At 41.7% G+C, this 57,671-nt stretch carries 55 protein-coding genes and 1 tRNA gene (2 of these 56 cut by a window edge); 27 read left to right on the top strand and 29 right to left on the bottom strand.

Annotated features, from left to right (window positions below; all coding sequences use genetic code 11):
* Positions 1 to 61: transfer RNA gene (locus tag FTV27_RS09060), tRNA-Lys, on the top strand (it extends 15 nt beyond the left edge of the window).
* 137 nt (positions 62 to 198) lie between these two features.
* Here FTV27_RS09060 and FTV27_RS09055 read toward each other — a convergent pair.
* Positions 199 to 852 (bottom strand): hypothetical protein, encoded by a 654-nt coding sequence (locus FTV27_RS09055; RefSeq protein WP_257230006.1) that lies wholly within the window; start codon positions 850 to 852, stop codon positions 199 to 201.
* 301 nt (positions 853 to 1,153) lie between these two features.
* On the opposite strand from FTV27_RS09055, the gene FTV27_RS09050 reads away from it, so the two are divergent.
* Entirely contained in the window at positions 1,154 to 1,411 is a 258-nt protein-coding gene (locus FTV27_RS09050) for a PspC domain-containing protein (RefSeq protein WP_078189754.1), read from the top strand.
* A 118-nt stretch (positions 1,412 to 1,529) separates the two neighbouring features.
* Here FTV27_RS09050 and FTV27_RS09045 read toward each other — a convergent pair whose 3' ends face one another.
* Complete coding sequence (locus FTV27_RS09045; RefSeq protein WP_180034978.1) at positions 1,530 to 2,636, bottom strand: HPP family protein; 1,107 nt, start codon at positions 2,634 to 2,636, stop codon at positions 1,530 to 1,532.
* Positions 2,637 to 2,894: 258 nt separating this feature from the next.
* The gene (locus tag FTV27_RS09040) at positions 2,895 to 3,407 is read right to left on the bottom strand and encodes a hypothetical protein (RefSeq protein ID WP_078192784.1); all 513 of its coding nucleotides are present in this window, start codon (positions 3,405 to 3,407) and stop codon (positions 2,895 to 2,897) included.
* A 200-nt stretch (positions 3,408 to 3,607) separates the two neighbouring features.
* On the opposite strand from FTV27_RS09040, the gene glyQ reads away from it, so the two are divergent.
* The 8 genes from glyQ (at position 3,608) to FTV27_RS09000 (ending at position 11,150) form a co-directional block, all read left to right on the top strand.
* A complete protein-coding gene (gene glyQ, locus FTV27_RS09035; RefSeq protein ID WP_180078107.1) occupies positions 3,608 to 4,591 on the top strand; it encodes a glycine--tRNA ligase subunit alpha in 984 nt (327 codons plus the stop codon).
* On the top strand, positions 4,591 to 6,660 hold the full coding sequence (glyS, locus tag FTV27_RS09030) for a glycine--tRNA ligase subunit beta (protein ID WP_180078105.1): 2,070 nt from the start codon (positions 4,591 to 4,593) through the stop codon (positions 6,658 to 6,660). The genes glyQ and glyS overlap by 1 nt, the downstream gene beginning before the upstream one ends.
* A gap of 107 nt (positions 6,661 to 6,767) precedes the next feature.
* On the top strand, positions 6,768 to 7,241 hold the full coding sequence (locus tag FTV27_RS09025) for a hypothetical protein (protein ID WP_180078103.1): 474 nt from the start codon (positions 6,768 to 6,770) through the stop codon (positions 7,239 to 7,241).
* Positions 7,242 to 7,370: 129 nt separating this feature from the next.
* On the top strand, positions 7,371 to 8,321 hold the full coding sequence (locus FTV27_RS09020) for an HrgA protein (protein ID WP_180024512.1): 951 nt from the start codon (positions 7,371 to 7,373) through the stop codon (positions 8,319 to 8,321).
* Between the two features lie 67 nt (positions 8,322 to 8,388).
* A complete protein-coding gene (locus tag FTV27_RS09015) occupies positions 8,389 to 8,778 on the top strand; it encodes a hypothetical protein (protein ID WP_180078101.1) in 390 nt (129 codons plus the stop codon).
* Positions 8,779 to 9,131: 353 nt separating this feature from the next.
* Entirely contained in the window at positions 9,132 to 9,779 is a 648-nt protein-coding gene (locus FTV27_RS09010; RefSeq protein WP_180078099.1) for a hypothetical protein, read from the top strand.
* 261 nt (positions 9,780 to 10,040) lie between these two features.
* Positions 10,041 to 10,529 carry a hypothetical protein gene (locus FTV27_RS09005; RefSeq protein WP_180078142.1) on the top strand — a complete coding sequence of 163 codons (489 nt, stop codon included), beginning with the start codon at positions 10,041 to 10,043 and terminating at the stop codon, positions 10,527 to 10,529.
* 111 nt (positions 10,530 to 10,640) lie between these two features.
* Positions 10,641 to 11,150, top strand: coding sequence for a hypothetical protein (locus FTV27_RS09000; protein WP_180078097.1), 510 nt, complete (start codon positions 10,641 to 10,643; stop codon positions 11,148 to 11,150).
* Positions 11,151 to 11,193: 43 nt separating this feature from the next.
* Here FTV27_RS09000 and FTV27_RS08995 read toward each other — a convergent pair whose 3' ends face one another.
* The 4 genes from FTV27_RS08995 to FTV27_RS08980 all read right to left on the bottom strand — a co-directional run bounded on the left by FTV27_RS08995 (position 11,194) and on the right by FTV27_RS08980 (position 14,313).
* Positions 11,194 to 11,619 (bottom strand): hypothetical protein, encoded by a 426-nt coding sequence (locus FTV27_RS08995; RefSeq protein ID WP_180078095.1) that lies wholly within the window; start codon positions 11,617 to 11,619, stop codon positions 11,194 to 11,196.
* A gap of 55 nt (positions 11,620 to 11,674) precedes the next feature.
* Positions 11,675 to 12,628 carry a 2-hydroxyacid dehydrogenase gene (locus FTV27_RS08990; RefSeq protein ID WP_180078093.1) on the bottom strand — a complete coding sequence of 318 codons (954 nt, stop codon included), beginning with the start codon at positions 12,626 to 12,628 and terminating at the stop codon, positions 11,675 to 11,677.
* 97 nt (positions 12,629 to 12,725) lie between these two features.
* The gene (locus tag FTV27_RS08985) at positions 12,726 to 12,917 is read right to left on the bottom strand and encodes a hypothetical protein (RefSeq protein WP_078189765.1); all 192 of its coding nucleotides are present in this window, start codon (positions 12,915 to 12,917) and stop codon (positions 12,726 to 12,728) included.
* Between the two features lie 124 nt (positions 12,918 to 13,041).
* A complete protein-coding gene (locus FTV27_RS08980) occupies positions 13,042 to 14,313 on the bottom strand; it encodes an alpha/beta fold hydrolase (protein ID WP_180078141.1) in 1,272 nt (423 codons plus the stop codon).
* A 116-nt stretch (positions 14,314 to 14,429) separates the two neighbouring features.
* Between FTV27_RS08980 and FTV27_RS08975 the strand changes: the two genes are divergently transcribed.
* Together FTV27_RS08975 and FTV27_RS08970 are read left to right on the top strand one after the other, a co-directional pair.
* Positions 14,430 to 15,206 carry a class I SAM-dependent methyltransferase gene (locus FTV27_RS08975; RefSeq protein ID WP_180078091.1) on the top strand — a complete coding sequence of 259 codons (777 nt, stop codon included), beginning with the start codon at positions 14,430 to 14,432 and terminating at the stop codon, positions 15,204 to 15,206.
* Positions 15,207 to 15,221: 15 nt separating this feature from the next.
* Positions 15,222 to 15,794 carry a hypothetical protein gene (locus FTV27_RS08970; RefSeq protein WP_180078139.1) on the top strand — a complete coding sequence of 191 codons (573 nt, stop codon included), beginning with the start codon at positions 15,222 to 15,224 and terminating at the stop codon, positions 15,792 to 15,794.
* A gap of 77 nt (positions 15,795 to 15,871) precedes the next feature.
* Here the strand turns inward: FTV27_RS08970 and FTV27_RS08965 are convergent, their stop codons facing one another.
* From FTV27_RS08965 to FTV27_RS08955, 3 genes are all read right to left on the bottom strand, one after another.
* On the bottom strand, positions 15,872 to 16,282 hold the full coding sequence (locus FTV27_RS08965; RefSeq protein WP_180078089.1) for a GFA family protein: 411 nt from the start codon (positions 16,280 to 16,282) through the stop codon (positions 15,872 to 15,874).
* A gap of 73 nt (positions 16,283 to 16,355) precedes the next feature.
* Positions 16,356 to 17,561, bottom strand: coding sequence for a TIGR03862 family flavoprotein (locus tag FTV27_RS08960; protein WP_180078088.1), 1,206 nt, complete (start codon positions 17,559 to 17,561; stop codon positions 16,356 to 16,358).
* A 6-nt stretch (positions 17,562 to 17,567) separates the two neighbouring features.
* A complete protein-coding gene (locus FTV27_RS08955) occupies positions 17,568 to 18,218 on the bottom strand; it encodes a DUF938 domain-containing protein (RefSeq protein WP_171319316.1) in 651 nt (216 codons plus the stop codon).
* Positions 18,219 to 18,302: 84 nt separating this feature from the next.
* On the opposite strand from FTV27_RS08955, the gene FTV27_RS08950 reads away from it, so the two are divergent.
* On the top strand, positions 18,303 to 18,488 hold the full coding sequence (locus FTV27_RS08950) for a DNA gyrase inhibitor YacG (RefSeq protein WP_067764029.1): 186 nt from the start codon (positions 18,303 to 18,305) through the stop codon (positions 18,486 to 18,488).
* 99 nt (positions 18,489 to 18,587) lie between these two features.
* On the opposite strand, the gene FTV27_RS08945 is transcribed toward FTV27_RS08950, so the two are convergent.
* From FTV27_RS08945 to FTV27_RS08925, 5 genes are all read right to left on the bottom strand, one after another.
* The gene (locus tag FTV27_RS08945; RefSeq protein WP_180078086.1) at positions 18,588 to 19,232 is read right to left on the bottom strand and encodes an MBL fold metallo-hydrolase; all 645 of its coding nucleotides are present in this window, start codon (positions 19,230 to 19,232) and stop codon (positions 18,588 to 18,590) included.
* Positions 19,233 to 19,244: 12 nt separating this feature from the next.
* On the bottom strand, positions 19,245 to 20,267 hold the full coding sequence (gene hemH / locus FTV27_RS08940; protein WP_180078084.1) for a ferrochelatase: 1,023 nt from the start codon (positions 20,265 to 20,267) through the stop codon (positions 19,245 to 19,247).
* A gap of 65 nt (positions 20,268 to 20,332) precedes the next feature.
* Positions 20,333 to 21,361: a DUF4062 domain-containing protein gene (locus FTV27_RS08935; protein WP_067764038.1), complete on the bottom strand. Its 1,029-nt coding sequence runs from the start codon at positions 21,359 to 21,361 to the stop codon at positions 20,333 to 20,335.
* A 121-nt stretch (positions 21,362 to 21,482) separates the two neighbouring features.
* Positions 21,483 to 22,367: a glutamate racemase gene (gene murI / locus FTV27_RS08930; protein ID WP_067764041.1), complete on the bottom strand. Its 885-nt coding sequence runs from the start codon at positions 22,365 to 22,367 to the stop codon at positions 21,483 to 21,485.
* Positions 22,368 to 22,415: 48 nt separating this feature from the next.
* Positions 22,416 to 23,024, bottom strand: coding sequence for a DUF1285 domain-containing protein (locus FTV27_RS08925; protein WP_180078082.1), 609 nt, complete (start codon positions 23,022 to 23,024; stop codon positions 22,416 to 22,418).
* Positions 23,025 to 23,218: 194 nt separating this feature from the next.
* Between FTV27_RS08925 and FTV27_RS08920 the strand changes: the two genes are divergently transcribed.
* Complete coding sequence (locus FTV27_RS08920) at positions 23,219 to 24,931, top strand: electron transfer flavoprotein-ubiquinone oxidoreductase (protein ID WP_180078080.1); 1,713 nt, start codon at positions 23,219 to 23,221, stop codon at positions 24,929 to 24,931.
* A gap of 179 nt (positions 24,932 to 25,110) precedes the next feature.
* Here FTV27_RS08920 and FTV27_RS08915 read toward each other — a convergent pair whose 3' ends face one another.
* From FTV27_RS08915 to tusA, 4 genes are all read right to left on the bottom strand, one after another.
* Positions 25,111 to 25,626: a hypothetical protein gene (locus FTV27_RS08915; protein WP_078192806.1), complete on the bottom strand. Its 516-nt coding sequence runs from the start codon at positions 25,624 to 25,626 to the stop codon at positions 25,111 to 25,113.
* Entirely contained in the window at positions 25,623 to 26,408 is a 786-nt protein-coding gene (locus FTV27_RS08910; RefSeq protein ID WP_180078078.1) for a lipase family protein, read from the bottom strand. The genes FTV27_RS08915 and FTV27_RS08910 overlap by 4 nt, the downstream gene beginning before the upstream one ends.
* Positions 26,408 to 29,164 carry a type VI secretion system Vgr family protein gene (locus FTV27_RS08905; RefSeq protein ID WP_180078077.1) on the bottom strand — a complete coding sequence of 919 codons (2,757 nt, stop codon included), beginning with the start codon at positions 29,162 to 29,164 and terminating at the stop codon, positions 26,408 to 26,410. The genes FTV27_RS08910 and FTV27_RS08905 overlap by 1 nt, the downstream gene beginning before the upstream one ends.
* A gap of 133 nt (positions 29,165 to 29,297) precedes the next feature.
* Complete coding sequence (tusA, locus tag FTV27_RS08900; RefSeq protein WP_180078075.1) at positions 29,298 to 29,555, bottom strand: sulfurtransferase TusA; 258 nt, start codon at positions 29,553 to 29,555, stop codon at positions 29,298 to 29,300.
* Between the two features lie 200 nt (positions 29,556 to 29,755).
* Between tusA and FTV27_RS08895 the strand changes: the two genes are divergently transcribed.
* Together FTV27_RS08895 and lnt are read left to right on the top strand one after the other, a co-directional pair.
* Positions 29,756 to 30,595, top strand: coding sequence for an HlyC/CorC family transporter (locus FTV27_RS08895; protein WP_078189781.1), 840 nt, complete (start codon positions 29,756 to 29,758; stop codon positions 30,593 to 30,595).
* Positions 30,592 to 32,151, top strand: a complete 1,560-nt coding sequence (gene lnt, locus FTV27_RS08890) for an apolipoprotein N-acyltransferase (protein WP_180078073.1) — start codon at positions 30,592 to 30,594, stop codon at positions 32,149 to 32,151. Before FTV27_RS08895 ends, lnt begins: the two co-directional genes overlap by 4 nt.
* A gap of 84 nt (positions 32,152 to 32,235) precedes the next feature.
* Here lnt and FTV27_RS08885 read toward each other — a convergent pair whose 3' ends face one another.
* The 4 genes from FTV27_RS08885 to gspF form a co-directional block, all read right to left on the bottom strand.
* Positions 32,236 to 32,574, bottom strand: coding sequence for a tRNA-binding protein (locus FTV27_RS08885; protein ID WP_180078071.1), 339 nt, complete (start codon positions 32,572 to 32,574; stop codon positions 32,236 to 32,238).
* A gap of 250 nt (positions 32,575 to 32,824) precedes the next feature.
* Complete coding sequence (locus FTV27_RS08880) at positions 32,825 to 33,160, bottom strand: hypothetical protein (protein WP_180078069.1); 336 nt, start codon at positions 33,158 to 33,160, stop codon at positions 32,825 to 32,827.
* Positions 33,161 to 33,443: 283 nt separating this feature from the next.
* Positions 33,444 to 33,881, bottom strand: coding sequence for a type II secretion system major pseudopilin GspG (gene gspG / locus FTV27_RS08875; RefSeq protein WP_078189784.1), 438 nt, complete (start codon positions 33,879 to 33,881; stop codon positions 33,444 to 33,446).
* A 36-nt stretch (positions 33,882 to 33,917) separates the two neighbouring features.
* Positions 33,918 to 35,123 carry a type II secretion system inner membrane protein GspF gene (gspF, locus tag FTV27_RS08870; protein ID WP_078189785.1) on the bottom strand — a complete coding sequence of 402 codons (1,206 nt, stop codon included), beginning with the start codon at positions 35,121 to 35,123 and terminating at the stop codon, positions 33,918 to 33,920.
* A gap of 150 nt (positions 35,124 to 35,273) precedes the next feature.
* Here gspF and FTV27_RS08865 point away from each other — a divergent pair, with 150 nt between their 5' ends.
* From FTV27_RS08865 to FTV27_RS17190, 11 genes are all read left to right on the top strand, one after another.
* Positions 35,274 to 37,496 (top strand): primosomal protein N', encoded by a 2,223-nt coding sequence (locus tag FTV27_RS08865; protein ID WP_180078067.1) that lies wholly within the window; start codon positions 35,274 to 35,276, stop codon positions 37,494 to 37,496.
* A 79-nt stretch (positions 37,497 to 37,575) separates the two neighbouring features.
* Positions 37,576 to 39,417, top strand: coding sequence for a monovalent cation:proton antiporter-2 (CPA2) family protein (locus FTV27_RS08860; RefSeq protein ID WP_180078065.1), 1,842 nt, complete (start codon positions 37,576 to 37,578; stop codon positions 39,415 to 39,417).
* 50 nt (positions 39,418 to 39,467) lie between these two features.
* The gene (gene hslO, locus FTV27_RS08855; protein WP_111885623.1) at positions 39,468 to 40,343 is read left to right on the top strand and encodes an Hsp33 family molecular chaperone HslO; all 876 of its coding nucleotides are present in this window, start codon (positions 39,468 to 39,470) and stop codon (positions 40,341 to 40,343) included.
* A gap of 246 nt (positions 40,344 to 40,589) precedes the next feature.
* The gene (locus FTV27_RS08850) at positions 40,590 to 41,042 is read left to right on the top strand and encodes a DUF2147 domain-containing protein (RefSeq protein WP_180078063.1); all 453 of its coding nucleotides are present in this window, start codon (positions 40,590 to 40,592) and stop codon (positions 41,040 to 41,042) included.
* 284 nt (positions 41,043 to 41,326) lie between these two features.
* Positions 41,327 to 41,791, top strand: coding sequence for a DUF2147 domain-containing protein (locus tag FTV27_RS08845; RefSeq protein ID WP_168377964.1), 465 nt, complete (start codon positions 41,327 to 41,329; stop codon positions 41,789 to 41,791).
* 188 nt (positions 41,792 to 41,979) lie between these two features.
* Complete coding sequence (locus FTV27_RS08840; RefSeq protein WP_078192815.1) at positions 41,980 to 42,444, top strand: DUF2147 domain-containing protein; 465 nt, start codon at positions 41,980 to 41,982, stop codon at positions 42,442 to 42,444.
* Positions 42,445 to 42,585: 141 nt separating this feature from the next.
* Complete coding sequence (locus tag FTV27_RS08835; protein ID WP_180078137.1) at positions 42,586 to 43,548, top strand: DnaJ C-terminal domain-containing protein; 963 nt, start codon at positions 42,586 to 42,588, stop codon at positions 43,546 to 43,548.
* 10 nt (positions 43,549 to 43,558) lie between these two features.
* On the top strand, positions 43,559 to 43,897 hold the full coding sequence (locus FTV27_RS08830; protein ID WP_111885626.1) for a chaperone modulator CbpM: 339 nt from the start codon (positions 43,559 to 43,561) through the stop codon (positions 43,895 to 43,897).
* Positions 43,898 to 43,978: 81 nt separating this feature from the next.
* Positions 43,979 to 44,242 (top strand): YdcH family protein, encoded by a 264-nt coding sequence (locus FTV27_RS08825; RefSeq protein WP_078192816.1) that lies wholly within the window; start codon positions 43,979 to 43,981, stop codon positions 44,240 to 44,242.
* A gap of 158 nt (positions 44,243 to 44,400) precedes the next feature.
* The gene (locus FTV27_RS17195) at positions 44,401 to 44,646 is read left to right on the top strand and encodes a hypothetical protein (RefSeq protein ID WP_249733288.1); all 246 of its coding nucleotides are present in this window, start codon (positions 44,401 to 44,403) and stop codon (positions 44,644 to 44,646) included.
* A complete protein-coding gene (locus FTV27_RS17190) occupies positions 44,643 to 44,849 on the top strand; it encodes a DUF2147 domain-containing protein (protein ID WP_249748506.1) in 207 nt (68 codons plus the stop codon). The genes FTV27_RS17195 and FTV27_RS17190 overlap by 4 nt, the downstream gene beginning before the upstream one ends.
* A 35-nt stretch (positions 44,850 to 44,884) precedes the next feature.
* Here the strand turns inward: FTV27_RS17190 and FTV27_RS08815 are convergent, their stop codons facing one another.
* The 6 genes from FTV27_RS08815 to FTV27_RS08790 form a co-directional block, all read right to left on the bottom strand.
* Complete coding sequence (locus FTV27_RS08815) at positions 44,885 to 46,153, bottom strand: magnesium transporter CorA family protein (protein WP_180078061.1); 1,269 nt, start codon at positions 46,151 to 46,153, stop codon at positions 44,885 to 44,887.
* A gap of 138 nt (positions 46,154 to 46,291) precedes the next feature.
* Positions 46,292 to 48,379, bottom strand: a complete 2,088-nt coding sequence (gene pnp / locus FTV27_RS08810; RefSeq protein ID WP_180078135.1) for a polyribonucleotide nucleotidyltransferase — start codon at positions 48,377 to 48,379, stop codon at positions 46,292 to 46,294.
* 273 nt (positions 48,380 to 48,652) lie between these two features.
* Entirely contained in the window at positions 48,653 to 48,922 is a 270-nt protein-coding gene (rpsO, locus tag FTV27_RS08805; RefSeq protein ID WP_067761248.1) for a 30S ribosomal protein S15, read from the bottom strand.
* Between the two features lie 867 nt (positions 48,923 to 49,789).
* Entirely contained in the window at positions 49,790 to 51,517 is a 1,728-nt protein-coding gene (gene recD, locus FTV27_RS08800; RefSeq protein ID WP_257230007.1) for an exodeoxyribonuclease V subunit alpha, read from the bottom strand.
* Between the two features lie 194 nt (positions 51,518 to 51,711).
* Positions 51,712 to 55,482, bottom strand: a complete 3,771-nt coding sequence (locus FTV27_RS08795; protein ID WP_257230005.1) for a UvrD-helicase domain-containing protein — start codon at positions 55,480 to 55,482, stop codon at positions 51,712 to 51,714.
* A protein-coding gene (locus FTV27_RS08790; protein ID WP_180078059.1) for an exodeoxyribonuclease V subunit gamma crosses the window boundary here: on the bottom strand, positions 55,479 to 57,671 show its 3' portion. It continues 1,590 nt past the right edge of the window; the window shows 2,193 of its 3,783 coding nt (coding positions 1,591-3,783); the start codon falls outside the window, past its right edge — the gene reads right to left on this strand; the stop codon is at positions 55,479 to 55,481. Before FTV27_RS08790 ends, FTV27_RS08795 begins: the two co-directional genes overlap by 4 nt.

Below are 57,671 nucleotides of genomic sequence, written 5' to 3'. Positions count from 1 at the left end.
TTGGTAGAGCAGTAGACTCTTAATCTATTGGTCGTGGGTTCGAACCCCACACAACCCACCAATTCTGTTTTGTCTTAACTATATCGTATTAATAATTCAATTTTTTATAAGCTAGTTCCATTCGATTAGCCAAGAACTACGAATTTCACGCCGACACTCAAACTCAATTTATAATTTTATTTACTTCATTCGCAGTATTTAATTTGGGTCTTTCACCAAGGTATAGGCATGTTGAGGCTGAGGATAACCTTTAGAAAATAATTCCTGATTTCGGTCGACTTCACCTTGACGAATTTTGTCTAAATCCATAGTGATTTTATTTTCATTAATCACGCGATAATAAAAATTCACGCCTTCTTTTCGATGAACCACCAGCTCGGTATGTGCTTCATTGACACTCCACGTATCCTTACGATATTTCACATTAATGCCTGGCGTATTGGTTTTTTCAGCAAATACTTTTCCAATTTGAATAATACTGCGGTGTACCGTGCCATCTGGTAATAAGTTGAGGATGAACTCCGCATCGCCTTCTGGGCATGGAATAAAACTGTCATCGCATTTTACTTTGGCATGAAAACGTCCAATAAAAATTTTGGCATGCTCAGGAACAGGAGCAGGTTTTAATTCATCGTCATTCGGCAATGTCGCCTGCCCTGCTACTTGGGTTAATTTTTTTCCATGATCTTGCTTAGCTTGAACTTCCGATGCGACAGTTGATGCTGAACTTTCACCCTTATCCGCTGCGGGTTGAGGCGTTGGACTACAGCCAATAAAAGAAAGGCTGAACACTCCTGCAAACACTGAAAGATATGCAAATTTCATCAAAAAAGGTGAAGCCGATGTTTTCATATAATGTGCCAAGACCAATCATTCATTGGTTTTTTCAGTTCTTGCTGACTTAATATTGTAATCAAAAAATCAACGCTGTATACATATATTTGCGATATATGTTAATCATATCTCATTGTTATCGTTGATATTTAATTAATACTCAAGCCATTTTAAAGGCAAACTAATCAAACCAATTCTTCAAATTACATAACTTTACTTAATTTTTTTTCTGCACCCTTTAAATCGTAAAGCTTGTCACCATTTCTATAATATGAATTTGGAAATATTCAAATTTATTCTATTTTTTAAGGAGACCTGAATGGCCAATGTTGGTTTATACCGCTCAAACCGCTCTAACATGATTGCTGGTGTGATGGGGGGTATTGCTGAACGTTTTGGTTGGAACGCAAATTTACTGCGTATTATTTTTATCTTTGTATCATGCTTAAGCGCAGCCTTTCCCGGTATTTTAGTGTACTTGGTTTTATGGTTAGTCATGCCTAAAGCACAAGATAACTTTTTCCGTACCAATGGCTATTCAGACCCGATTCGTACTGTGAATGATGACAGACGTTAAAATCCCATGACCCAGTTTGGTCGCTACGGTTTCTCCCCCAAGATTCCGTAGCTTTTTTTTGCCTACATATTGGCAAAACCATATTTAAGTCTGATGAATTTAAATCAAAGTTTAAGGCTTAAGATTTTGTTTGCTGATTTAACTGTTGATATAAGGCAGCAATCATATCGGCACGGCTAATCATTCCCACCAACCGTTTTTGCTCAACGACTGGAATATAATTAAAAGATCTTTCCACAAAATAAGGCACTAAATCTTGAATGGGTTGATCCGGCTGCACGGTCACCACTTTGGGATTCATAATTTGATAAACGTGATTTTCCCAACTGGCTTTGGGGTCTGCGGCACGTTTAAACCATTCCACTACATCATATAAAGCCAAATTTCCCACCAAGCGATCCAAATCACTCACCACAGGCAAACTCATCAAATTGACTTGTTTAAACTTTTCCAATGCTGACTGAATATCATCTTCTGCACGCAGGGTAATCACTTGCTGACTCATGATGTCACGACAATGAAACTGGCTTAGGCCACGACGACTGGCTAATTGCTGTGCTTCTAAAATAATTTTTTGTAAGTCATATTCACTAATATCAAGCAACTGACTTTGCTGTTCTAAGACTTGCTGAATATCCGCTGGCTGAATCGACACTTTTTGTGTCGGTGTTGGATCTGTCGTCCGAGTATTGACTTGTGCTTTTTGTGGATACTGCTTGCCTAGTAATCGGTTATAAATGATAGCAACCACCATCAAGAGGACCGAATTTAAAAGGACTGGATAAAAAAGAAAGGCATAGCCTAAATCATGGACTGCCTCTCCGCCCAATACCGCTGTAATCGCCACGGCTCCACTTGGTGGATGCAATGAGTCTGTGGTCATCATTAAGATAATCGCTAATGCAACCGCGATACTAAATGCTTCGGTTAAATTAGGAATAAACATCGCACACGTCACGCCAATCAAGGCCGCAAGACTATTACCGACTACCATATTCCACGGCTGTGCCAATGGGCTGGCAGGTACCGCAAAGAGCAGTACAGATGATGCACCCATCGGGGCGATATACCACGCATTTAAGTCATCTAGCGCCAGCCAACTGATCAGCGAAGAAATACTCAGGCCCAGCAAAGCACCTACCCCACACAGGATGCGGTCTTTTAAAGGCAGAACTTTAAAGTTGGGTTTAAGCGTATTGAGCCAAGCTGATTTTGCGTGAAACACGAGATACCTTGTTTGTTGTTTTGCGAGATGTGGCAATTATAAAGCCATGCAAGCAATAAGATGTATTCAACTTACATCTTTATCTTATAAATTTTACTTTTGATTCTTTTGAATGATGTATACGCCGCTTACTTGCGTAGTTTTATCCCAAGAAATGAGCCTAAAATTCTCATTATATGTTACTGATAATTAAAATAAAAAACCTATCAGCGCTCACATCTGTACTCACTAAAACAAAGGAACATTTAGGCGGTCAGCTTATTCATCTTGATCAATTAAATCTTCACTGCCATAAATAATTTTCTGAGCTGTTTCATCATACACAATAGGAAACCATTCATAATAAGCCGAAGGGATTCGTTCAACTCGAATACGTCCAATCACATAATTATGCCCACCCAATAAATCAACAGTGAATCGAGCTGGACGAGCGATAACTAGCTGTGAATTATGATCAATGACGAGCTCAGTTTTTCCCTGTTCTACAGCGGTGGTAAACCGTCCGTGAATAGGTGAGTCAAAAGCCATTCCTCTTGTGACTTTTCGCGTCCCCTGCTGACCATTGACCTCAAGCAAAAGACCTTCGCTCATTTGATACTTTGAGCTGACCACTAACTGCTGTTTAATCAAATTCTTACATTCCGCGTTGCAAGAATTTGTAATAGTCGCAATTTTTGAAGCGTGAAGTGATGAATCTGAATACAAAGCTACAGGCGTCGTACTACAGGCAGATAGCACCATACTTATCACAATAAAAGACTTCTTAAACATTGTTATCGCTCATCATTCAATTTATTCATCCACTTTATGCCACAAGTAACTTCGTTTTTATTCTGTACAATAGGAAAATATAAAATTCTGCGCATCATTAAAACATCAAAGCTTGATTCAAGAATGATTAACCCTTTGCCACACACCCCCAAAATCCTTATAATTGAGCACAATTTTTATCTAATTTTAAGTGGATGACCATGAGTCGCGCCATATCGCATATTGATACCTTCCAAGGCTTAATTCTTGCCTTACAAAACTACTGGGCTGAACAAGGTTGTGTAGTGTTACAACCTTACGATATGGAAATGGGTGCAGGTACTTTCCACACTGCAACTTTCCTACGTGCTTTAGGCCCTGAAACTTGGAACGCGGCTTATGTTCAGCCTTCTCGTCGTCCTAAAGATGGCCGTTATGGTGAGAACCCGAATCGTCTACAACACTACTACCAGTTCCAAGTCGTGTTGAAGCCAAACCCAGACAACATCCAACAGTTGTACTTAGATTCATTAAAAGCCATTGGTATTGATACCCTTGTTCACGACATTCGTTTCGTGGAAGACAACTGGGAATCTCCAACACTGGGTGCTTGGGGCTTAGGTTGGGAAGTTTGGTTAAACGGTATGGAAGTGACTCAGTTCACTTACTTCCAACAAGTCGGCGGTGTTGAGTGCTACCCTGTGACAGGTGAAATTACTTACGGTCTTGAACGTCTAGCGATGTACCTCCAAGGTGTAGACTCTGTTTACGATTTGGTTTGGACCAAAGGTCAGTTTGGTACAGTGACTTATGGCGACGTGTTCCACCAAAACGAAGTGGAACAATCAACTTATAACTTTGAATATGCCAACGTTGAAAAAATGTTTGAATTATTCGACTTCTATGAAGCTGAAGCGATTCGTTTAATGGAAGCTGAACTTCCACTGCCTGCCTATGAACAAGTAATTAAAGCATCGCATAGCTTTAACTTACTTGATGCACGTGGCGCAATTTCAGTAACTGAACGTCAACGTTATATTTTACGTGTACGTACATTGGCTCGTGCTATTGCACAGAGCTATGTCGCTGCGCGTGCGAAGCTGGGCTTCCCAATGGCAGAACCAGCTTTACGTGACGAAGTCCTTGCTCAACTTAAAGCACAAGTTGAAGCGGAAGCAAAAGTAGAATCTAAGGAGAGCAAATAATGTCTAAACATACAGTATTGTTCGAATTAGGCTGCGAAGAACTTCCACCAAAAAGCTTAAAAAAATTACGTGATGCGCTTCATGCAGAAACGGTAAAAGGTTTAAAAGACGCAGGTCTTGCATTTGATGCGATTGAAGCTTATGCAGCACCACGTCGCCTTGCATTGAAAATTGTTAATGTAGACGGTGCACAAGCAGACACACAAAAACGTTTTGATGGCCCTGCTAAACAAGCAGCGTTTGATGCCGAAGGCAAACCGACTAAAGCACTTGAAGGCTTTATGCGCGGTCAAGGCATTACGGTTGATCAAGTTTCAACTTTCCAAGCAGGTAAAGTTGAAAAAGTGTGCTACTTAAAAGATGTAAAAGGTCAAAGCCTTGATGTTTTACTTCCTCAAATTTTACAACACGCTTTAGATAACCTACCTATCGCAAAACGCATGCGTTCTGCTGCAAGCCGTACTGAGTTTGTACGTCCTGTAAAATGGGTTGTTTTGTTGAAAGACAGTGATGTAATTGAAGCAACCATTCAGGATCACCAAGCAGGTAACGTGACTTATGGTCACCGTTTCCATGCTCCTGAAGCAATTACACTTGCAAATGCCGATGCTTATCTTGATGCCCTGCGTACTGCAAAAGTGATTGCAAACTTTGAAGAGCGCCAAGCCATCATCGACCAACAAGTCAAAACTTTGGCTGATGAAGTAAATGCCATTGCGATTGTCCCTGCGGACTTACGTGACGAAGTAACAGCATTGGTTGAATGGCCAGTTGCGCTTCGTGCAAGCTTTGAAGAACGCTTCCTTGCTGTTCCTCAAGAAGCACTCATCACGACGATGCAGGACAACCAAAAATATTTCTGCTTAGTGAATAGCGACAATAAACTTCAACCTTACTTCATTACCGTGTCAAACATTGAGTCGAAAGACCCGACACAAATTATTGAAGGTAACGAAAAAGTTGTACGTCCACGTTTGTCAGATGCTGAATTCTTCTTCTTACAAGATCAAAAGCAACCGCTTGCATCTCGTAAAGAGAAACTTGCAAATATGGTATTCCAAGCTGAATTGGGTACCCTTTGGAACAAGTCTGAACGTATTGCTAAATTGGCTGTGGCTTTGTCGGCTATCACAGGTGCGAACCCTGCAGATGCTGAAAAAGCTGCGCTACTTGCGAAGTGCGACTTAACTTCTGAACTTGTGGGTGAATTCCCTGAGCTTCAAGGTATTGCGGGTACTTACTATGCACGCATTGAAGGCGAAAATGATGAAGTCGCTGAATCTTTAGGTGAGCAATACTTACCTAAGTTCGCGGGTGATGTGTTACCAAGAACCAAGACAGGTACAACGCTTGCGCTTGCAGACCGTTTAGATACTTTGACTGGTATTTTCGGTATTGGTCAAGCGCCGACAGGTTCTAAAGACCCGTTTGCACTTCGTCGTTCTGCGATTGGTATTTTGCGTCTAGTGACTGAAAACGAGCTTGATGTGTCGATTGAAGACCTAATTAAACTTGCACTTGCTGCTTATGGCGATGTAATTAAAGATCACGGCAAGACTTTAAACGATGCTGTTGCATTCCTTGAAGGTCGTTACCGTGCAAAATACGAAGACCAAGGCGTGGCTGTAGATGTGATTCAAGCGGTTCAAGCTCTTTCTCCAAAATCGCCACTTGATTTTGATAAACGTGTAAATGCGGTAAATCATTTCCGTGACTTGCCTGAAGCTGCTGCACTTGCTGCTGCCAACAAGCGTGTTGCGAACATTCTTGCAAAAGAAGCTGCACCTGAAGGCGCTGTGGTTGAAGCGAACTTGGTTGAAGATGCTGAAAAAGCATTGTTCGCTGAACTTGCAAAAATCACACCTGTAGTTGAGCCATTATTTGCTGCGAAGGACTACACCGCTGCCCTTTCTGCACTTGCTGCACTACGTGCGCCAGTCGATGCTTTCTTTGACGGTGTGATGGTGATGGCAGATGATGCTGACCTAAAAGCGAACCGTTTACGTATGCTTGCACAGCTTCGTGACTTGTTCACGAAAGTGGCTGATATTTCGGTACTTCAACACTAAGTTTAAGTATTCATTAAAAACCCGCTTTAGAGCGGGTTTTTTTATGCTGTTTGAAATCTAGGTAGAATCCTGTTAGAAATAGCGGAATTTTTTGATAAGAACAATATATGAAAAGTATTACAGTCAATCATCCTTACCGCCCAGATCTCTATCTTTTTATCTTACATGCAGTCCTGATGGCATGCAGCTTCTACCTTTGGAAGGTTTATCCATACATTCCAACCAAGCCAGATATGGGTGCTTTATTCTTTTTGATTATTTCTGTTTTGGGTGGATTTATTGGAATCATCATCGTTGCGGTCAGTTTACCAAGATTAGACCGCTCTGTGCCTTACTTAACGCTTTCAAAATTTGTTTTAAGTTTGGTGTATTGGTTGTCGAGCACAACCATTTTCGTTTTATTTGGCAGTACTAAATTTATATTCAATAATCCCCTTGTACTATTTGTCTTCGTTTTTCTATTTTTTAGCAGCCTGTATTTTTCAATAATTCGTGTTGCAGATATGCGTAAGAAAGATTGGCTCATTATCGGTGGAGTATTGGGTGGCCTTGTGTTGTTGTTCTTTTTGCCGAAGATTTAATGAAAATATTGAGTGGTTCAAGGTCATGACTTTTTTATGATATTTCAATATTGCAGCATGTAAGACTTAATTGCTTGTAAAACAAATAAAACCTCGTTATAAATTAGTGGGGTATTTATTTTTGAAAATATAATGAAGTTATCACAACCACAAAAAGTCGCAGAATTTTTAAAAGCACACCCAAATCAAAAATTTAATTCTCGTGAAATAGCAGAAGCTATTATAAAAATATATCCAGAAGATTATGAAGTAAAACGATCTAATGATAGATTTTATTCAGAAGCTGATTTTATTCAACAAATCGTCCGTGAAATTAGCAGTACAGCAAAAACTAATATTCAAAAAATTTCACCAAATATCCATATACGGGATCAACCAAGACCTAGAGTTTTTTGGTTTAACCCCTCTGAAGTCTATGAATCACAGCTCCAGCTTAATAATGTGATGGATTCGCATGCTATAGATATTGAAAAAGAATTACCAATTAAAGATGATCGACTATCTGAACATGATCTCTACCCTATTTTAATAGAGTTTTTAAATTCTGAACTTGATTTATATTGTCTTAGAATAGATGAAAAACGCTCTAAGAACTCTCGAGGGCAAAATGGTAATCAATGGTTACACCCTGATATTGTTGCAATGCAAGCACTAGATGACCATTGGCATGATCTTATAAAGACTTGCGTAAAAAATAGCTCAGGGCAAAATGTAAAATTATGGTCTTTTGAAGTTAAAAAAGAGCTAAATAGCTCAAATGTTAGAAGTAGTTTTTTCCAAGCCGTCAGTAATTCTAGTTGGGCAAATGAAGGTTATTTGGTAGCAACTGCAATTTCTACAAATGAAGTCGAAGAGGAACTTCGCATGCTTTCTGCACTTCACGGAATTGGTGTAATCATTTTAATTCCTGAAAATCCAACTGAAAGTGAAATTTTTCTTCCTGCTCGACGAAGACAAGAAGTAGATTGGCAATCTATAAATCGCATATTAAGTGAAAATTCAGATTTTAAAAACTTTATCGAATTAGTCTCAATTTATTACCAAACGGGCCGTATTCGAAAACACGATTGGAATAGATAGCCCATCTAGCCAACTCACTTCCATTTCCCTATACTCGACTAAACAACACTCAACAAGAATGAAACTTATGAAATTGAAAGCATTCCTTTTGACTAGTCTTGCGGGTATCGCACTTTCTGCATGTACATCTGCACCAACGATTCCACAACTTGAAACTGGTGTATTACAAGAAGTTCAAAACATTGATGTCTACCCAGATACCACAGATAACAAAGCAAAACTGACTAAATTTGTAGATAAATGCGTGATTGAATTTACAGGCAATTTAGAAGAAGCAAAATCTGTTGAACAATGGTCATTTAAAGGCTTAACCCTCATTTCAGGTGGTACAGCAACCTTTGCCAAAGATGGTACAAGTTCAGCGCACAATTTTGATTTAAATGCGGCGGATGTACAAAAGAACTTCCTTGCATTACGCGGTCATTTTGCAAAAGATGCGCTTACACAATGTGAATAAATAATAAGAACCATATCTCCAAAATGGAGGTATGGTTTCATTTTTTCCTTGAATCTTGAACAATAATTCGTTCAAACCCATAATTTTTAATCATGAAAATCGTAACTAGCACCACACCACAGCAACGCGCAAAACACATATAAGCCACTGTATTTTCATAAAATTACAATACTACGTTAACTTAACCAAGTTTCCACACTTCAAACTTCCGCGTATCTGAGCTGTTATTGCATTGTGTGACTTATCGCACAAAACCACTTTTTGCTTTTTTTTACTCTTAAGATGTCCTCTGCTCCAAAAGCGCTAATGCTGAGTGCAACAGCAGCGTTCAATAAAAGAGGACAAATGCAAAGATGAAACCTTTATTTAAAACAACACTGATCACCGCAGCATTATTCGCAACCACTCCACTATTTGCGAACACCGCAGTAGAAGCCAATGCGAAAGTTGAAACACAGCAACCGTCTGTACTGCAAAATCTAAAACAAGACATTAATCAGTCTGCGCATACAGCCGGTGACAAAATTGAAAAAGGCGTCGATAAGACCAAAACATTCACCCAAGAAAAATGGCAAGACACCAAACAATTCAGTGCTGACAAAAAGCAAGATGCAAAAAATAAATGGGCTGACCTAAAACAGTCTAAAGATGAAAAGTCAGATGCAGCGAAAGCCAAGATCGATGCCAAAGCTGAGCAAAATAAAGCTAAGCTTGATGAGCGTAAAGCACAGCTCGATGAAAAAGCTGCAAAAGACAAAGCAAAACTCGATGAACGTAAAAGCAATGTCGACAACAAAGTTGATCAAACCAAGAGCTATTTAGGTGAAAAAGCTCAGGAAGGTCGCCAATTTGCCAGTGAAAAATGGCAACAAACCAAAGCGAATTTCCAAAAAGGTCAAGAAGCCAATGTGAGTGGCAGTAGCAATGTACAGTTGCAAACGCCTGTTGCACAAGCTGAAGTCCATAGCTCACATGAAGCCAGCTTAGGTGCTCACAAATAAATAAACTGGCTTTCATACCCTCTCCTCCAGAGAGTAGGCTCACCCTTCGGTGGGCCTTTTTTTACCTTATGCAAAATACAAACGTGTACAAAGCTGTCATTTGCTGTATTGATTTTGCTACGGCAAGTTTTTTTCGCTGCAATTTTTCCTATAATGCGTTAAAACCATTCATCAGATAGAAAACCTATAAAATTCAGAGGTGAAGCTGTGAAGATTTCATTAAAAGCAACGCTATGCATAAGCTTAATATTCACGACACCCATGCTTTGGGCACAAGAAAACGCAGCAGCGCAAAGTACTGAGCAACAAGCGAAAAAACCTGTGAGCCCTTATGGCGATAATCCAAATTTATTGCATGTGTGGGCCTATAAAGCCCAAGAAGGCGTGGTCGGTGCTGCTAAAAATATTGGTGAAATGACTGAACGTGGAATTTCTAAAATTAAGCCTTCGGTTGACCAAGCTTGGGACAATACGAAAACTGCTACTCAAAATACAGTGCAACAGGTTGATCAGGGCGCACAGCAAGCCACTCAAAACGTCAATGAAAAATTGAAGCAAACCCGTGAAAATATCACAGGCAAAACCAGCCAACCTGCGCCCATCAGCCAACAGTCGTTGAGTGAACCGTCTTCAGGTAATACGATTAATACAACTCCAAGCAACAATGCGGGGCAAAATAACAATCAATATCCTCAAAGTAGCTATCCTTCGAGTTCGACGTCTACAACCTATCCTGTGACTGATTTATAATTTAACACTACATTTAAAAGCTCAACTTTGGTTGGGCTTTTTTAAAACCAAAATTAAATACTTTTGGTCTTTGGCCTATGCCTATAAAAACAATGAATTAATGAGAAAAAAATGCGAATTTTATTTGGTATCTTGCTTGGCATTCTGCTCTGTGTTGGCTCTGTGATTGGCTTACAACGTTTTCCACAATTGTTGAAAAGTTATCCACAGTTGCAGACTATTTTTCCCCAATTGTACGATTCATACCAATATAACCATGATGCCGAAGGTAAATTATTACAAACCTTAGAGATGCTAGATGACGAAGAATACAAATCGACTGAAGGCAATGAAGCGACGCTGTATCAACTCGATGGCCAATGCAAAATAAACCTCTATGTTTTTGGAGAATCCAATCAATCCCTAACAAGTTATTATTTTCACAATGATCAGATTTTACGTGCCTATGAGACAAATTTGATCTACCCAAATGGTGGCTTTAATCCTGTACCCAATACCAAAGAGCCTTTTAAACTCGAAAAAAGTTATTTACGAATCATGATGCCAAACAGTATCAAGACTGAACTTGAATTTGAGCGGATCAAAAATCATTTCAATGCTAAATTTTTGAAAAAATGCTGAAATTTAACTATTAAATTAAGCATTAAGCATTAAGCATTAAGCATTAAGCATTAGGCTTGAGATATCGCCTACGTACAAACGATGCTGTACAGATTTGAATAAGCATCAACAGGCAAAATGGATAATCAACCCAGACTGATAAATGATCAATATGAGCAACCTCTCCAAAGACAGAAAAATAGACCTGTCCCACAATAATAGGCACTACAACAAGCCATAGCCCCCAATACCAATAGCAATTTAAAAAATCAATAAGCGCTAAGACGAAATGCGCAATAAAAAATACCGAAACCAGCACAACTTGTAAGGTCGGCATGAATTTATGAACTTCAAAATCAGGATTCTGGAATAAATAATTTTCACTGATATTTAGTACATAACTGTACCATGCCCAAGTAATGCATGCGGTAAAGAGAATCAGCATGCAAAATAATCTTAAACTTTTTTTATTGGCAAGATCGACCTGCATAGACATCCCTATTTATATAGAGCTTTGTTCAAAAATAAGGTTCCTTAAACTCGTTTTAATTCACCTGCCGAATGACCATCCCCGCTTTAAAGGCCTCTACATTTTCAACCATTTGCTGCACGATACGTTGTCTTGCATCGACGCTGCCCCATGCACTATGTGGAGTAATAATTAAATTTGGAATACTTGGGTCAAGCAACACATTACCCTGCTTAGGTGGCTCAACCGTCAAGACATCGGTTGCCGCACCTGCAATCTTTCCTGATTTCAATGCCTCGGCTAATGCCGATTCATTAACCACACCACCTCGTGCGCAATTGATCACAAAGGCCGATGCTTTCATTTGAGCCAAGCTTTCATGATTGAGTAAATCACGAGTTTCATCAGTTAAAGGACAATGCAAACTCAGAAAATCGACCTGCGCTAACATCTCAGAAAAGGCCACTCGCTCAGCCACCATAGGTCGATTCGGTAGCGCGCCAATCATAATTTTCATGCCAAACGCTTTAGCCAAATGTGCCACGGCTTGACCCAATTCGCCATAGCCGACAATCCCCAAAGTCTTACCAGCCAACTCAATAATTGGAAAATCTAGTAAGCAGAACTGATCTGCTTTTTGCCAATCTCTCTGTTGGACCGCCCGATCATACTGTCGAAATGATGTCGCCAAGTTCAACATTAACATCAAGGTATGCTGTGCGACTGCAGCGGTGCCATAAGCTTGGCAATTACACACCACGATGCCTTGTTGCTGTGCGTGTACAAGGTCAACATTATTGGTGCCAGTGGCAGAAATTAAGATCAGTTTTAATTGCGGATTGAGCTGCATGTGCTCAGCATTGATGTGTACTTTATTGCTGATAATCACATCAGCCCCTTGTATGCGCTGAGCAACCTCTGCAGCCATTGTTGCGGGATAGAGCGTCAAGTCATCAAACTGTGCTTCTAGTCCGCTAAAATCTAAGTCCTGTTTATCTAGAGACTGATAATCTAGAAATACCGCTTTCATGGCTGCTTCCCTTCTGGCCGATTATAAAAATTCGATTGTGGATGATTAAAACCTGTGATGCACCAAAGTGCAATCGAACAGCATATAAAAAAACCCGCTATTTCGCGGGTTTATCGAGATGATGTTGCAATGAATTTCGAATTTTGAGTATGACATAAATGGTCAGTATCGTAAGTAACAACATGCTGCTGCTAAAAATCAGTATGCTTGAACTAACCCCCTGTGCATAGGCTGAACCCATGGTCAGCACTAAGATGAATAATACAGCAAGCATCTGTGTTGAATGCATACTGATACCCCTCGTATTCCTCATGATGTTTTAGGTAGTATGATTGTTTTTTATACTACCTTTCTCTCATCATAATCTCTTCCTACAAATTAGCAAGCTTTGGATTTTCAACCCAATGTCGAGCTTAAATTTGTTCGGGTTGCACCACAAACTGGCAAGATGCATCGGCATTTTCCACAAAGAAGACTTGACCAAATTCATCGCTACTCAAACGCAATTCTTTATAGTTCAGCGTGTAATAGCCCACATATTTCTGCATTAAAATCGGATGCATACCTGCCGCCAGTTCATCTTGAGCTAAGACCAATTTCATTACCTGACGGTCATTCATCACCACCATGTAACGCTCATCTTGGACTTGGACGTAAACTAGACCTGTGCCCTTCGGCTGCAAAGGAATCAAAAACTTGTGATTCAGCGCAATTACACCAGCTGCATAGCTTTCAATTTTTTGGCTAATCACATTAAACACTAAACCATGTTCAAACTGGTCGAGTAACAGGTTACGATTATCCTGTGGCACAAAAGTTGTGATCCCCAACTTTTGCAGATCTTGCTCACTGACTTGTTTGTTATTAAACAATACTCGCAATAAGGTCTGCTTTTGTTTGGCATCAAAAAATTGAGGGTCAAGCTGAAACGAATTGCTTTTTAAAATTTCACCCAAAGCATCACGATGGCGTGTCAGTAAATTTTCGATGACTTTTCGATAATAAAATTTGCTGTTTTTCTTAACCCGACGCATTTTTTGATAAAAATACGGCGCATCAAAAGGATGTCTCAAGAAATCATTTAACAGTTCAGAACTCGCCAATACCGCAATGGCATCATGCCCTGTAAACGGCAGATGCAACACATGCACATGTGGAATTAAAGCCTGTAATTTTTCAAAGTGCGCGCGATCTTCTGGACAATAAGGATCATACACCACGATATATTCACGTGTAGTCGATACGTCTTCAGCAAGTACTCGCATATTGGCATGCAGATTAGGTTGAAAGAACATGCCATAGCGTGTATCGACAATATCCTCTGGGTCTATGGAGTACTGCGGCACCATACTGACCACACGCTGGAATCCAAATAAATTGGCATACTTAATGGCCGCATAGCCGCCCATGGAACCACCATAGGCAATTCGCAGCTCAAATTGCTCTAGGATCGGCTTGATGGCTTGATACATCTGTTGCATTGACGTTGTTGGAAACCAAGATTTTTGTTTCGGCATCACACCGATCACATTAAAATCATATTTTTGCAAAGACTTCTCAGCATTAATGCTCAAGCCCTTGGCGCGGGTAATCAAATCACCGAAGGAGAAAATAAGCTCACGAGAACTGCCTGGCTGAAAAATGACACGAATTTGATCATCTTCAAAAATGATGTGCTTTTCCATTGTACTTTGCTCCAGTCCTTGTTGCGTCACGCTTTTCCTTCCTTGTTGCATTCAAAGTTTATCTTGTTCCGAATATGCTATTTTATAGAGGCCATACAGATTAAAAAGTGCAGAATATGACACATTCAATACATCCTGCCACACAACAAGGCTTTAGCTCTGCAGCTGAACTCTATCAACAAGCCCGTCCTGACTACCCGATTGAAATCAGTGCGTGGCTACAACAACATTTAGCTTTAGCCCCTCAAGCCCATCTGGTGGACTTAGGTTCAGGTACAGGCAAATTTCTCGAGTATATTCGCCCACTCAGTGAAAATATCACCGCGATCGAACCTGTACATGAAATGCTGCAACAATTGCAGAAAAAACATCCGCATATTGCAACTTTAGCCGCCCAAAGTGATCAGATTCCACTGCATGATCATTCTGTAGCAGCGGTATTTTGTGCCCAATCATTTCATTGGTTTGCCACCCCTGAAACCCTCAATGAAATCAGTCGTATCTTGGTTCCCAATGGTGATCTTGTTTTGATTTGGAACCAGCGTGATATCCAAGTCAATTGGGTCAAACAACTCGCTGATGTCTTGAGTGAACTCGAAGGTGACACACCACGTTATCATAGTGGGCAATGGCAAAAAGTGTTTGAGCAGCAGCAAACATTTAAATTAATTGCCGAAACCACCTTTCAACAATTGCATCATGGTACAGTGGAACACGTGGTTTCCAAACGATTATTGTCCACCAGTTTTATTGCAGCGTTAAGCACGGATGAACAACAAAAACTGAAACAACAATTTGAAAATATCGTGGCTGAATCAACCCAAAAGACGGCACAGGATTTCATTGATTTTCCGTATATCACGCATGTCTATATCTTTAGAAAAACACATTAGGACACGATTATGCTCATGCCAATCTCTTTAAAAAAACTCAGTGTCATCTTCCTCATGGGTACAGTCTTAGGACTCACTGCATGTGAAAAATCAACAAAAACAGTGGAACAAAATAGTGAAATCAGTTCCGATGATCAAATCATGAAAGAGCTGAATAGTGATCCTATTAAAAACTTTGCCAAGACCCCAGATGATTTACACGACCTCACGCTTCTGACGCAATATGACGAGAGCTTTAGTCAAATTAGCGATGAGATGGAAGATGAGCTGATGAAACTGCGTGAGGAAGGCAAACTCACCGATGAATTTTCTACACAGCGTAAGCGTGACAACATCCAGTCGGCATTAAATATGCTCAAAGAACTCGAAATGAAAACTGAACAAGGCCGTTACATTCAAGGCTTGATGTACCAGTACTGGGACAATCAATCACAAATTTATCGTGAGAAAAATCAAGCAGCCGATGGCGAGTTAAAAAATCCAAGTGATAGTGTCAAAGGTCTCGGTCAGTTTATTCATGCTCAAGAACAATTGGGACATTGGCAAGAACAATATCCCGAGCTTAAACATCCTGCTCAAGCTCAATAAATTAAAAGTCGAAAAATGACTTAAACAAAAAGGGTTCCACGTGAACCCTTTTTTATTTAGAAATACAACGCAAAAAATTAAGGACGCTCTGCATATTGCGGTAACTCATCATGAATACTGTCCCATTCAGCTTTGGATGCGACAAAGATATGACAGGTCGGTTTCTGCGTCAGAGGCGTATCTAAGGTACCTATACGTAGGCGGTAATAATCAGGCGTTTCAGCCTTAATACTGATGATCGGCGAACCACACTCACTACAAAAACAACGCTGTGTGGTTGGTGAAGATTGAAACTTTTTCAATACCTGTTCACCCGACACAATTTTGAAATCTGCTTTAGCAATCGGGGCATTGGTCGCAAATGCCGTGCCATTAGCTTTTCTGCACCGAGAACAATGACATTGCACGATCTCACCGATCGGACCATTGATCTCATAACAAACCGCTCCACACAAGCAGCTTCCGGTATATTGTTCTTGTACGCGCATAATGGTCTTTCTTAGAAGAATTTCATCTCAAAATATCACAACTCCTCAGCAAGATTGTGACAATTTGAAGCGCTTAGCTCTGCAAAGAAACCAGATAGTTTTGAACCCCTTCACCCGCTGCTCGACCGGTTGCAAGGCATGCTGTTAGCAAATAGCCTCCTGTAGGCGCATCCCAATCCAACATTTCTCCGCAAGCAAATACTGCAGGATTGCTCTTCAATTGTAACCCATCATTTAGGACTGAACGCTTCACACCGCCAGCGCAGCTGATCGCCTCATCTATCGGGCGAAATCCATCGAGTTGAATATTTAAGTGTTTAATTTTCGCAGCAAGTAAGGCAGGTTCATGCCACAAAGATTTATCCACCAGTTCACGGACCAGCGCAGCTTTCGCCGCATCTAAACCGGCTTTACGCCAAACATTGGTTAAAGACTGCTTCTTCGAAGGCTGTAGTTTCTTTGCCAATTGCTCAACACTTTGATCTGGCAATAAGTCCAAAGTTAGCTGCATGGGCTGAGCAGATTTCACCTGTTGACGCAGTGCTCGACCTTGTTTGTAGATCAATCCACTTTCCAGTCCATAGTGTGAAATGATGATATCACCTTGGGTCGGCTCGGCTTGCTCGACCCATGCATTGACCCGCTTTAAAGGCTGTCCAAACACGGGCTGCATGAACTTCGACCAAACGCGTTCCACACCGGCATTACTGGCCTGAAAAGCTTCAATACTCTCAGGCTGCAGCCATTTTTGCCATGCGCCATCACTGCCTAAACGTGACCAAGACACAGCCCCACATGCCATAATAATCGCATCAAAGCCAAGCGCTTGATTTGATCCATCAACAAGGTTTTGAATCGTCAGCTGATTGGACTGTAAGTCCAAAACTTGATGTCGATAATGAAACTGCACCCCGTCGAGACTGAGACGTTTTAACCATGAACGCAGCAAAGGCGCAGCTTTCATTTCAATAGGAAATACCCGACCCGATGAACCAATATAGGTTTCAATACCCAGTCCCATCATCCATTGTTGAATCCATGCTGCATCCCACTGCTTAACCCATGGGCTCAGCCATTCCACTTGATCATAGCGCTGCACAAATTGTTCAATGGGTTCTGCATGCGAAATATTCAGCCCTGTCTTGCCCGCCATTAAAAATTTTCGCGCTGCCGACGGTTTTTGCTCATAAACATGAATGTCATAGTCAAATTGGCTAAGCACTTCCGCCGCCATCAATCCCGCAGGACCTGCACCAATAATTGCAATACGCTGAGTCATGCCCAATTATTCCGCCTGTTCTTTGACAGGATTTTGTCCCTGTAAAGGCTGAAAATCATCAAAACGTGTGGTGTAATCTACAGGCTTGGTAATGATTAACTGCTGACAGAGTTCACCACGTTCTAGATATTTAATCTCAAAGTGTGTACGTGCTGAAGTCTCTGCAATGCGTTCTTTGACAAAAGGTAGCTTCCAAACATCGATTAACTGCTGCTGCGCTTCCTCAATATATTCAGGAATATTACTCGCCAAGGTAATCTGACCACCCGGCTGCAAACGCGACAATAGAAATTCAAAAAACGGCATATTTAACCAGCGCTGTGCAGGATTATGCGGTTCAGGGTTTGGATACAAAATAAAGAATTGCTGTACTTGCGCAGGATGTAAGGCATGTACTACCCAAGGTAATGCATCAGCATGAATTGGAGTTAAATTGTTTTGCCCCTCAAGTTGATGCTGCTTTTGCATTGCCACAAATTTTTCACGTGTACGCTCAACAGCAATCAATTGAAATTCAGGGTGATTGGCTGAAAATAATAATGCGTGTTTACCTTTACCAGCCCCAATTTCCACACAAATCGGTGTGGAATCAATCGGCTGAAAATCACGGGGAGCTCGCATACGCTGCGCTTGAAATTGACGAATAGGCATAAACAGATCAAACTAAACAGAACGGCATAAGTCTAACAACTGCGACTGTTTTTGCCTAATTGAATCATCCATTTTCGCTGGAGTTGCCCCATGCCAACCACCATGAACTGCCCTCGTTGTGGCAAACTCACCACATGGGAAGACAATGAATACCGCCCATTCTGCTCAGATCGTTGCAAATTGATTGATCTTGGTGCTTGGGCCAATGACGAATATCGCCTGCCTACCCAAGATGCGCCACAAGCTGATGGTGGCCGTGAAGAAGATCAGTTCTAAATACGCTTTGATCGGATTTAAATGTGAAAAATATCCAAGAAAAAGGTCTACCGCAGTAGACCTTTTTTTATTTTACCCAATCAAGTTAAAGCGTATTGCTTAACCAGCTTTACCCGCAACAAAAGGATTGTGCTGCTTTTCATAGCCAATGGTACTCATTGGCCCATGCCCAGAAATAAACTGAGTATCGTCAGGTAAACTAAAGCATTCGCGTTGAATCGAGTCTAATAGCTGCTGATGATTGCCACGCGGAAAGTCAGTACGGCCGATAGAACCTTTAAATAATACATCACCTGTCCATAACACCCCATATTTAGCGTTATAGAACATAACGTGGCCTGGTGTATGCCCCGGTGCAAAACGTACTTCAAACTCTTCTTCACCCAGTTTCAGTGTTTCGCCACCTTCTAACCACTGAGTCACATGAACATTTTCAGGGATCGGAAAGCCATATTTGGCTGATACGTCTTGAATCATGTCGAGCCAAAATGCATCTTCTTTATGCGGGCCAATCACCGGAACATTCCATGCTTGGGTTAATGCCCCAACCGCACCCGCATGGTCTAAATGGCCATGCGTTAACCACAAGGCTTTGACCGTTAAACCGAGCGCTTCAACTTCGGCTTTTAATTTTTCCGGCTCTCCCCCTGCATCAATCAAGACCGCTTCTTTCGACTCAGAGTCCCAAACAATGGAACAGTTTTGTTGAAATGCCGTAACGGGCACGATTTTAACTTGCAACATAGGGCGAAAACCTCAAGGCGATGAATGGGCTAATGTTTGCTTTAAGGCATCAAGATTAGCTTGAAGTAATAAATTGAGCAATGCGACATGATCATCCCGCGCGTTTAATGCGGGAATATAGCCATATTCACCACCGCCTGCAGCTTGGAAAGTTTCAGCATTTTGCAGCGCCAACTCTTCTAGCGTTTCCAAACAATCCGCTGAAAATGCAGGGCTCATAACCTGTACCGATTTCACGCCTTGTTTGCCCCACGCTTCCAAAGTGGCATCGGTATAAGGTTTCACCCATTCTTGCTTACCAAAGCGCGATTGGAAACTGATTTCATATTGATCTTCATTTAAACCGAGCGCTTTTGCGACCAAGTACCCTGTTACACGGCAACGGTCAGCATAGGGATCACCTTTATCGGCATAAGGCTGTGGAATACCGTGGAATGACATCAGTAACTTATCCGCGAACCCATGCTCCGCTTGATAATCACGCACACTTTGCGCTAATGCTTGAATAAATAGCGGGTGCTGATAGTAGTCACGAATAATGCTCAAACCCGGCAAATTGCGTTGCTGCGGAATCCATTGTGCGATCGCATCATATAGCGGTGCAGTCGATGTTGCTGAATATTGTGGGAATAGTGGAAACAGGACGATGTGGTCTTGTGGCTGCTCAGCCAATTGCGCTAAAGCGGCAGAAATCCCCGGATTACCATAAGTCATGGCCGGAATCACATTTAGTTCAAATTCTGGATATTTTGCTGTGAGATGCTGTTTTACTGCGGCGACTTGCTCAAATAAAATTTCACGCATGGGCGAATCATTGCCCCAAACCATTTCATAGGCATGCGCCACACGCTTTGGTCGAAATGGCAAAATGAACAAACGTAGAATGATTTGCCATATCGGTTTCGGGATTTCAATCACCCGCTGATCTGACAAAAACTGTTGCAGAAAACGACGCACTGCGGGTACAGTTGGCGCATCAGGCGTACCTAGATTTGCCAGAATAATGGTGACTTTAGCTTTTTCGGCAGGCAACATTACGCTTATTCCATCAATTTGAATGACGCTAATGTAGCAGCTTTTTATCTATTTAATAAAATAGATTAGTATGCAGATTTAAATTGAAAAACTCGATCATTATCTAGCAAATTACTTTCTAGTAATTTTTGACCTTTACTGGTCACTTGCCACAACATCCGCTGACGGTCATCTCGGCCATTGGGCACAATCCAGTCATTCTGCCGCATCTGGCTTTTAATGCTGTGTAAAGCACGAATATTCACTTGTGCCCGCGCAACCGCATGTGCACGCGGCATCTCAATACGAGCATCATCCAAACCTGTTTCATTCAAAAACTCATTCATTCGTTTAGAGAAGAATTCCTCAGGGGTTGGATTAACAAAGGTTGCGCCTAAAATCGACAAGAGCTGCGCCCACGTCATTTTCTTCTGTACTTTTAATTCTTTGAAATTACCATCTTGATAAGCGTGCATGCGGTATTCAAATGAAAATAGTTCATGCATCGACACTTTTGGTAAAGATAGGAATGGATCAACTTCGCGTTTTCCAGACTCTGTTTCGAGTTGAACTAACTGGGCTTTTAAACGATCAATTTCATCATGTAAAGCTTGAGTATTCTGTGGACGCACCCAACCTGTAACAGGATAGCGTTCTAGCATTTGTGGCATGTTCAATCGAACTGCCATTTCTAAATCACGTAAACTACGATAGGTAAAAACTTGATCGACTTCATTTTGTAATAGTTTTCTAAATTCTTTAAATTTTTCACGAAGTTCAGGTTTAGCATCATGTAACGCATCATCACGTGAATCTGGATCATCATGCATAAACACAATGACAGGTTTTTGCTTGGTCACCGCATAGATGTATTCAAGGTGCATATAGCCCACACCAGACACAGACTGCTCACCGTATTGACTACCCAATAAAATCATCACATAGTCACAATCGTCAATTTGACGACGTGCAAAAGCAGTGCTCAATGGTGTGCGTTGTTCTAGCCCCCATGAGAAAAACCCCATTCCCACAAGCGTCTGAGCCAAAATGATCCGTTCTGGCTGCATTTCGCTACCAGATGTGGAAATGAATACTTGATAACGCTTATCGAGCATTAGTGATCCTCTCCCGCTGCATAACGCACTCAGCATCGAATTGATCTTAGCTGGAAAATGCGACATGACTACCCCAATAAAAAACTAATTTTTTCATTTAACGTTGTCCAAAATGACTGATTTAGTCTTCTGAACTTATAAGTCCGATGTTGGCAATGTTCCAAGAAATATCATCTTGAATCAGGCGCGCCACAACCGGTTTTAAATTTTCCGCATTATTGCCACTGACATAGCACTCTATACGCAAACAATTTTCTCTTTTCTGATCAAATAATAACTCATTTTTAATCAAAATTCGGGCTGTTTGTCGTGCAACTGCAAAACCTGAGTCAATTAATGTCAGCTTCTGACCAAAAATATACTGAATTGCCGATTTTAGGAAGGGGTAATGTGTACATCCAAGCACTAAAAAATCTGCACCTTGATTTACAACTGGCTGTAAAACCTCAGTTAATGTGTTAAGACAAGCCTCACTCATCTGCGCACCTGCTTCTACAAAGGGTACTAATTCCAAACTGGTAACAGTCAGAACATTGACCCCTGCCGGCTCAGCAAAACGATGCATCACATCTTTAATCAACTTTCCACGAAATGTCGCAGGTGTTGCAAGAACAGCCACTGTTTTACTTTTTGTTTGCAGAACGGCAGGCTTTAACGCAGGAACTAAACCAATAATGGGGAAGTTCTCCCCATAATGTTCACGCAAATAATCTAAACTAAAAGCAGATGCCGTGTTACATGCCACGACAGCGACTTTACAGCCTTGGCGGTATAACCACTCTATGGCATGTGCAGTCAATTCACGTATATTTTGATCATCACGTGGCCCATAGGGTACATGTGCAGTATCGGCATAATACACAATACGTTCATTCGGCAAGTAGCGCGCAATTTCCAAGGCCACAGATAAGCCACCAATCCCCGAATCAAATAAACCGATCGGTGCATCTGCGCCAGCTTTCGGCATGGGTACATCCAGTGGGTAAATGGGGTGAATGGCGGTCATAGGATCACTTATATGTTGTTCAGAATGACAAGGTGGAAAGCTTAAACCTCAGGTGCCTAATTGCAAGCTCAAATCACCACTTTGTAACACTAAAATGGATTCACCTTTTTCATTTTCAAGCAGTTCACCCATCTCAACCAAATGAAAGAATGCGGCACGCTGGATCAGTGCATTAATTCCAAAACGCACATGTACATAGGGGCGCAATTCACCTTGATATGCACGCATAAAAATAGGATGTTCATCATCCACAACAATCACGTCTTGTGTTGTGGTCGTAAACTGGATATAGCGCTTGTTTTCTAGCTCAAGCATATCGACTTGATTAACAAATAAAGGCTCATCTTCTACCTGTATTTCAATCTGCTCGACTGGGGTCTTTAAATAGAACTTGCTGTCTTCTTTCCATAGTACTGTCGAGAACAAGTCAATAAGCGCTTGGCGTTTGATCAATTGACCATCGTGCCACCATTCTCCATTGGCTAAAACCTTCAGATCCATTGCGCCACAATGCTTTGGATGCCATTGATCTAATGGGGGGATTGACCTTTTGTGACCGGACTGTCCATCTTTTAAGTATTGTGCAATGTTCATTAAATTTCTATCATCCCTATTAATGAATTTTTTCGTCGGGTTTTCGTTCAATTGCTGCTTCATCCGCCTAATAAATACCTTAGTGACGGAAAAATAATATGATTCAGCCAATTGGCTAGAACTCGGTTTAAAACTATACTAGCCCACAATATCAAAGACACGATAGAAAAATTGTGTCTGGGCATTAAGAACACTCATGGCAGCACCATTTAAATGAATTGAATGGATGCCACCTTCCGAAATATGAGGAGTCCTACATGGAACACATCGAACGTGAATCGATGGAGTTTGACGTAGTTATCGTCGGTGCAGGTCCTGCCGGCCTATCTGCTGCGATTAAAATTCGTCAACTTGCAATTGAAAATAACCTAAACGATCTGTCCGTTTGTGTCGTGGAAAAGGGCTCCGAAGTGGGTGCGCATATTCTATCAGGTGCTGTGCTCGAACCTCGCGCGATGAATGAATTGTTCCCAGATTGGAAAGAACAAGGCGCACCGTTAAATGTGCCTGTGACTGAAGATAAAACCTATTTCTTATTGTCTGATGAAAAATCACAAGAAGCACCGCATTGGATGGTGCCAAAAACCATGCATAACGATGGCAACTATGTTATTTCGTTAGGTAACGTGGTTCGTTGGTTGGGTGCTAAAGCTGAAGAGTTAGAAGTGTCTATTTTCCCAGGCTTTGCTGCGTCTGAAATCCTTTACCATGAAGATGGTACTGTGAAAGGTATTCAGACTGGTGACATGGGCATTGGTAAAGATGGCGAACCAACGCACAACTTTACCCCTGGCTATGAACTTCACGCCAAATACACATTATTTGCTGAAGGCTGTCGTGGTCATTTGGGTAAACGTTTAATCCAAAAATTCAACTTAGATAAAGATGCTGATCCGCAACATTACGGTATTGGTATTAAAGAACTTTGGGAAATCGATCCTGCTAAGCACAAACCAGGTTTGGTGATGCACGGTGCAGGTTGGCCTTTAAGTGAAACAGGTTCTTCAGGCGGTTGGTGGTTATACCACGCTGAGAACAACCAAGTGACTTTGGGCATGATCGTTGACTTATCATATACCAATCCACACATGTATCCATTTATGGAAATGCAGCGTTGGAAAACACATCCACTGATCAAGCAATATCTTGAGGGTGGTAAGCGTATTTCTTATGGCGCACGTGCGGTTGTAAAAGGTGGCTTCAACTCACTACCTAAATTCACTTTCCCAGGTGGTAGCTTAATTGGTGATGACGCAGGTTTCCTAAACTTTGCGAAAATCAAAGGCTCTCATACAGCAATGAAATCAGGCATGCTGTGCGGTGAAGCTGTATTTGAAGCGATTGCTGCGGGTGTGGAAAAAGGTGGTGACCTTGCCATTGCACGTGTGACTGAAGGTGAAGACTTCTTCGCTAAAGAGTTAACTGCGTACACAGACAAGTTCAATAACAGTTGGTTGAAAGAAGAGTTATATAACTCTCGTAACTTCGGCCCTGCTATGCATAAGTTTGGTCAATGGATGGGTGGTGCGTTCAACTTTGTTGATCAAAACATCTTTAAAGTGCCGTTCACGCTGCATGACTTACAGCCCGACTTCAGCGCTTTAAAAACTGTCGATGCTGCGAACTTCAAACCGAATTATCCAAAACCAGATGGTAAAATTACATTTGACCGTTTGTCTTCAGTATTCGTATCGAATACCGTTCACGAAGAGAACCAGCCTGCGCATTTAAAACTGACAGACGCTTCTATTCCTGTAAATGTGAACTTACTAAAATGGGATGAGCCTGCTCAGCGCTACTGCCCTGCCGGTGTTTATGAAATTATGGAAGAGAATGACGGTTCTAAGCGTTTCCAAATTAACGCAGCAAACTGTGTACACTGTAAAACGTGTGACATCAAAGATCCGTCTCAAAACATTACTTGGGTAACACCTGAGGGTGGCGGTGGTCCTAATTACCCTAACATGTAATCTCCTTTGAGATAAAAATAAACCCGCTTAGTGCGGGTTTATTCTCAGTTAAAATAATTTATTCAAAGTTAGAATTCGTCAAATTTGAATAGTTAAATTATAAATAATATTTGAGTACCAAAAATTCATAATCTAACAATAAATATTCTAATTCTAGCTTCTACTCCATAAGAATATGCTTATTCCAATGCATACTCCTCTGCATTTAATATTTGATTCTTATCGATTTTAAATCGATTTGAAATAATTATTTTTGATTTAGTCATTCCACCAAAAACGACTTCACAACTTAAATTTGTTTTTATTCTATTCCTAAAATCTTCAATATTTTTAACACAATGCTCACTATTAGCATCATCTTCCGGACATATTTTCAACAAAAAATCCGATTGAAAAGTATTCTTCTTTCTTTTTTCATCTTTTACTTTTAAATACGCATAAGGTTTGAACTCATTCAACTTGTCACACTCAATACGTGCAAAGTCGAATTGTTCTTTTATCAAAACTTCTTTTAATGAAACTGAACTTATTAAATTTCCTGTAACTGCTAATGCAGGTTTTTCTTCTGAACCGATAATACTGTAGCTTAATTTAAGAGAAGGATTAACAGTAATTTTTCTATCTAAGCTTTGATGATTAGCATTTTGGCAACCCAAAATAAATACAACAAAACCCAAAATGTATTTTTTTTTCATTTTATTTTCTTCAATTGAGTGAACATCATATCTTCAGCAGACTGGCCCATAAATATTTTTTCTTTCATCATTTCCTTAAATTCAGCATGACTATATTTTGTAGAATAAAAAACATTTGCTCTCTCTCTGGGTTTATTCCTCCACTGCCCTCCTGAATCTGCAACAGCATCGTTACTATCATACGACTTTGGCTCGCATGTTACACTTACCCAATAATTACAATTTGGTGAAGGTTCTCTAAAATAGATTCGAGCACTTACTGGAGTTAATGCACTATACGATAATAAAGTTCCAACAGGATCAATTGTTATAAGTAAATTAACTTTACATATCTTTTTCTTCACTAGTTCAGCTGCTAGGCCAGCTGCGTTCCATCCACCTAAACTATGTCCAATAATATTTACCTGAGTATTCGGGTTTTTTTCTAAGAATTTCTTAATATTGTCAAATGCATCTAATTTTTTCCCTCCAGCTTTCATGCCAGTATATGCTTCCTCATACCCGTAATATTCAATCGTCGCATTTTTAAATTTCTTCTTTTGTGATAAATCAAACTCATCAAAATATTCACCAACAAATCTATTAGGTCCTAAGCCTCTACCTCCTATATTAATAGGCAGATCGTTAGGAGCAAAAGAGTACTTATCAGATGCTCCACCAATAAATGCGGTATAACTATGTGTATATACCACCAGCTGAACAGGAACTACAGGTGGTGTAGGGTTTACATTTCCCATAGTTGTCCTAACTAAGTCAGCATAGGCTTGTTCTTCTAATCCCATCACATCACCACATGTATTTTATATTGTTTATTTAATTCTTCAGTTTCTAACCTAACAAGACCGGATTTATCTAATTTTCCACGTTCAACTTCTTTGTCTGTTTCATCGTAAATAATATATTCCGTACCTGAAGCAAGTTTCTTTCCTTGATGATCCATCACATCAAACCATACGCCATATTTTTGCTTTTCTTTTTCAGGCAAAAATGGAAGCGGCTTATTTACTGTTGCACCCTGTTTAAAATTATGCTGCCCTGCCTTCACTTCAAACTTACCGCTAGTTGTCGGTAATACACCCGCACTACTAATTTCAATCTGACTACCACCAGCAGTTAGCACGATTTTTTTGCTCGCTTTGATTTCAACTTTATCTTCCGTGGAAATAATTTGAATAGCTTTTCGTGCAATCAGATCTGCCCCATTTCCTTGGGCTTGGATTTCAACTTTGCCTTTGCCTGCATACGCACGTAATCCTTCTTGTGCTGCAAATAGACTGATCTTGCTTTGTGCATGGGCAATTAAGGATTTTTGACTGCTGAGATTGATGCTATCGCCTGCACTTTGGCTGATCTGTCCATCTGCTGAAAGATGAATATCTTCCTGACTACTCACAGCAATTGAGTTTGGTGCAGATAAAATCATTAAGGCTTGTTTAAAAGCATCTGCCTTTTCTTTACTGCCTTTTTCAATTTGTCCAAGGAAGTTTTTTAGGTTATCCAGGACTTCAAGCGGGTCAGTTTGTTGATTTTTAGCCACTTCACTTAAGGCTTTACTGCTGTTTAAGTTGGCTTCGATTTGATCTTTCGCCGCTTGTGCATCGAGGTGCATTGCCGCTGCTTGTTGTTGTGGGTGTGTGCTGACAAGTAGCCCTTGACCTGCGCGTACTGCGCCCCATTGGTCTGTTCTTAGTTCAAAGCCTTCGCCTCGACCTGCACTTTCTGCCATTTCTTTGGGGTGACTGAGGTTACCGAGGTTGAGCTGAGTCGCGCCATGGGTACTTTGTAATTGTGTCGAGATTTGTCCCGTCGTGTCATCAAAGCGCAGTTGTCCAAAGCCTTCACCTTGGACTTCCTTACTTTTTATTCCAGCCAGTTTTTTGGTGTCTGGCAGTTTACCTTTACTATCAAATTGGGTCGGACTGCGCTGTGCTTCATGTATGCGCCCCACCACAAATGGTCGGTCGATATTGCCGTCAAAGAAATCGATGACCACGATTTCATTAATACGTGGTAAGAAACATGCACCATAGCCTTCACCGGCCCATGGGGTAAGCACATCTACCCATGCAGAATCCGTATCATTGTCATTACTGCCTGCACCGCCATCATGGCTGTGGTCATCTCCACGGGTAAATAAAAAGCGGACTTTGATACGCCCCCATTCATCGACATATATTTCTTCACCACTTGGCCCGACAACTTTAGCCCGTTGCGGATGGGTGCTTGGACGGTGTTCGAGTGGGTTATATTCAGGAACCGTCGCAATATTGCGGCGTTGTAATGTGAGCTGATTGGCCTGACGCTCGGCCTGTTCATGGATGGGTTTAATATTCCACTGGCTCTGTTCAATCAGTTGATTGACTTGTTCAGAGAGATCTTTGGGTAAGTTATTTTGGTTATAAAATTTCTTTTCTGTGATTAAAAATTGTTTGTCTGCACCACTGTGTTGATCGATTTCTGGGTGTTCATTCAATTCAAACCAATAACCCACTTGGGTATCACGCACAGTCGATTGTGCACTGAATTTTTTCGATTGTAGCTCGTGGTAGCGTATTAGGTTTTGATTCAGTTTTTCAATTTGGCTGTTGGATGAAGCCGTAGCTTGATCTTCACCTTTTAAATCTTGCATCCATGCAGGGCTGATATGCCATGCTTGTTCCAAACTTAAGCTGGCATTGTCTTGGCTTTGGCTATGCTGATGTTTGCTTTGAACTGAACCTGCACCTTCTTCTTGGCTGAGACCATCGGCTTGCCAGCGCTGTACGTGTACCGCAGTCGGTTGAATGCTACGCTCACCGATCAAGCTGGTGATGCTGTCTTGTTTTTCTGTGGCGCTAGAGCGATGAAAGCGGATGCTACGACGGCTGAGTGCTTGATATTGGCTATTGTCATCAATCAGGCGGAGTTTTTGTTTTTCAATTGGCGCTGAGGAATGTGACACTTTCAGCTGCGCTTCATCGATGAGCCAGTTGATACCCTCACTGCGCCAAAGTCGGGTTAAAAATTCATAATCGCTTTCATTCGACTGCATGATGAAAGGTCGAACGTCATAGTTTTGGCCTAAACCGCTTAGATCTAGCGTTAGACTGGCAGCAAAAAGCGGACTTTTGCTTTGCCATTCTTTAAAGAGAGTTTCACTGACATCGCGAACAGATTTGTTCATAAACACACGGCTGTTCCTGCGTTTATGCCACAGCGATGTTGCATCTTCTAAAGTGAGTTTATACAGCGTGAGTGAACCGTCACTCTGCCCTTGGGTGGCTTCGGTAATAATACCCGTGGTGCGGAAGAGTTCGCCCTGATCGGTTACTTGATCAACGGCGACCTGTGCGCCAATAAATTGTTTTAGCGGAATAAGGGCATTAGTAGATAGGCAAATCAAAGTCGCTTGCAGGCCTTGGTTTAAGACATGCTCCCCATCAATACGTTGAATAAAAAGCTCATCATTCAACGCAGGGTTGGAAAATTGCACATGAATGGCACGTTTTTGGGCGGATAAGCCTAATTTTTCAAGTATAAGAGCAATCGAATTTAACATTTTAAAAGTCTGTTTTTTAAACTTTGTATAATTATGCTGCGAATGATATAGGCTAGCCATCAGACTTGACCAGCCTATTTTATTAATAAAAATGTAACATCTTAATAATTATTATTTTTTACAATCTCTTAAATTAACCTTTCTGAACCAAATAATGGAATTCTTTATTTCCATTTTCATCAAGACATTCTTCTTGAAGCAAAAGCTCATGACCTAAATGCATACAAAATTTCGGAATATCCCAAGAGGTCGAATTATCTGTTGCAAAAACCTCAACAATATCGCCCGATTTTGATTTACGAATGGCTTGATGCAACATCATCACAGGCTCAGGGCAACGTAAGCCACGGGTGTTTAATTGAATTGATGGGGGCACAGAAGGCTCAGACATTAGAAAACTCAGCATTAAAATCTAACGCTATTTTAGCATAATCCTGACGACCGAATGTTAACTTGAAAAATGCAAACGATAGCGTCTTAAAATGACTTGATCGCTCATCATCTAGATCAACATTAACAATAGACAACTGTATTTTCTACGGTATGATAAAATCATCATTTATTAGATATTAAGAGTCTTTAGGAAAGATCATGCAAGAGGAATCCGGCCCGTCGTGGGGCATGCGCGGCTTACGTAAATGGCTGGGCACTGCACCAGAAACCCGTGACGAACTGTTGAAATTGGTACAAGATTCACGTCGCTTCTTAGAACCCGATACAGTTGCCATGCTCGAAGGGGTACTCGACTTACCTGCAACTAAAATCCGCGAGGTCATGACCCCCCGTACTGCGATGATCAGCTTACAAGAAGATGATGAGCTATTAGATATTTTGCATGTACTTGTTGAATCTGCACACTCACGTTTCCCAGTCTTTTCCTCAGACCAGCCAGACAATGTTGTCGGTATTTTGTTGGCCAAAGATTTGTTGCCATTTTTGACAGAACCGACCACCAAAGTCGATATTCGTGCATTAATGCGTCAACCCTTATTTGTACCCGAGAGCGCGCGTTCTGACCAAGTTTTACGTATGTTGAAAAATACCCAAACCCATATCGCTGTAGTGATTGATGAATATGGCACAACTTCAGGCTTAGTCACTTTAGAGGACATTCTTGAAGAAATTGTGGGTGAAATTGAAGATGAACATGACAAAGTCGATGAAGAAGCTCAATTTATCATTCCAGATGAAGACCCGCTGAGCGCAAATACATGGTTGGTTCAAGCACTTACACCAATTGAACACTTTAACAATCTTTTAGATGCTGATTTTTCAGATGATGAAGTAGAAACTGTGGGCGGCTTACTGCTACAAGAAATGGGCTTGGTCAGTGATTTACAAGGTCAAGTGATTGAACTTGAAAACTGGGAATTTACCATTTTGGAGGCAGATGCACGTACCATTCATCTGATCCGAGCTGTCCGTAAATGAGAACCTACTTTGATAAGCTGCTAAACCACTCACAACAAAAAAAACAGCTACCTTTCATCTATCCTTTGCTGATTGCATTATTTTCAGGTGCCATCTTCAGCTTGTCGCTGGCACCCTATCATTATTGGTGGTTGGCAATTTTATCTCCAGCCCTGTTGTATGCCTGCCTAAGTCAACGTGCACCTAAACAATCGTTTTTCATTGGTCTAGCTTATGGCTTTGGCTTATGGTTTGTTGGGGCTTTTTGGCTGTATACCTCGATCCATGTCTATGGTGATACCAATTCAGCACTCAGTGTTTTGATGATTGCTATTATGGCAATTGTGATGGGGCTGTTTACCGCAGTTCAGAGTTGGCTCTACCGCCGCTTCTTTCCAGAAACCCCACTGACCTTTGCGCCACTGTGGGTGTTTTTCGAGTGGAGTAAAACTTGGGTCTTTACCGGTTTTCCATGGCTGTTTGCAGGTTATGCCTTTACTGAACGATTTCTCGATGGCTATGCGCCACTATTCGGGATCTTTGGGGTATCTTTTGCGGTCATTGTATTGGCCTGTGCATTGGTTGAAATCCTGCGTAAACGCATCTTCTGGATTGTTCCCTCTGCCCTTGTTTTGCTCGGTGCATGGGGTGCAGGGCAAGTGCAATTTGTTCAGCCTAAAAATGAAAAACCGCTGAGTGTTTCCTTAATTCAAGGCAATATTCCACAAGATTTAAAATGGTTAACAGAATACCAAGCTCAAACCTTAATGAAATATGCGTCATTAAGTCGGACCGAATGGGGGCGTGATGTCATTGTTTGGCCAGAATCCTCTATTCCAATGTTCCAAACCGATATTGAGCCGTTTTTGGATGCGATGAAAGTCCAAGCCAATAAAACAGGTACGGCTTGGGTGACAGGTATTCCCTATTGGGACTTGGCAGAATCACAGCAAAACCAACACCCTATGTATTACAACACCATCATGGCAACTGGTGATGAATCTTCTGGTCTATACAAGAAGCAACGTCTAGTCCCCTTTGGTGAATACATTCCGCTTTCAGGGATGTTAAGTTGGGTACTGCCTGCCCTACAAAATGACCCATCGATGAGTGGCTTTTCACGTGGTGCAAACAACCAAAAGCCTTTGAATGTTAAGGGTCATGATTTAGGTGCGGCGATTTGCTATGAAGTGGCTTATCCCAACTTAACCCGTCGTAATGCCAGTCAAAGTGATTATCTAGTGACCATTTCCAATGACGCATGGTTTACTGGAACAGCGAGCCCACATCAGCACCTACAAATGGTTCAAATGCGTGCCAAAGAAAATGGCCGTTGGTTTATCCGTGCAACCAATACCGGCATTACCGCCTTTATTGATCATAATGGTCACATTGTGAAACAAGCACCGATGGATAAAGATGCGGTACTTCGTGGTGATTTACCTGCCATGCAAGGCGAGACACTTTACACACGCTTAAGTGATTGGCCTGTGTTGATTTTCTCATTCTTGTTATTGGTTCTCGGTTGGATTTATCGCCCGCGTAAAGTTGATATTTCTTTTAAATCACGCCGTTAATTCCGCTACAAAAGATCAAAAAAACCGAGCTTTGGCTCGGTTTTTTATTGATAAACTTTCAACGTGCCAGTTCACCCTGCTTTTTTAAAGTAACTTGGTGCCTAGGGGAATCTCTGCATCAGGCACACAAAGAGCAACATACCCCTCTGCATTATGAAAGCCTGTGACCAAACACTCTGACTGGATCGGACCAATTTGTTTTTTTGGAAAATTCACGACGGCAACGACCAATTTTCCCAATAGATTTTCCGGCTGATATAGCTGTGTAATTTGCGCACTGGATTTTTTAATGCCCAGTTCCTCTCCAAAATCCACATGGAGAATATACGCGGGTTTACGCGCTTGCTCAAAGACTTCAGCCTGCACAATTTTCCCTACACGTAATTCAACTTTCACAAAATCGTGCCAATCAATCTGTTGCATTTTTCCCTCTTTCTATTCTTTGTTGTACTTCATCTAACTATCTAAGATCTGATATCTAAAGATTATAAAAATTTCATTCAGGCTGACGATATGTGAAGCAGACATTCGATGCGCCAAAACGGACAAAGCAAGGTTATGTTAGAGCGCGTACCATGTAGAAGTATGCACTGATGTACGCTACGAACTGTTCATTAACACGAGACATAAAAAAACTGGAGCAAGCTCCAGTTTTGAAGGTTTAATTTTGGGGTTATAACTGCGTAACTAAATAGGAAAGCATGGCAGCTAAAGATACCATTGGAATATATCGATAAAGACGAACAACCATTTGTTCGATGGCAGATGCATGTTCTTGTTTTAAATTTGCCACAGTCGCTTTTAATGCAGACCAAAAACTTAAAGCCAGTAATGAACTCATTAAGCTGATGGCAAAGAAGCCCACCATAATTTGGCTACTGCCCTCAGTGCTTTGCCATAAATACACAATGCCTTGACTGATCGGCAGAATACTTAAAATCAAAAGAACAGATTTCAGCATAGACCAATGAAATTGGTTAATTTCATCCGTTAATAATAATGCTTTCATGCTATCCTCCATGGCTAAAAAAGTACCATAAAAGATATTATGCGCGGTTTTATTTAAATGAAAAGCCTATATTTATTCATATTTTGCGATTATTGTAATCAATAAAATTGGGAATAATTCTTATTATAAATATCACATATTTCATATTATGTTATTTAAAGTAAATTCAACAACTTAATATTAATTTTATAATTAAGATTTATTATCACTTCACTCAATATTGAAACATCCTATTAAGTGAAGTGATTAATTCCATTAAAACTGAATTTATAATTATTCTCAGTTAGTGTTTATAGTAAATATCGGCATCATTTTCTTCACCGCCAGACTGACCATCCGCACCAAATGAATAAAGATCATAAGGACGGCCTTCAGAACCTGGAATCACATATTGGATGTCATTGTCCCAACTGTCTTTTGGATAGCCACCTTTGATATAGCCACCCGGCAACCAGTTTTTAGCAGACTCAGGTTTAGTGACCAAAGCATTTAATCCACCGTCTTGCATTGAAGGGAATTTACCGTTGTCCATTTTGTATTGATCTAATGAGCCAGCGACACTTTTTAAAGTAATCGCTGTGGTATCAACTTTGGCTTTTTCACCACGGCCCATCACGTTCGGTACAATCAGCGCTGCCAAAACACCTAAAATGACAATGACCACCATCACTTCAATTAAAGTAAAACCTTGTTGCTTCATATTTTTTGTCTTCACTTGCATGTTACAAATCTCTGTTCACATCATTGTTCGAATGTCTTAAATCATATTATTCATATTCACGATTGGCAGCATCACAGCAATCACAATCACCAGTACAATGCTCGCCATAAATACCAACATCAGCGGTTCAAGTAACGCCAATAAAGTTGAAATTAAGGTCGTCACTTCACGGTCTTGCATCGTCGATGCACGTTCGAGCATCCGATCTAATTCGCCTGAACTTTCACCACTTTTGATCATTTGTACCATCATCGGTGGGAAATAACCACTTCGCTCAAGCTGTGTTGCTAAATTACCACCTTCTGTTACTTTCTCTGCCGCAAGGTTGACCGAATCTCGAATCACCCAATTATTACTGACCGCTGCGCCAATTTTTAAAGCATCGACCAAAGGCACGCCAGACTTGGTTAAAATCGATAAGGTACTAGCAAAACGAGCGGCATTAATACCTTTAGACAGTTTGGAAAATAATGGTAATTTCAAAGTCAAACGGTCAAAGGCATAATGTCCCGCCGCTGTTCTGAGGAATCGAACCAAGAGAAAAATCGAGACTACGCTACCGACCAATAAAAATGGCCAAGCCATTCGAATAAAATCACTGGCTTTCATTAAAGCGACCGTTATCCACGGCAAGGCATCTTTGCTTTGATCAAAGGTTTTGACAATATCTGGGACCACATAGGTCATGAGTCCCATCACAATACCGAAAGACATTAACATCAGGATGATGGGATAAATCATCGCACCCTGCACTTTTTTTTGCATGGCAAAGCGGTTTTCGGTGTAATCGGCAAGTTGGTCGAGAATGAGATCGAGATGACCTGAACGCTCACCTGCTGCAATCGTGGCAATATACAGTTCAGGAAAGCGTCCCGCTTGTTGTAGTGCGTTGGCTAAAGAATGCCCTTCCAAAACTTTAGAACGCACCGACATCAACAGGTTTTGCACATGGGCTTTTTCGTTTTGTTTTCCCACAGCACGAATCGCTTCTTCTAATGGAATTGCAGCGGCAACCAAAACTGAAAGTTGGCGAGTCAATAAAGCCAAGTCATAGGCATTCAGCCCTTTTTGAAACCAGCGCTGCTGCGCGTGTTTGTCTTTTTGCTCTATCGGATCGACAGCAACTGGAATGAGTGACTGATCTCTGAGCTGTTGACGAATTTGACGCGCAGAATCACCCTCAAGTACACCCTTCTGCTGCTTCCCTGAAGCGTCTATGGCAGTAAACTGATATGCAGGCATTGTAATGCTCTAATTTTCCAAAATTTCTATCAGCGCAGTTGCGTCTGACCATCAAAATCATTCATATTCTTAGATATAAAATATGAGCTCACTCTAACACAACTCCTTTACGATCACGACGAAATTTAATCAGGAACTTATCCACGTTTTATGGCAAATTCAGCGAGCATTGCAACACCTATTTACCGCGTTCGAGTCGCCGTTCCGGTATATTTATACGACTGCTTCGATTACAGCTTAAACCAAGAGCAATACCAACAAGCTGAAGTAGGTGCACGCGTTGCTGTATCTTTTGGTCGGCAAAATTTGACCGGTATCATCGTGGAAAAAATTGCTCCCGATGCACCACTCGATTCAAGCTTTAAACTCAAGGCCATTACCGAACTTCTTGATGATCGCGCCATTTTAGATGAGAAAGTTTTAAATTTATTGACATGGTCTGCACAGTATTACCAATTTCCGATTGGTGAAGTGATGCAAAGTGCCCTTCCGACGCTGTTACGCCAAGGGAAACCCTATAATTTATTAGCACGTACATGGAATCTCCTCGACCTCCATGCCGATGACAAAATTAAGCGCTCGGAACGACAACAAGAAGCCTATAAAATTTTAAAATTACACCCAACTGGAACTGGGGAAAATTTACTTAATTTGGCAGGTGTGGAAACAGCAACACTCAAAGCCTTAGAGAAAAAAGGCATCTGCGAATGTGTGTTAGCAGAACAAGACTTTAGCCCGATGCCGATGAGCATGGCGCAAATGCCACTTACGGCAAACCCTGACCAAAAAAAAGCGATCGATAGCGTATTAAACGCACGTAAAAAATATCAGGCCTTCCTGCTCGATGGCTTAACTGGCAGTGGTAAAACTGAAGTCTATTTACAAATCATGCAAGAGGTTCTAAAGCAAGGCAAACAAGTCTTGGTTTTAGTGCCTGAAATTGGACTTACCCCACAGACCATTAGCCGCTTCCAATCACGTTTTCATTGCAATATTGCTCTACTACATTCGGGTTTGAACGATTCAAAACGTATGCAAGCTTGGCAAGCTGCGCAAACAGGTAAGGCGTCAATTATCTTAGGCACGCGTTCTGCAATTTATACCCCACTGCCTAATCTAGGTTTAATTGTGATTGATGAAGAGCATGATCTGTCCTTTAAACAACAAGAAGGCTTTCGCTACCATGCACGCGATGTTGCTCTGTTCCGTGGGCATTTAGAGCAATGTCCTGTCATTCTTGGCTCTGCCACACCTAGTATTGAATGCTATGCCCTTGCCAAACAAGGCAAGATGACAATTTTGGAACTAAACCAACGCGCAGGCACCGCGGTCATGCCGAAAATGCACATCCTTGATCTGAAAGTGGCACAGAAGCAGCATGGAATCAGCCAATTATTAATTGGTGAAATCCGTAAGCGACTTGAGAAAAAAGAACAGGTGTTAGTGTTCTTAAACCGTCGAGGATATGCCCCGGTTTTAATTTGTGAAAGCTGTGCATGGCAGGCCAAATGTCCACACTGTGATGCCAATTTCACTGTACACCGCACACCTTATCAACATTTACATTGTCATCACTGCGGCACCATTCACCGTATGCCAGATCACTGTCCACAGTGTAATCATCAGGAGCTCAAATCTATTGGGATGGGCACAGCCAAAGTTGAAGAAAGTTTAAATGAGTTGTTTCCTGAACATGACATCATTCGAGTGGATCGTGACTCGACCAGCCGCGTTGGTAGTTGGCAAAAGATTTATGACAAAATTCAAAAAAGTGAGCCTGCTATTTTGCTTGGTACGCAAATGCTGGCCAAAGGTCATCATTTTCCTTACGTCACCTTGGTGGCGATTTTAGATATCGATTCAGGTCTGCTGAGTGTGGACTTCCGTGCCATCGAGCGTACTGCACAGCTCATTGTGCAAGTCACAGGGCGTGCCGGCCGTGGCGAACGTAAAGGCGATGTATTCCTACAAACATTAAGACCCGACCATCCGCTTTTGAATATTTTGGTCAATGAGAACTATCGAAAATTTGCCAAAGAAACCATGAAAGAACGGGAAATGGCACAAATGCCACCGTTTCGCTATGCAGCATTGATACGCTGTGAGTCAAAAAACCAAGAAATCAATACTGAATTTTTACAGCAACATGCCCAATTGCTGCGTCAGGACTCTGCTGGAATTATTGATATTTGGGGGCCGATTCCTGCCCCGATGGAGCGCAAAGCAGGGCGTTACCAATCCCACATGGTTTTACTGTCTACAGATCGTGCGCGCTTACATTATTATCTGCGTTATTGGTGGCAAAACATCTTGCATAACAAGCCATCAAATATGAAATTGAGCCTCGATATAGACCCACAGGAACTCAGTTAAACGCGTACAATTCAGTCTGAAAATATCAGTCATACTGAATTGCAACTTTCGACCAAAAACACAACTCTAGGACGAGTAAATGTCACTACTGTTACAGATCACAATTTTCCTTGGCGCATCCTTATTGCTTGTCCCTTTGCTCAAGCGCTTTGGTATTGCAACGGTATTGGGATATCTGTTCACCGGTATTTTGCTCGGCCCCGACGTCTTTAACATTGCCAGTGATCCCCAAGCGATCCAAGATCTCGCTGAGTTTGGCGTGATCTTACTGATGTTCCTGATCGGCCTCGAACTGCGTCCACAGCGTCTATGGAGTATGCGTAGTTCTATTTTCGGCATGGGGAGTTTACAAGTCGGTCTGACCGGTCTTGTTTTAGCGCTAGGCAGTTTTTTTGCCTTACAACAAGGCATTGCAGCCAGTATCGTTATCGGTTTCGCTCTCGCTCTTTCTTCTACTGCCTTTGTCTTGCAGATGCTGAGTGAGAAGCAGCAATTAAACACCACCTATGGGCAACAATCCTTTTCGATTTTGCTGTTTCAAGATATGGCCGCGATTCCCCTGATTGCAGTCATTCCCCTGCTCGCAGGAACAGAATCATCACATCACGGAATCGCCTATTTCGCTGCAATCATTGCGACTTTTTCAGGCTTATTTTTATTTAGTCGATACTTAATGCGGCCTTTTTTCCGCTTCGTCGCGAAAAGTGGTGCGCATGAACTGATCACCGCTGTCGGTTTATTTATAGTGCTGGGTGTCGTGGTGTTGATGGATGTACTTGGCATCAGTACCACACTGGGTGCATTCCTCACAGGTGTGTTACTTGCGGACTCAGAATTCCGCCACGAACTCGAGGCCAGTATTGCTCCGTTTAAAGGGCTTTTACTTGGTCTGTTCTTTATGACCGTGGGCATGACTACGAAACTGTCATTATTCGTTGAAATGCCATGGTTCATTATCGGTGGTGCATTGGCACTGATGCTCATCAAAATGGCGTCACTTACCGCGATTGCGCGTTATCTTAAAAATTCATGGCGCAACAGTATTTTACTGGCAAGCTGTTTGGCTCAAGGCGGTGAATTTGCCTTTGTGGTCTTTAGTGTGGCGAAAAGTGAAAATGTCGTACAACAAGCCATTTTGGAGCCATTAACCCTCATCGTCACCTTGTCGATGGTGTTGACCCCTATGTTGTACTGGTTAATACAATCACAAATTTTGCCACGTTTTAATCCAAAAACCATTCCCGAATATGACGACATTCCGGATGAACATAATCCTGTGATTATTGCGGGCTTTGGACGTTTTGGACAAATCATTGCTCGTGTGGCGCATTTACAGCATTTGTCTTTTACCGCCATTGATAGCAACTTAGACAAAGTCGATTTCGTACGTAATTATGGTGGTCATCTGTATTATGGCGATGCCACACAACCAGATATTTTACGCGCTGCGGGCATTGAACATGCCAAAGTGTTTGTCCTTGCCATAGATGATATTGAAGACTCGATGAACGTGGCGCGTCATATTCGTCTGAATTACCCTCAGTTAAAATTATTGGTCCGCGCGCGTGACCGTCATCAGGTGCATTTGCTGCGTGATTTAGGAATTGAGCATATTTGGCGTGAAACCTATTTATCCTCTTTAGGAATGGCCTATCACATGCTGTGCGACTTAGGCATCAGCGATGAAGATGCCTATAAAAGTATCGAATTGTTCCGTGATTATGATGAAAAACTGCTGACTCAACAGCAGCAAATCTATACCGATGAACAAAAGATTTATGAAACGCATCGTAACGCTTTAGCTGAACTGGAACATTTGTTTGAAAGCGATGCGCAAGCCCGTGAAAAACCTACAGGTGTTGATTTACAACGCAGCTTACAACGTCATCGTATTGATGTCACAAGAGATGATAATGAATGACTTGTGTTTTACAATATCGTCACCATTAAAGCAGGGTTATGGAGAATTTTATGTCAGATTTACGCCAACGCTTTTTTATTGAAGATAGCCCTGTTCGTGGAGAAGTGGTTCATCTTGAAGAAGCCCTACAAACGATTCTTGCACAGCGTGACTATGCACCTGCTGTACAAATTCTCTTGGGTGAAATGCTCAGCGCGACTGCCTTGTTGGCCAGTACCTTAAAAATTAAAGGTCGTATTAGCTTACAAATTCAGGCAGCTGGCACATTTAAATGGGCAATGGCGGAATGTAATCATCTCGGTGAAGTTCGCGCACTTGCCGATTATGAAGAAGACCCGCACTTTCAAGCCGCTGAAGACAGCAGCACGGTACTGAAAGCCTTGGTAAACCCAGTGCTTTTCATTAATATCGAGCCTGAATTTGGTGAGCGTTATCAAGGGATTGTACCTTTAGACAAACCGACATTAGCGGGTTGCTTAATGCAATATTATGATCTATCTGCACAGATCCCAACACGTATCGTCTTAGCAAGCAGCAACAGCCGTTCAGGTGGTTTGCTGATCCAGTTATTACCACGTAACAACGAAGAAGAACAACGCCGTGTCGATGAAGATCTATGGCCACGTTTAACCATGCTGACTGAGACATTAAAAGCAGAAGAGTTAACGTCTTTATCCGCAAATGAAATCTTATATCGTTTATACAACGAAGAAGAAGTTCGTCTTCCTGAAACTGAGGCCTTAAAATTTGGCTGTACATGTTCAAAAGAACGCTGTGCGACAGCACTTGAACAAATCGGTGTTGCTGCAGTTCGTGAAACCCTAGAGTTTCAAAACCCAATTGAAATGGATTGCCAATTCTGTAATACAAAATATACCTTTACTGCAGAAGAAGCTTTATCCCTTTTTGGTCAACACCTCAGCTAAATCATCGTGATGATTGAAAGCCTAAATCTAAGCATCCTTCGGGGTGCTTTTTTATTATTCCGATTAAATTTAGAACAGCTACTTTCTTCCGCTTAGTCGAATGGTTGCGAACTTTAGAACCTCAACATGATCAGCTGTATTTGCGATCAATTTTTTTTCGAGTAGAATCGCGCCAGAAATAAAGTCAAAAAAATCAACAGAGCTTTATTTTTAATAGAAAAATAATGTAAAAAAACTGGATAAAATATGAAACTCAAAACACTCGCTATTCTTTTAGCCATGTTCTGCTTTGGCCCAATGACAGCACATGCAGCAGACCTTGTCGGGACATGGAAAACCATAGATGATAAAACAGGCTATGCCCGTGCTGAAGTCCAAATCACCAAATTAAAAGACGGCAGCTATAGCGGTAAAATCACCAAAGTACATGCCATCCCTAACCGCCCTGTCACCACGATTTGTGAAAAATGCGAAGGTAAACTCAAAAATGCACCCTTAATTGGTTTACCGATCTTCTCTGGCTTTAAACATAATGCAAAAGAGAATGCCTATACCGATGGCAAGGTGATCGACCCACTTTCAGGCAATACTTATCAAGGTAAAGGGCAATTGAATGCGCGCGGCAATGTCCTAACACTTCGAGGTTATGTTGGAACCACGCTCCTCGGCCGGACGGTATCTTGGATCCGCGTCAACTAAAGCGGCCTTTTGGCTTTCATTGGCATGATGAACTCAACTCCAGACGAGTTCATCATGCCAATAACAATCTACTTTGAGATGAATTCTGACTATTCTACTAGTGCGTAGACGTTCAGCATAAACCTTATTTAGCGCCAACACGTTCATGTTTTGGCTCAAAATATAAATAACAATCCCTAAAAAATCACTAGAATATTCATATTATTTCAGGCTACATTAAACCCATAATATTTTTATGCCTTTAAGTTTTAGGCATCCGCTTTTTGTGTAATGTGGGTAATTGTATGGCTGTTAAATTCCTCCCTTCTATCCTGTTCGGCATGTTCTCCATCTGCAGTTTATCCTCTGCTTTTGCAGCGATTGACCCCTTAGTGGGGACATGGAAAACCATTGATGATAGAACAGGTTATTCACTTGCCGATGTGGTGATTCGCAAAGATAAGCATGACCTGTATTCAGCCACCATTATCCAAAGCCGAAGCGTACCGGGAACGGCAAATGTTTCGACATGCACGCAATGCACCGGTGCTCAGAAAAATAAACCCATGGTCGGTTTAACCACTTTAAGCGGCCTAAGCGCTGATCCAGAAAAGCCCAATGAATTTGTGGGTGGAGTGATGCTCGATCCCAAATCAGGCAAGCACTACAATGCACGCGCTCGTTTGATGAATAATGGTAAGCATTTGATCATCAATGGTCGTACTGAAGGCTCTGCAATTGGACGCAATGTCACTTGGGTCAAAAACTAAGCACGAGGCCTTTAAATCATTAAAGGCCTTTTTTAACTTAAAAATTAGAGTAAAAACTCCATATTAAAGCAGCGTTTTAAAAAAATATGCCAAATACATCACAAACTATCACATTGATTTTGTAGGACTTTATATATAAATTAGGCAACTTACTCTAAAAACACAATTCTGAATTTTCAGGGGATGAAATGAAAAAAATATATCAACAATTATTTGCCGGAATACTACTTAGCACTTTGTCAGGATTGTCAATCGCTGCGGAAACCGATCCGCTAGTGGGGAAGTGGAAAACCGTCGATGACCGCACAGGATATTCGCGTGCAGACGTTGAAATTCGCAAAAAAGCCGATGGAAGCTATGAAGGCATCATTGTCACCACACGCAATGTCCCTGGCACTGAAAAAATGGGCGTCTGCTCGAATTGCCCAGGTGAATTGAAAAATAAACCTTTTATCGGCTTGCCATTTATTTGGGACTTTAAACAAGATCCAAAAAATCCACGTGAATTCCAAAACGGCAAAGTTTTGGACCCGATTGGTGGAAAAATCTATAAAGGCAAAGCAAGACTTAGTGCTTCAGGAAAACATTTAACTATACGTGGGTATGTTGGTGTATCTGTGATTGGTCGTAGTGTCACTTGGATAAAATATTAATTTTAAATGTGTTTTTAAAAGCCTCCTCGTGAGGCTTTTTTATTGTCATGTTTTGAAACAATAAGATGCTGTTTGCCCCTATGACAGTTTGATGAACCCTTCTATATTGATTAAAACATGATCAATATTTATACAGAGAGTATGCCAGACAATCACTATCAAACTTTAGGGATCGCCCGAGATGCTTCGGCAGATCAAATTAAAAAAGCCTATCGAAAATTGGCGCGTAAATATCACCCTGACGTCAGCAAAGAAGCTGATGCTGAAGCGCGCATGCAAGCGATTAATGTTGCATACGACACCTTGAGTGATGCCGAAAAGAAAAAACAATACGATTTTGAACTCGATCATCCACAAGGATTTGCTGGGTTTAATGCTGGCAACCAAGGTGGTTTTGACCAATCTCAGTTTTATCGCCAATCGACGACTGATGGTCAGCATGCGGACTTTAGTGGATTTGAAGACTTGTTTGGTCGTTTTGGGCAAGGCTTTGGTGGCGGTGACTATCAGTATCAACGTGCAAACCGCCAAACCAAGAGCTTCCGTGGTGAAGACCAACACGCCAGTTTAGAAGTGGATTTAGAAATCGCATTTAATGGTGCAACGCAGAATATCACCTTACAGATTCCAAGCCTCAACGCCCATGGTGAGCCTGAAGTCCAACGTAAAACCCTGCAAGTCAAAATTCCTGCAGGTATGAAATCAGGTCAACAAATTCGACTCTCCGGCCAAGGGCAAGCTGGCTATAACGGTGGAGCCGCCGGCGATTTATACATTGAAATTTTGTATAAACAAACTGAGCAAACCCGTGTAGAAGGCGTTGATATTTTCCAACAACTGAATATCAGTCCATGGGAAGCCGCATTGGGTCAAAAAATTGCATTTACCAGTCCTGATGGCAAAACATTAGAACTACAAATTCCTAAAAATGCACGTACTGGGCAGCAGCTACGATTAAAGGACAAAGGGATACCAAATAAAACACCCGGACACCTTTACCTGATTTTAAATATACAGATACCAGCTGCACAAACCGAACAAGAGCAACAAGCATATGCGGCTTTTGCTCAAGCTTTTCCGTCATTTAATCCACGACAGTCTTAAGGAGAGCACCATGACAACAATTCATTATCGTGAAATTGTCTGTGACGGATGTAAACAGACTGAAATCGTAGACGAAAAAAGTAGTTTTGATCTACAACACTTTGCCTCTGCCTGTGGGCAAAGTCCAGAATGGGTTCTGCAACTACTCGAATACGATATTCTGCCTAGCCGTTCAGAAGACAGGATTCATCAATTTTTTGGCGATGATATATCTCGCGCACGGCGTGCGTATCGGCTTCAACGAGATTTCGATGCCAGTTTTACTGCGGTCGCTATGATGCTTGATTTAATTGACGAAGTTCAACAACTACGTCGCCAAGTCAAACACCAACAGTTTCATTCACATTAAATGTAATCATGAACGCTCTGCCTCGCAGGGCGTTTTTCTTTTCTTGTAGAGTTTGTCTTGTAGAGGAAGTGATCGACAACCATGAAAACACGAGATTGCAATAAAAAAGTCAAAAACATGTTTCCTGAGTACCGTGATTTGGTCTCTCAGTTACGTGATGAAAATCCATATTTTGCACGGATCTTTGAAGAACATGATGAGTTAGATCGTGAAATTATTCAATTGGAATTAAATCCTGTCAATCATCATAACACGGATATTGAGACCATTAAGCGTAAGAAATTAAAGCTAAAAGATGAAATTTATCGCTTGCTGAAAAGTAACGAAAATGATGATATCTCTTGAGATATCGATTCATGTATAGGGGATTTTTCATGATGCATGTCGTTCGCAGTACAACCCACGAGGCTACGCAATTGAATTACTAAGACCATAAGGATCGGTCAAATCGCGTTGTACTGCAGATTTTTAAAAAACAATAAAATCATGACAAAGGATTCATCATGCAAATACATCATGTGCTATTTGGAGCATTACTCAGTTTCAGCGCTCTGTTGCATGCCAATGATATGACCAGTGTTTGGAAAACAATTGATGACCAAACAGGATATTCACGCGGCGATGTCACCGTCGTTAAAAATGCCGACGGGACGTATAGTGGAACACTCACTGCAATATGCCCATTGCCGTACAAACCCTTGGTTGAAGTATGCTTAAAATGTAACGGCAAACTCAAAAATGGGTTTTGATAGGTTCCGAAATTATCAAAGAATTTAAACCAGACCCACAATATCCAAATCAATATAGCAATGGAAACGTGCTGGATCCCCTCTCGGGCAATATCTATAAAGGCAAAGGCAAGCTGAGTGCAAATGGCAAACGTTTAACCATGCGCGGCTATATTGGCGTGTCTGCACTCGGACGTAGTACCACATGGATTCGTAATGATTAGCAACTAAACCCGCCCATCAGAGAAACTGACGCGAACTATTTGAGTTTCGTCAGCTTCTCAATTTCTTTCATGGTTTTAACCGTACCTTTGACTGTGCCCTTCACCGTCTGTTTGATTGGTTCATAATCCATAAACCAAAACAGATTCATATGTTGATCGCCGTGCTGCTGTGCCAACATATCAATCACGCTTTTTTCACCGCGCCCGACCAAATGCCGTCGATAAAAATAATACAGTAGTAAAATCGTGGTGATCAGCATGATGCCGAGCATGATCCAAAAACCGGTTGGCGATTTGAGTCCCGGAATAAACTCAAAGTTCATGCCGTATATACCGGTTAATAAGGTTAATGGTGCAAAAATCGCCGTAATAATCGCCAGAATCCGCATATTTTCATTGGTTTGGTTGGCGACAGCTGAAAAATGCAGATCAATCGCGGCCTGCACAGCACTGCGTAATCGTGTGGTGTGTTTTTGAATGCGTTCGATATGACTGCTTAAATCATCTACGCGAACCAGCATGATATCCTGCTTTTCACTGCGCTTTTTGCCTTTCAAATGTGGGTAATTATCTACAACTTCATCACGCAGTTCTTGTAAAGCTTCAATTTGCTCTTCACACAAATTTTCCACTTGCTGAAAGGCCATATTTTCCTGCAACAACTGATGCCACTTGGTAAAACGTCGATGGCCTTGCAGCAATTCTTGCTGCCAGAACTCGACACGGCGGGTCAATGGAACACGTAAATCCAAGTAACCATCTACCATATTATTCAGTAAGCGCAATGCCAAATCTAAGGGTGTAATGGCTAATTTTCGTGGTTTATTTTGTTCATCAATCGGACGAGACATTAAAGTTTCAATCCGTTGGATATAACTTTCAATGGCTTTGTTGCCTTTTTCGCGCACCGTGATCAGCACTTGGGGCGTGATCAAAAAACTGATCGGGGTGGTCGCCAAACCAAAGACCCGCTCATGCTTTTCAAGAGCTTCTGCACCTGCAACAATTTGGTCATCGGGTGTGACCATTTTTCTAAAAATTAATAAATCATAATCATCGAGTGTGTCAAAGGCACACGGATGCTCTAAATTTAAAATATCCCGCAGATGGTATTCATTGACCCGTAGATCTGATGCCTGAAAAATATCACTCTGCCACTGCTCTGGGCGGTTGACCACATCTTCACGGGTACAATCAATCCAAATAAACTCAGGCTCAAGTTCAGGATGATGCTCACATTGCGCTTGGTCTTGCACATAGATATGCGCCGCTGTTGGATGCTGAAAAAAATAATAGGTTTGCATATCTCATTTATTATTGTGTTTACTTTTTGCATGATGCCATAAAAAAAGCCTTGAGCAAGTCAAAGTTCATACTCTGACTACACTCAAGGCTTTTGTGAATCCATTCACAGAGCCGAAACTCTGTGAATCAGCAAACTATTAAGCTTGTTCGATGTCTTTCATGGTTAATTTGATACGACCACGGTTGTCGACATCAGCGACTTGTACTTTGATCTCTTGACCTTCAGACAATACGTCTGAAACGTTCGCAATGCGTTCGTTAGAAATTTGAGAAATGTGAAGTAAGCCATCAGTACCTGGAAGGATGTTTACAAACGCACCAAATTCAACGATACGGATTACTTTACCAGTGTAGATTGTACCTGGTTCGATTTCAGCAGTAAGCGCTTGGATTTTCGCAACAGCAGCAGAAGCAGCCGCTTTGGTTTCACCAAATACGCGAACTGTACCGTTGTCTTCGATATCAATTGCCGCTTTGGTTTCTTCAGTGATTTGACGGATTGTTGCACCGCCTTTACCAATCACGTCACGGATCTTATCAGGGTTGATGTTGATCACTTGGAATGTAGGTGCATGCATTGAAATTTCAGGACGAGCACGTGAAATCACTTGGTTCATTGCATTTAAGATGTGCATACGACCTGCATACGCTTGGTTTAATGCAACTTCCATGATTTCTTCCGTGATACCTTCGATTTTGATATCCATTTGAAGTGCAGTAATACCGTTTGCAGAACCGGCTACTTTAAAGTCCATATCACCAAGGTGGTCTTCATCACCCAAGATGTCAGAAAGCACTGCGAAACGTTCGCCTTCTTTCACAAGACCCATCGCAATACCAGCAACTGGCGCTTTAATTGGCACACCAGCATCCATAAGTGATAAAGAAGCACCACATACAGACGCCATTGAAGATGAACCGTTTGATTCAGTAATATCAGATACGATACGAATCACGTACGGGAAGCGGTCAGCTGCAGGAAGAACAGCTTGTACACCACGACGCGCTAGACGACCGTGACCGATTTCACGACGTTTAGGACCAGATTCACGACCAGTTTCACCTACAGAGTATGCAGGGAAGTTGTAGTGCAACATGAAGTTGTCAGTTTTCGTACCTGCTAATGTATCCACCATTAACGCATCACGTGTATTACCCAAAGTTGTTGTTACCAACGCCTGAGTTTCACCACGTGTAAATAATGCAGAACCGTGAGCACGGTCTAATACACCAACTTGTACGTCAAGCGCACGAACTGTTTTCGTATCACGACCATCAATACGTGGCTTACCTGACAAGATGTTGTCACGTACTGTACGGTATTTAAGGTCTTCGAATAATTCAGCTAAGTCGTCAGCGATACCGTCAACGTCATCTTCTGGAACGAATTGAGCAACAGCTTCAGCTTGAAGCGCATCAAGCGCTGCATAACGATCGTGTTTAACCGCGATTGTGTATGCTTCAGAGATTTTCGCTTCAAACGCTTCTTTTAATTTCGCACGAAGCTCTTCGTTTTTCGCAGGTGCAGTCCAAGTAGACTCTGTTGCACCAGCAGCTGCAGCAAATTCTTTAATCGCTTGGATCGCGATTTGCATTTCGTCATGACCGAACAATACAGCGCCAAGCATTTGGTCTTCAGAAAGCTCTTTCGCTTCTGATTCAACCATCAATACCGCAGATTCTGTACCTGCAACCACAAGGTCAAGGTCAGATTCTTTTAGCTGTTCGTGGTTCGGGTTTAGGATGTATTCACCGTTGATTAAACCAACGCGAGCACCACCGATTGGACCACGGAAAGGTGTACCCGCAATTGCAAGTGCAGCTGAAGTACCTAACATTGCAGCAATGTCAGCTTCCATTGTCTTATCAGAAGAAATAACAGTCGCAGTCACTTGGATTTCGTTGTAGTAACCTTCTGGGAACAATGGACGAATTGGACGGTCAATTAAGCGTGAAATAAGCGTTTCAGCTTCAGACGCACGGCCTTCACGTTTACCATAACCACCCGGAATACGACCTGCAGCATATTGTTTTTCTTGGTAGTTAACAGTCAATGGGAAGAAGTCTTGACCTGCTTTCGCTGTTGGCTGAGCAACAACAGCAACAAGAACTTGTACACCACCCATAGTGATGATCACAGTATTCGCTTGACGCGCAATACGACCTGTTTCTAGGACAACTTGATGCTGACCATATTGGAATTCTTTACGAATAATATTAAACATCGACATGTTTTATTTTTTCCTGATTTTATTCTAGTGGAGACCCCTAAGGTTTGGCATTCATTCAACGCCCCAAACGCTGTAACATAAATGACAAAGCTTAGAAGCCGACCTCACTAGAGATTAAAAACATTAATTTAAAATACTAATTTAAGACACAAAGAAGGAGCGAATCATCGCCCCTTCCCCATTATCCAACCAAGGTTGGATAGACTTTAGTTTTCAGTAATACGGCACTTAGCATGCAATAGTCCGAAAATAAAAGCTTAAATCGAATTAACGACGTAAACCTAAAGCAGCAATCAATGCGCTGTAACGAGTAGCGTCTTTACCTTTAAGGTAGTCAAGAAGCTTACGACGTTGGTTAACCATACGAATAAGACCGCGACGGCTATGGTGGTCGTGTTTGTGCTCTTTGAAGTGACCTTGTAAATCATTGATTTGAGCAGTTAAAAGAGCTACTTGAACTTCTGGTGAACCAGTGTCGTTTTCAGCGCGAGCGAATTTTGCAATGATCTCTGCGCGATCTGCGTTTGTTAAAGCCATTCGATTTCTCCGAGATGCTTATAAAGTTAACTTTTGATACGAATCAACCAATAAATCAGCTGACTGCCGTGCATCACTACAGCAAGTGCATTATATTAAGGGAAAATCGTCTTAATTGCAAAAAGAGATAGCCGACTTCGTCAGGTTTTCTTAATGACAATAACGCCTTATTTTTCCTCTCGATTCCATTATAAATTTTTTATATGCTTCGACACTCTATACGACACAAAACTGCATATTTCCAACACATTGAATTCCATATTATTGAATGAATTTTAAACTTATTTTTGATACATTTTGCCACTCGATATTTAGGATACAAAACTCAAACTGGAATAATTAAAAAAAAGCCCGAGCTGGGCTCGGGCTTTTTTGCGCTGTAGTTTCTTCTTTTTTAGTTATTGTTTTATTATTTATTGTTTTATGTGGCGCTTTTCCGCGTCCTTATGTCAAACATTCCATGTTTTAACTTGCACTTCCTTATGTGGTAGATTTTGCCACAACGGCTGTTAGATAAAAGTCGTATTTTTCGTATCTATATGTAAGCTTTTTCGTACATCGGTTAAGCTCTATTTCTTTTCTGTTACAGCATATAGGCATTTCTTATTTTCTATACATAAAAAAGCCTTGTAGTCTCTCCCAAAACTACAAGGCTTAGCGGCTGTAAGTTTCCTATTTCCTTACTTCACTGTAAGTTCGCTGTCTTTTGACGTTATTCTTATACTTTTGCGATTTTACTCAACCATCCGTGTTGAGTTCTTTTTCTGTGAAGTCATCTTCTCAAAAAGCTCTAAGAAGCTCTATGCGCAAATCTCCTGAATCAATGTAAGCTATTTCTTACAAAATACGGTACATTTTGCCCAGGCTTTACAAAGATAGGTGATTGTTAATTTTTTCTAACAAACCACTAACTCGTGCTGTTCTTTTTATAAGCGCTTTTGCCAATGCATCTTTTGCAACAAGTAAACTCACCACTTTTTTCGCACGAGTGATGGCGGTATAAATCAGCTCTTTACTCATCATTTCGGTTGCATGATTTTCCAAAACTACCGCCGTATGGGTAAATTCAGAACCTTGAGACTTATGTATAGTCAATGCGTAGGAAGTTTCTATACTTTTAGGTAACCGTGTTGCCACAACCCATTTATCCAAACTCGGAAAATAAACCTCAAACTGCGACTTTTCCGTCATCGGTCGTTTTAAGCAAATCCCAATATCACCATTTGATAGTCCAAGTTGATAATCGTTATAGGTCATCATAACTGGACGACCAACATACCAATCCCCTTGTTTCAACACACCCAAGGCATTTAAGACCCGAAGTTCAATCTGCTGATTGAGCTCATGTAAGCCTAATTTTCCATGTCGAATGGCCGATAGAATTCGATAATCATCAAAATAACGAATCAATTGGGCTAACCAATCTGCATATTCAGCGGATTGCTCTGGCCATTGTTTTAACCATGCCACATAGGGCTGAAAACCATACATCAGTTGATCATAATATTTTGCCCAATGTGCCGCACTGTTCGTGGCTTCGGGGAGATATTGCAACTGAATCACATCGCTCATATTCGGTGTCAGTTGAATCGGCTGAAGTTCGGATGCAGATACCACCTGATGTTCGAATTTCGCCAGAACTTCTGTGGTTGTTTGCTGTTGTTCTTGTTGTTGAATAAAACGAGCAAACTCACCAATGGCTGCACCCTGTACAAAACGGCGGCTGGTCTGTAAATGGGTACGGTTGGCTTGTAAGGCATCAACATCCTGAAGGTTGGCCAAAACAGCGCCAACATCGACCGAAGCCAACTGTTCTGCATCCCCCAATAGAATCAGCTTGCTGTGTTGAGGGATTGCCGCGAATAGCATCTGTGCCAAACTTAAGTCCAACATAGAGGCTTCATCGACCACAATGACGTCATAGGGTAAGCGTTGACGCTCATTAAACCGAGGAATAGCGCGCGTCCCTAATCCCAATAGACGATGCAAAGTTATAGGTTTCAAATGTTTGTGAATAATCGAATAATGCTGCAATGCAGGATCTTTAAACGCTGCTTGTAAGGCTTCTTCCATTCGCTGCGCCGCTTTTCCTGTCGGCGCTGCCATCGCAATTCTTAAATTTGGATTTTGCTCATTCAACACGGCAATAATCCGTGCCAAGGTATAGGTTTTACCTGTCCCAGGCCCACCGGTAATGATATTAAAATTGTGCTGACACACCATGTGCAGTGCTTGAATCTGATGTGGATCGGTCAGTAAATCCTTTTCAATATTCAGCATCTGCGTTTGATTGAGATTTTGCTCTGTTTGCTGTTTTAAACGTGCAACTTGCTTGGCTAAAGCATTTTCTAGTGCCCAATAGCGATAAAGATAAAGTCGCTGTGAATCAAAAATAAAAGGCGCAACAGGTGTTTTTTCAGCTTGCTCGTGCTGAACCATCTGAGCCAAACATTGAATCTGCGCATCTTCGGCCAAAATACAACTATCGCCTTTTTCCACGGCTTGCATCAATTGTTGAATTAACTGATTTGCAGCAGGATGACTGGCCTGATTGGGTAAATAATGTTGGATTAAATAGTCAATCCAATCCGGCAAAACCGCATCTAAATCAGCTTTTTCTTGGGTATTTTGGGGAACTAAAACCTGCGTTTCTACAGTATTTTCTTGTCCCGCGTGCAAAGGCTGTGCTGATAAGGCTTTTTGATCATTTTCCACACAGTTATCCTCAAACTTATCCACAATGCAACTTATTGTTTCAGCGTGAATATTTTTATCTTTTTCGTGCTTATTCACGTTTTAGCCACAACCTTTTCGCTCAATATTGCATCGAGGTTTTGAATGAATGTATCCGCCGGCTTCCAGTGATATACTCCACGATCGGACTGTCCATCCATACCGCGAAGATATAAATAACTCGCCCCACCCAAATGCTGCGTCATGTCATAGTCTTTCATCACGGCTTTCAAATAACGATGTAGGGCCACCAAATATAAAGCCGCCTGCAACCAGTAACTAGAATGACTCATACTTTCTCGAATATAGGCATGATTATAATGTGCGGTCTGATCGCCTAAGAAATTACTTTTATAATCGGCAATGTGATAACGCTGACCATCATAATATACCAAGTCAATCGACCCCGTCAGATAGCGTGCCGTAAACACATCATTCAAATCTTGTATCTGTAAATCTGGCTCATTTAGGCTTTCAAATAGCATGCGTATTTTACGTATTGCCAATGCACGATCCGCCATACTTAAATGAAAGTCCATTTCTGAACGGTATTCGCCATCGTTTAACTGATGCAGCCTAAAACCATCATGCAACGGTGTATGAATGATTTGACTGTACCATGCCTGCATTTCTTCAATCAGTTCAGCTTCGTCTTGTTCAGGGTTCGCCGTTTGCCCAAACTGTTTAATCAAATTTTGCAATATTTGCGGCGAATCAAACTCAACATCACTGTGAAAGCGCGATGCGATGGCTTTGGCCAACTTATCTTCTGGAGTGCTAAATCGAACTTTTTCCATCAACTTGTGCAAGAAACTTCCGGGCTTGGTTCCCTTTGGAAAATGCCGTTTAATCCAGCTAATTTTCTCTGCAGTTTCTGCTTCAATGATTTCAATTTGTTCAACTTCATCGGCAGCCCTGTCTTCTGGCTCGGTCATGACCGCTGCCAGTTGGTCACGTTGTATATGTGCCTTATGTGTCGTGCGCGTGAGCGCGGTAAAGCTGGTGGTTTCCCGTGGATAAAAATGGCTGTTGGGAATTTCTTCCGCGTCTAATACAACAGCTTCAACCTGAGTCTGAGTCAAAATCGGTGGTGCTGCACGCAAAACATCAGCATCCACACTTTCTGCATGTTGGAACAGATCAGGTTCGCTTCCACGCCAAAAAGTCAGTCCTGAACGCGCTTCTGCCACTTGTTTCTTTTCTACTTCATGATGACGCAGCACGGCATAGACACGATAACTGGCACGGGTCAACGCCACGTACCACAAACGATGGTGCTCTGCTTCATTGCGTGCTTCATTTTGTTGAATATCATCATCGGGTAAATCCGAAGACTTCACGGCAATCACACGTTCTAACCCAAGGCTTTTTTGCTGATTGTCTTTAAGGGAAAAATTCAAATTACCTTTTTCACTTAAGCCTGCATTTGCTCCCAATAAAAATACACAACCAAACTCTAAGCCTTTGGATGCATGGATCGTCATCAATTGCACCCCCAATTGCCCAGTCAATTTTCGCTCTTGGGTGCTTTCATTATTGATGCCTAAATTGATTTGGCGAATAAACCATTGATAAAGCTTATGTGCACCTGTGTAATGTTCACTTTGCTGACTTAATAATTCTGCGATATGGCGTAAATTCACCACTGTGCGTTCATTATCTCGACTTTGCCCAGCCACCAAACGCGTCCACACCTGAAAGACCGTCATGCAGCTATTCCACGCACTGCGGAATCCTTGCTCATTCCAAATTTGTCGGATCTGTTCGAGTTTTTCGATAATTTCGCTCAGTCCATCTGCCTGCTGTTCGAGTGCGACCAGTTGTTTCAGATCAAAACCCAATAAACGGCTCAGCAGCGCACGTTTCACCTTGGCTTCTTGATAAGGATTTAAAATTGCGGTCAGCAAAGCGGCAACATCTTGTGCGACGGAACTTTTATAGACGCTGTCCCGTGATGCTTTATAACAAGGAACACCCAGTTGCAATAAACATTGTTGCACTTGCTCTAAGTCGAAATGGTTTTGCCCTAAGACCGCAATATCGTTTGCTGTCAGTGCTCGCTGGATATTGTTGTCTTGAAAATATAAATGTCCTTGCTGAGCTTGGTTGAGCAAGGACTGAATCTGCCAAGCCACTTGCTCTGCTTCATTCAGCGTTTCATCCAAAGCCAACCAACGCAGCGGTTGTGGATTGACTTGATCATGATCAATCAATGGAGGATGCTCGCGCTCACCTGCTTGAATTGGGGTGTATTCAACATGCTCACCAAAGTCCATTTGCCGATGAAACAAGGCATCCACCACTTCAACCAAATTTTTGACTGAACGATGGTTTTTGTTCAAGGTATAACAACGCCCACCCTTGGCATGAATGTCATGACGCGCTTTACGATAGGTCAACATGTCACCGCCGCGGAATCCATAAATCGCCTGTTTGGGGTCGCCGACCATAATCATACAACCCTGATGTAAGCGCTCCTTGACCCGCCAAATACTGGATAGCATGTCATCTTGATCTTGGTTGGTGTCTTGAAATTCATCGACTAAAATCAGCGGATATCGTGCCAAAACATGAGCGGCAAAACTGTCTTTCCCTGCTGCTGAGCTTTGCTGTAAGGCTTCCGATAAGGTCCTAATTTGTTGTGAAAAGGTGGTTTCGCCAGCGTGGGACAACACTTGAGGTAAACGCTTTTTGACTTCCTGTGCCAAATAAAAGTTTAGAAATTGTTCTGCTTGATTGATATGTTCATAAGCATTGAGCACCGCTCGGAGTTGTTGAACAAAAGCATGTTGATAAAATTCTTTTGAGACATCTGGCTGTTCCTCAACGATTTTGTCTTTAAAGACACGTGGCTTAAATTCAGTTTTATTCGGATCATAAAACAATGAACGAATGGCTTTCATCGTCGGTTGTAACACGTCGGACTGAGTCAAAACCCCTTGGCTACCCGCAGCTTCAAAGTGCTGTAAAAACTCGGGAATGCGTGTGTTAAAGGTGACAAAGAATGCCCCTTTATTAAAACGTCGAGCGTCGACAAGGTTCTTATAATGACTTGCGGCATCAAAACACGCTGCAAGTTCTACACGAGCAGCAGGCAGCATTTGCGCAAGCTGTTGACACATCGCTTCAAAATGTGCCAAAGCATTTTCGGGTAATTCAGGAACACGTAAATCCACCGATGGGAAGTTTAGACTTTCCTTTACCACGCCCAGATAATATTCAGGGCCTTTCAACAGATGATTCAACAGCAAATATTCAATCAAATGCGCAGGCTGCTGCTGAATCCAATCTCTTAATAAATCATGAATAATACGTTCAATATGTAGATCTTCATCTTCACTGATTTGCACCTGTTCGATACGACCACTTTCAAAGGCAAATTCACGTAATAACTTTTGACTAAAGCTGTCTAAAGTTCCGACAAAGAGTTCTTCATATTGTTGTAAGACCACGTTCAGCCGATTGTAAGCATAATCTAAATGATGCCCATGATCTTTTAGTATTTGTTGATACAAAGGGTCACTCAAACTTTGCTGAAGTTCGGCCAATTCATCTTGAGATGCCGCTAACAGGCTATAAATAAAGTCACGGGTTTCTTCAATCCGCAGTCGAACCCGCGCTTTGAGTTCTGCTGTGGCTTTACGAGTAAAAGTGGTGGCAATGACTTGATTCGGCATATAGCGATCTAGAAAAATCCGCACCATCAGACTAGAAAGCGTATAGGTTTTCCCTGTACCCGCAGAAGCCTCTATCCAATGCAGTCCCGTAAAGCTCATGTCTGCAATCGGGTTGGTGGACATATTCATCGTTTGCTGTGGCATATTCATTTTTTGACCTCAGGCTTGATGACATTAAGTTTTTTTAGGCCGTCATCTGCCTCGGTATCCATCACATGATATAAACGTTCTGCATAATAACGACAGGACAATGCCAGAAGTTCATCTGCCGCTTGTTGCTGTAAAATAAAGCTCCAATCACGATGGTGGCTATTGGCTTCATTCGACTCCAACTGCACACCACCAAAACTATGATTTTTCAACCATTCCTCTTGAAGTTTTGCAAAATTATCTGGCATGAGTTGGCCTGTTTCATTTTCCACCCAAGTGCATTTTTCTTGGCGAATTAAGGCAGCAGGCAGCACCACAGGACGTTTTTGTGCATGTTTCCACATCGCCAGCCATTCACTGAGTTGTAGCTTGGCTTGTGCGGAGCTTAAACCACAACAAACTATACTTTTATCATTACAAATTACTTCACGACGATACGTCGCGCCCTCATCACCTAAGTCTAAATAGCTCAACCACAGAAGATATTCGAGCCACGTTTGTGTCTGACGTTTAGGCTTTGCCCCAGATGCCATACAGCTTAACCAATGCATACTCTGACGGTCTTCAGGCACGGTGATGCTCAGTATCAAATGCGGTTCAAGCTGTAAGTTTTGTAAAGTGGTCGCAGTTACACAACGTCCATCTAAACGTGCTAACAATTGTGTCTGCTCTTGCAAACTGAGCTTCCACGTTGCTATTTGGCTATGTCCTACAGGCAGTACATCTTGGAATAATGCTATATCTGGTTCAGTTGGAGTCGTAGAGTTCTGATCCTCAGCTTGATTGACACGAGATGCAGGCTGCACATAATGCTTTTGCAACAAGTCACGGACATGGTATTGCTGTAAACGGTCAAGTAATAAAGGCTCTTTCTGTGGTAACTGATCACCGGTATACACACTGGCCACACCAAGCGTTTTCAAATATGCCCGAGCTGGGAATACCACATCTTTAATCCATTCCTGACCATCTAACACCCTTACTTCTTGTGCATCATGCACTGGATAATCAAGGTTAATCCAGGGTTGGCGTTGTCCAGACTGATTTAAAATATGTTCCGCCACAGCAAACCATTGATCTTTATATCGTACGTTTTTCGACTGCTGAAATCCTGTCGGGTCAAATGGCTGCAAAGGATAAATATGATAGAGCGGTTCGAGTTGCTCTGGAATTCGTAACCCATCCAAATCCAACATGGCATCATGTGGCTGATCTAACTGCTGGGGTTGAATCATTCGAGCGAGGAATTGGCTAAACTCATAAATGACAGATGATGGTTCACGACTTTCACCTCCATTGACATCAAAGCCATTATAGAAAATCCATAAGGACTTTCGGGCAAATAACAAGGCATCTAAAAATGCACCTTTATCATCTTCCAAACGTGAGCGATCACCCAATACTGGCTTAAACACATCCATTAAATCAAAAGGTACTTTCTGATCACGACGTGGGAATTTTCCACTATCCATGTTCAACAACACCACCAGTGAAAATGGGACTTGACGGATTTTACCCATGTCTGCAAAGGTCACTGAACCAGTTGGTTCGATCTGGTCGACAGAACCATCGATGCCTTGTTGTATCTCCTTGAGCAATAAAGATAGGGGTAAATTAAAGCTATTGGGGAGCGACTCAACTTTTTCACTTTGGGCATTTTTCAGTCGTTGTGTCATTGCACGCATCACACCGCGTATGGTTTCAAATGCTCGACCACTGGCTTCAACAAAAGGTTTTAAATCTGCATCTAGCTGTTGCAACCACGCTTTGACAGTCTGTGCACTGAGGTTCGGATTAAGCCAATCTCGACGCGCACTGATATCTTGATAGATCTGAATTAAGGTTTGCACCAACTCAAAATCACTACTCTGCACCCCTGCGAAACTTAAGGTATTCTCAAATACGGCATGCTGTGGAATCGCAATCCCTAACGCCAAACGGTCTAAAGCAAATTTAAAGGTATAACGATAATCTCGGTCTTGCTCAGACAAATAAGCCAACATGTGCTGTTCATCTAAACCACGACGGAAACCGGCTTGAATTAGCAGCTCCATCATACGTTCCATTTGCACATGGTCGAGCTGATACAGTTCTTGCACCGCATTCAAATTCAACCAATCGTGAAAATCTTCGGCGGTAAAACGACCTTGGCTAATTTCAATGCGTCCAACAAAGGCTTTCCATGCATT

This window comes from Acinetobacter sp. YH12251 (assembly GCF_013417465.1).
Lineage (GTDB): Bacteria > Pseudomonadota > Gammaproteobacteria > Pseudomonadales > Moraxellaceae > Acinetobacter > Acinetobacter amyesii.
Note: the sequence above shows the minus strand (reverse complement) of the source record. Positions and strands in the feature narration are given on the sequence as shown.

What these genes read in the sequence shown, in the direction of transcription:
- FTV27_RS08850 (WP_180078063.1), top strand. Translation starts at nt 40,590, where the DNA reads ATGAAACTCAAAACACTCGCTATTCTTTTAGCCATGTTCTGCTTTGGC.
- FTV27_RS09040 (WP_078192784.1), bottom strand. Translation starts at nt 3,407, where the DNA reads ATGTTTAAGAAGTCTTTTATTGTGATAAGTATGGTGCTATCTGCCTGT.
- FTV27_RS08995 (WP_180078095.1), bottom strand. Translation starts at nt 11,619, where the DNA reads ATGCAGGTCGATCTTGCCAATAAAAAAAGTTTAAGATTATTTTGCATG.
- FTV27_RS08825 (WP_078192816.1), top strand. Translation starts at nt 43,979, where the DNA reads ATGAAAACACGAGATTGCAATAAAAAAGTCAAAAACATGTTTCCTGAG.
- FTV27_RS08925 (WP_180078082.1), bottom strand. Translation starts at nt 23,024, where the DNA reads ATGAAGCAGCAATTGAACGAAAACCCGACGAAAAAATTCATTAATAGG.
- FTV27_RS09010 (WP_180078099.1), top strand. Translation starts at nt 9,132, where the DNA reads ATGAAACCTTTATTTAAAACAACACTGATCACCGCAGCATTATTCGCA.
- FTV27_RS09000 (WP_180078097.1), top strand. Translation starts at nt 10,641, where the DNA reads ATGCGAATTTTATTTGGTATCTTGCTTGGCATTCTGCTCTGTGTTGGC.
- murI (WP_067764041.1), bottom strand. Translation starts at nt 22,367, where the DNA reads ATGACCGCCATTCACCCCATTTACCCACTGGATGTACCCATGCCGAAA.
- FTV27_RS08920 (WP_180078080.1), top strand. Translation starts at nt 23,219, where the DNA reads ATGGAACACATCGAACGTGAATCGATGGAGTTTGACGTAGTTATCGTC.
- FTV27_RS08840 (WP_078192815.1), top strand. Translation starts at nt 41,980, where the DNA reads ATGAAAAAAATATATCAACAATTATTTGCCGGAATACTACTTAGCACT.
- FTV27_RS08905 (WP_180078077.1), bottom strand. Translation starts at nt 29,164, where the DNA reads ATGTTAAATTCGATTGCTCTTATACTTGAAAAATTAGGCTTATCCGCC.
- FTV27_RS08950 (WP_067764029.1), top strand. Translation starts at nt 18,303, where the DNA reads ATGCCAACCACCATGAACTGCCCTCGTTGTGGCAAACTCACCACATGG.
- FTV27_RS09050 (WP_078189754.1), top strand. Translation starts at nt 1,154, where the DNA reads ATGGCCAATGTTGGTTTATACCGCTCAAACCGCTCTAACATGATTGCT.
- FTV27_RS17195 (WP_249733288.1), top strand. Translation starts at nt 44,401, where the DNA reads ATGCAAATACATCATGTGCTATTTGGAGCATTACTCAGTTTCAGCGCT.
- FTV27_RS08935 (WP_067764038.1), bottom strand. Translation starts at nt 21,361, where the DNA reads ATGCTCGATAAGCGTTATCAAGTATTCATTTCCACATCTGGTAGCGAA.
- FTV27_RS08895 (WP_078189781.1), top strand. Translation starts at nt 29,756, where the DNA reads ATGCAAGAGGAATCCGGCCCGTCGTGGGGCATGCGCGGCTTACGTAAA.
- FTV27_RS08860 (WP_180078065.1), top strand. Translation starts at nt 37,576, where the DNA reads ATGTCACTACTGTTACAGATCACAATTTTCCTTGGCGCATCCTTATTG.
- FTV27_RS09015 (WP_180078101.1), top strand. Translation starts at nt 8,389, where the DNA reads ATGAAATTGAAAGCATTCCTTTTGACTAGTCTTGCGGGTATCGCACTT.
- glyS (WP_180078105.1), top strand. Translation starts at nt 4,591, where the DNA reads ATGTCTAAACATACAGTATTGTTCGAATTAGGCTGCGAAGAACTTCCA.
- hemH (WP_180078084.1), bottom strand. Translation starts at nt 20,267, where the DNA reads ATGTTGCCTGCCGAAAAAGCTAAAGTCACCATTATTCTGGCAAATCTA.
- FTV27_RS08795 (WP_257230005.1), bottom strand. Translation starts at nt 55,482, where the DNA reads ATGAATATGCCACAGCAAACGATGAATATGTCCACCAACCCGATTGCA.
- FTV27_RS09055 (WP_257230006.1), bottom strand. Translation starts at nt 852, where the DNA reads ATGAAAACATCGGCTTCACCTTTTTTGATGAAATTTGCATATCTTTCA.
- FTV27_RS08830 (WP_111885626.1), top strand. Translation starts at nt 43,559, where the DNA reads ATGACAACAATTCATTATCGTGAAATTGTCTGTGACGGATGTAAACAG.
- rpsO (WP_067761248.1), bottom strand. Translation starts at nt 48,922, where the DNA reads ATGGCTTTAACAAACGCAGATCGCGCAGAGATCATTGCAAAATTCGCT.
- FTV27_RS08980 (WP_180078141.1), bottom strand. Translation starts at nt 14,313, where the DNA reads ATGGAAAAGCACATCATTTTTGAAGATGATCAAATTCGTGTCATTTTT.
- FTV27_RS08975 (WP_180078091.1), top strand. Translation starts at nt 14,430, where the DNA reads ATGACACATTCAATACATCCTGCCACACAACAAGGCTTTAGCTCTGCA.
- FTV27_RS08985 (WP_078189765.1), bottom strand. Translation starts at nt 12,917, where the DNA reads ATGCATTCAACACAGATGCTTGCTGTATTATTCATCTTAGTGCTGACC.
- gspF (WP_078189785.1), bottom strand. Translation starts at nt 35,123, where the DNA reads ATGCCTGCATATCAGTTTACTGCCATAGACGCTTCAGGGAAGCAGCAG.
- glyQ (WP_180078107.1), top strand. Translation starts at nt 3,608, where the DNA reads ATGAGTCGCGCCATATCGCATATTGATACCTTCCAAGGCTTAATTCTT.
- tusA (WP_180078075.1), bottom strand. Translation starts at nt 29,555, where the DNA reads ATGTCTGAGCCTTCTGTGCCCCCATCAATTCAATTAAACACCCGTGGC.
- FTV27_RS08990 (WP_180078093.1), bottom strand. Translation starts at nt 12,628, where the DNA reads ATGAAAGCGGTATTTCTAGATTATCAGTCTCTAGATAAACAGGACTTA.
- FTV27_RS08945 (WP_180078086.1), bottom strand. Translation starts at nt 19,232, where the DNA reads ATGTTGCAAGTTAAAATCGTGCCCGTTACGGCATTTCAACAAAACTGT.
- FTV27_RS08865 (WP_180078067.1), top strand. Translation starts at nt 35,274, where the DNA reads ATGGCAAATTCAGCGAGCATTGCAACACCTATTTACCGCGTTCGAGTC.
- FTV27_RS08970 (WP_180078139.1), top strand. Translation starts at nt 15,222, where the DNA reads ATGCCAATCTCTTTAAAAAAACTCAGTGTCATCTTCCTCATGGGTACA.
- FTV27_RS08965 (WP_180078089.1), bottom strand. Translation starts at nt 16,282, where the DNA reads ATGCGCGTACAAGAACAATATACCGGAAGCTGCTTGTGTGGAGCGGTT.
- FTV27_RS08880 (WP_180078069.1), bottom strand. Translation starts at nt 33,160, where the DNA reads ATGAAAGCATTATTATTAACGGATGAAATTAACCAATTTCATTGGTCT.
- gspG (WP_078189784.1), bottom strand. Translation starts at nt 33,881, where the DNA reads ATGCAAGTGAAGACAAAAAATATGAAGCAACAAGGTTTTACTTTAATT.
- FTV27_RS08835 (WP_180078137.1), top strand. Translation starts at nt 42,586, where the DNA reads ATGCCAGACAATCACTATCAAACTTTAGGGATCGCCCGAGATGCTTCG.
- FTV27_RS09025 (WP_180078103.1), top strand. Translation starts at nt 6,768, where the DNA reads ATGAAAAGTATTACAGTCAATCATCCTTACCGCCCAGATCTCTATCTT.
- FTV27_RS08845 (WP_168377964.1), top strand. Translation starts at nt 41,327, where the DNA reads ATGGCTGTTAAATTCCTCCCTTCTATCCTGTTCGGCATGTTCTCCATC.
- lnt (WP_180078073.1), top strand. Translation starts at nt 30,592, where the DNA reads ATGAGAACCTACTTTGATAAGCTGCTAAACCACTCACAACAAAAAAAA.
- FTV27_RS08915 (WP_078192806.1), bottom strand. Translation starts at nt 25,626, where the DNA reads ATGAAAAAAAAATACATTTTGGGTTTTGTTGTATTTATTTTGGGTTGC.
- FTV27_RS08910 (WP_180078078.1), bottom strand. Translation starts at nt 26,408, where the DNA reads ATGGGATTAGAAGAACAAGCCTATGCTGACTTAGTTAGGACAACTATG.
- hslO (WP_111885623.1), top strand. Translation starts at nt 39,468, where the DNA reads ATGTCAGATTTACGCCAACGCTTTTTTATTGAAGATAGCCCTGTTCGT.
- FTV27_RS08885 (WP_180078071.1), bottom strand. Translation starts at nt 32,574, where the DNA reads ATGCAACAGATTGATTGGCACGATTTTGTGAAAGTTGAATTACGTGTA.
- FTV27_RS08815 (WP_180078061.1), bottom strand. Translation starts at nt 46,153, where the DNA reads ATGCAAACCTATTATTTTTTTCAGCATCCAACAGCGGCGCATATCTAT.
- pnp (WP_180078135.1), bottom strand. Translation starts at nt 48,379, where the DNA reads ATGTTTAATATTATTCGTAAAGAATTCCAATATGGTCAGCATCAAGTT.
- FTV27_RS08960 (WP_180078088.1), bottom strand. Translation starts at nt 17,561, where the DNA reads ATGACTCAGCGTATTGCAATTATTGGTGCAGGTCCTGCGGGATTGATG.
- FTV27_RS09005 (WP_180078142.1), top strand. Translation starts at nt 10,041, where the DNA reads ATGCTTTGGGCACAAGAAAACGCAGCAGCGCAAAGTACTGAGCAACAA.